General features: G+C 39.8%; 52 protein-coding genes and 1 other annotated feature (1 of these 53 running past the window's edge). Of the genes, 5 read left to right on the top strand and 47 right to left on the bottom strand.

Annotated features, from left to right (window positions below):
• The 8 genes from NE558_RS12740 to NE558_RS12705 form a co-directional block, all read right to left on the bottom strand.
• On the bottom strand, nt 1-238 hold the start of the coding sequence (locus NE558_RS12740; protein WP_256150498.1) for an ABC transporter permease. The gene continues 653 nt to the left of window position 1, outside the view; only the first 238 of its 891 coding nucleotides appear in the window; its start codon is at nt 236-238; its stop codon lies beyond the left edge, outside the window.
• Nucleotides 239-282: 44 nt separating this feature from the next.
• A complete protein-coding gene (locus NE558_RS12735) occupies nt 283-1278 on the bottom strand; it encodes an ABC transporter substrate-binding protein (protein ID WP_256150497.1) in 996 nt (331 codons plus the stop codon).
• 110 nt (nt 1279-1388) lie between these two features.
• Nucleotides 1389-1632: a binding site (T-box leader), on the bottom strand.
• Between the two features lie 424 nt (nt 1633-2056).
• A complete protein-coding gene (locus tag NE558_RS12730) occupies nt 2057-4210 on the bottom strand; it encodes a methyl-accepting chemotaxis protein (protein WP_256150496.1) in 2154 nt (717 codons plus the stop codon).
• A gap of 1062 nt (nt 4211-5272) precedes the next feature.
• On the bottom strand, nt 5273-6718 hold the full coding sequence (gene lpdA / locus NE558_RS12725; protein WP_330643485.1) for a dihydrolipoyl dehydrogenase: 1446 nt from the start codon (nt 6716-6718) through the stop codon (nt 5273-5275).
• An 18-nt stretch (nt 6719-6736) separates the two neighbouring features.
• Entirely contained in the window at nt 6737-8299 is a 1563-nt protein-coding gene (locus tag NE558_RS12720; RefSeq protein ID WP_256150495.1) for a 2-oxo acid dehydrogenase subunit E2, read from the bottom strand.
• Between the two features lie 89 nt (nt 8300-8388).
• The gene (locus NE558_RS12715; RefSeq protein WP_256150494.1) at nt 8389-9357 is read right to left on the bottom strand and encodes an alpha-ketoacid dehydrogenase subunit beta; all 969 of its coding nucleotides are present in this window, start codon (nt 9355-9357) and stop codon (nt 8389-8391) included.
• A gap of 33 nt (nt 9358-9390) precedes the next feature.
• Nucleotides 9391-10356 (bottom strand): thiamine pyrophosphate-dependent dehydrogenase E1 component subunit alpha, encoded by a 966-nt coding sequence (locus NE558_RS12710; protein WP_256150492.1) that lies wholly within the window; start codon nt 10354-10356, stop codon nt 9391-9393.
• 503 nt (nt 10357-10859) lie between these two features.
• The gene (locus tag NE558_RS12705; protein ID WP_256150491.1) at nt 10860-12224 is read right to left on the bottom strand and encodes a sigma-54 interaction domain-containing protein; all 1365 of its coding nucleotides are present in this window, start codon (nt 12222-12224) and stop codon (nt 10860-10862) included.
• Nucleotides 12225-12542: 318 nt separating this feature from the next.
• Here NE558_RS12705 and NE558_RS12700 point away from each other — a divergent pair, with 318 nt between their 5' ends.
• Entirely contained in the window at nt 12543-12710 is a 168-nt protein-coding gene (locus NE558_RS12700; protein WP_256150490.1) for a hypothetical protein, read from the top strand.
• Nucleotides 12711-12913: 203 nt separating this feature from the next.
• On the opposite strand, the gene NE558_RS12695 is transcribed toward NE558_RS12700, so the two are convergent.
• From NE558_RS12695 to cysK (NE558_RS12645), 11 genes are all read right to left on the bottom strand, one after another.
• On the bottom strand, nt 12914-14230 hold the full coding sequence (locus NE558_RS12695) for a collagen-like protein (RefSeq protein ID WP_256150489.1): 1317 nt from the start codon (nt 14228-14230) through the stop codon (nt 12914-12916).
• 93 nt (nt 14231-14323) lie between these two features.
• Entirely contained in the window at nt 14324-15805 is a 1482-nt protein-coding gene (locus NE558_RS12690) for an exosporium glycoprotein BclB-related protein (protein WP_256150488.1), read from the bottom strand.
• An 867-nt stretch (nt 15806-16672) separates the two neighbouring features.
• Complete coding sequence (gene sigE, locus NE558_RS12685) at nt 16673-17407, bottom strand: RNA polymerase sporulation sigma factor SigE (RefSeq protein WP_256150487.1); 735 nt, start codon at nt 17405-17407, stop codon at nt 16673-16675.
• Nucleotides 17404-18258: a sigma-E processing peptidase SpoIIGA gene (locus tag NE558_RS12680; RefSeq protein ID WP_256150486.1), complete on the bottom strand. Its 855-nt coding sequence runs from the start codon at nt 18256-18258 to the stop codon at nt 17404-17406. The genes sigE and NE558_RS12680 overlap by 4 nt, the downstream gene beginning before the upstream one ends.
• Nucleotides 18259-18481: 223 nt before the next feature.
• Nucleotides 18482-19768, bottom strand: a complete 1287-nt coding sequence (locus NE558_RS12675; protein WP_256150485.1) for a homoserine dehydrogenase — start codon at nt 19766-19768, stop codon at nt 18482-18484.
• Nucleotides 19769-20227: 459 nt separating this feature from the next.
• Nucleotides 20228-21079, bottom strand: a complete 852-nt coding sequence (locus tag NE558_RS12670) for a tRNA lysidine(34) synthetase (RefSeq protein ID WP_256150484.1) — start codon at nt 21077-21079, stop codon at nt 20228-20230.
• Between the two features lie 302 nt (nt 21080-21381).
• The gene (locus tag NE558_RS12665) at nt 21382-22503 is read right to left on the bottom strand and encodes a cysteine desulfurase family protein (protein ID WP_256150483.1); all 1122 of its coding nucleotides are present in this window, start codon (nt 22501-22503) and stop codon (nt 21382-21384) included.
• On the bottom strand, nt 22500-23267 hold the full coding sequence (locus tag NE558_RS12660; protein ID WP_256150482.1) for a tRNA threonylcarbamoyladenosine dehydratase: 768 nt from the start codon (nt 23265-23267) through the stop codon (nt 22500-22502). Before NE558_RS12660 ends, NE558_RS12665 begins: the two co-directional genes overlap by 4 nt.
• Before the next feature lie 36 nt (nt 23268-23303).
• Entirely contained in the window at nt 23304-24395 is a 1092-nt protein-coding gene (gene mnmA, locus NE558_RS12655) for a tRNA 2-thiouridine(34) synthase MnmA (RefSeq protein ID WP_256150481.1), read from the bottom strand.
• Nucleotides 24396-24614: 219 nt separating this feature from the next.
• The gene (locus NE558_RS12650; RefSeq protein ID WP_256150480.1) at nt 24615-25481 is read right to left on the bottom strand and encodes an alpha/beta hydrolase family protein; all 867 of its coding nucleotides are present in this window, start codon (nt 25479-25481) and stop codon (nt 24615-24617) included.
• A gap of 220 nt (nt 25482-25701) precedes the next feature.
• Complete coding sequence (gene cysK, locus NE558_RS12645) at nt 25702-26634, bottom strand: cysteine synthase A (RefSeq protein ID WP_256150479.1); 933 nt, start codon at nt 26632-26634, stop codon at nt 25702-25704.
• A 232-nt stretch (nt 26635-26866) separates the two neighbouring features.
• Here cysK (NE558_RS12645) and NE558_RS12640 point away from each other — a divergent pair, with 232 nt between their 5' ends.
• Nucleotides 26867-27295 carry an RrF2 family transcriptional regulator gene (locus NE558_RS12640; RefSeq protein ID WP_256150478.1) on the top strand — a complete coding sequence of 143 codons (429 nt, stop codon included), beginning with the start codon at nt 26867-26869 and terminating at the stop codon, nt 27293-27295.
• 143 nt (nt 27296-27438) lie between these two features.
• On the opposite strand, the gene NE558_RS12635 is transcribed toward NE558_RS12640, so the two are convergent.
• The 27 genes from NE558_RS12635 to NE558_RS12505 form a co-directional block, all read right to left on the bottom strand.
• Complete coding sequence (locus NE558_RS12635; protein WP_256150477.1) at nt 27439-28623, bottom strand: pyridoxal phosphate-dependent aminotransferase; 1185 nt, start codon at nt 28621-28623, stop codon at nt 27439-27441.
• 27 nt (nt 28624-28650) lie between these two features.
• A complete protein-coding gene (locus tag NE558_RS12630) occupies nt 28651-29967 on the bottom strand; it encodes a phenylacetate--CoA ligase family protein (protein ID WP_256150476.1) in 1317 nt (438 codons plus the stop codon).
• Between the two features lie 13 nt (nt 29968-29980).
• Nucleotides 29981-30874: a thiamine pyrophosphate-dependent enzyme gene (locus tag NE558_RS12625; RefSeq protein WP_256150475.1), complete on the bottom strand. Its 894-nt coding sequence runs from the start codon at nt 30872-30874 to the stop codon at nt 29981-29983.
• Nucleotides 30871-32037: a pyruvate ferredoxin oxidoreductase gene (gene porA / locus NE558_RS12620; protein WP_305145068.1), complete on the bottom strand. Its 1167-nt coding sequence runs from the start codon at nt 32035-32037 to the stop codon at nt 30871-30873. The genes NE558_RS12625 and porA overlap by 4 nt, the downstream gene beginning before the upstream one ends.
• Nucleotides 32037-32327, bottom strand: a complete 291-nt coding sequence (locus tag NE558_RS12615) for a 4Fe-4S binding protein (protein ID WP_256150474.1) — start codon at nt 32325-32327, stop codon at nt 32037-32039. The genes porA and NE558_RS12615 overlap by 1 nt, the downstream gene beginning before the upstream one ends.
• Entirely contained in the window at nt 32324-32860 is a 537-nt protein-coding gene (locus NE558_RS12610; RefSeq protein WP_256150473.1) for a 2-oxoacid:acceptor oxidoreductase family protein, read from the bottom strand. Before NE558_RS12610 ends, NE558_RS12615 begins: the two co-directional genes overlap by 4 nt.
• 21 nt (nt 32861-32881) lie before the next feature.
• A complete protein-coding gene (locus tag NE558_RS12605) occupies nt 32882-33544 on the bottom strand; it encodes a methionine ABC transporter permease (protein WP_256150472.1) in 663 nt (220 codons plus the stop codon).
• Nucleotides 33534-34550 (bottom strand): methionine ABC transporter ATP-binding protein, encoded by a 1017-nt coding sequence (locus NE558_RS12600; protein WP_256150470.1) that lies wholly within the window; start codon nt 34548-34550, stop codon nt 33534-33536. The genes NE558_RS12605 and NE558_RS12600 overlap by 11 nt, the downstream gene beginning before the upstream one ends.
• A gap of 350 nt (nt 34551-34900) precedes the next feature.
• Nucleotides 34901-35743 (bottom strand): MetQ/NlpA family ABC transporter substrate-binding protein, encoded by an 843-nt coding sequence (locus NE558_RS12595; protein ID WP_256150469.1) that lies wholly within the window; start codon nt 35741-35743, stop codon nt 34901-34903.
• Nucleotides 35744-36116: 373 nt separating this feature from the next.
• Entirely contained in the window at nt 36117-37043 is a 927-nt protein-coding gene (locus NE558_RS12590) for a LysR family transcriptional regulator (RefSeq protein WP_256150467.1), read from the bottom strand.
• Nucleotides 37044-37206: 163 nt separating this feature from the next.
• Complete coding sequence (locus tag NE558_RS12585; RefSeq protein ID WP_256150466.1) at nt 37207-38118, bottom strand: PLP-dependent cysteine synthase family protein; 912 nt, start codon at nt 38116-38118, stop codon at nt 37207-37209.
• A 2-nt stretch (nt 38119-38120) separates the two neighbouring features.
• Complete coding sequence (locus NE558_RS12580) at nt 38121-39278, bottom strand: trans-sulfuration enzyme family protein (RefSeq protein ID WP_256150465.1); 1158 nt, start codon at nt 39276-39278, stop codon at nt 38121-38123.
• 73 nt (nt 39279-39351) lie between these two features.
• Nucleotides 39352-39816 (bottom strand): S-ribosylhomocysteine lyase, encoded by a 465-nt coding sequence (locus tag NE558_RS12575; RefSeq protein WP_256150464.1) that lies wholly within the window; start codon nt 39814-39816, stop codon nt 39352-39354.
• Nucleotides 39817-39818: 2 nt separating this feature from the next.
• The gene (locus NE558_RS12570) at nt 39819-40724 is read right to left on the bottom strand and encodes a class I SAM-dependent methyltransferase (protein WP_256150463.1); all 906 of its coding nucleotides are present in this window, start codon (nt 40722-40724) and stop codon (nt 39819-39821) included.
• Nucleotides 40725-40859: 135 nt separating this feature from the next.
• Nucleotides 40860-41003 carry a hypothetical protein gene (locus NE558_RS12565; protein WP_256150462.1) on the bottom strand — a complete coding sequence of 48 codons (144 nt, stop codon included), beginning with the start codon at nt 41001-41003 and terminating at the stop codon, nt 40860-40862.
• Nucleotides 41004-41032: 29 nt separating this feature from the next.
• Complete coding sequence (gene cysK, locus NE558_RS12560; protein ID WP_256150461.1) at nt 41033-41962, bottom strand: cysteine synthase A; 930 nt, start codon at nt 41960-41962, stop codon at nt 41033-41035.
• 382 nt (nt 41963-42344) lie between these two features.
• Nucleotides 42345-43229, bottom strand: a complete 885-nt coding sequence (locus tag NE558_RS12555; RefSeq protein WP_256150460.1) for a transporter substrate-binding domain-containing protein — start codon at nt 43227-43229, stop codon at nt 42345-42347.
• A 49-nt stretch (nt 43230-43278) separates the two neighbouring features.
• Nucleotides 43279-44064 (bottom strand): amino acid ABC transporter ATP-binding protein, encoded by a 786-nt coding sequence (locus NE558_RS12550; protein WP_305145067.1) that lies wholly within the window; start codon nt 44062-44064, stop codon nt 43279-43281.
• 4 nt (nt 44065-44068) lie between these two features.
• Nucleotides 44069-44743 (bottom strand): amino acid ABC transporter permease, encoded by a 675-nt coding sequence (locus NE558_RS12545; RefSeq protein ID WP_256150459.1) that lies wholly within the window; start codon nt 44741-44743, stop codon nt 44069-44071.
• Nucleotides 44724-45383 (bottom strand): amino acid ABC transporter permease, encoded by a 660-nt coding sequence (locus tag NE558_RS12540; RefSeq protein WP_256150522.1) that lies wholly within the window; start codon nt 45381-45383, stop codon nt 44724-44726. The genes NE558_RS12545 and NE558_RS12540 overlap by 20 nt, the downstream gene beginning before the upstream one ends.
• Nucleotides 45384-45902: 519 nt before the next feature.
• Nucleotides 45903-47183: a class II D-tagatose-bisphosphate aldolase, non-catalytic subunit gene (locus tag NE558_RS12535; RefSeq protein ID WP_256150458.1), complete on the bottom strand. Its 1281-nt coding sequence runs from the start codon at nt 47181-47183 to the stop codon at nt 45903-45905.
• Nucleotides 47184-47200: 17 nt separating this feature from the next.
• Nucleotides 47201-48160 carry a 6-phosphofructokinase gene (locus NE558_RS12530; RefSeq protein WP_256150457.1) on the bottom strand — a complete coding sequence of 320 codons (960 nt, stop codon included), beginning with the start codon at nt 48158-48160 and terminating at the stop codon, nt 47201-47203.
• 16 nt (nt 48161-48176) lie between these two features.
• Nucleotides 48177-49052 carry a class II fructose-bisphosphate aldolase gene (locus tag NE558_RS12525; RefSeq protein WP_256150456.1) on the bottom strand — a complete coding sequence of 292 codons (876 nt, stop codon included), beginning with the start codon at nt 49050-49052 and terminating at the stop codon, nt 48177-48179.
• Between the two features lie 16 nt (nt 49053-49068).
• Nucleotides 49069-50043 carry an ROK family protein gene (locus NE558_RS12520; protein WP_256150455.1) on the bottom strand — a complete coding sequence of 325 codons (975 nt, stop codon included), beginning with the start codon at nt 50041-50043 and terminating at the stop codon, nt 49069-49071.
• A 17-nt stretch (nt 50044-50060) separates the two neighbouring features.
• Complete coding sequence (locus NE558_RS12515) at nt 50061-51038, bottom strand: ABC transporter permease (protein ID WP_256150454.1); 978 nt, start codon at nt 51036-51038, stop codon at nt 50061-50063.
• 26 nt (nt 51039-51064) lie between these two features.
• Nucleotides 51065-52570 (bottom strand): sugar ABC transporter ATP-binding protein, encoded by a 1506-nt coding sequence (locus NE558_RS12510; RefSeq protein ID WP_256150453.1) that lies wholly within the window; start codon nt 52568-52570, stop codon nt 51065-51067.
• Between the two features lie 94 nt (nt 52571-52664).
• Entirely contained in the window at nt 52665-53624 is a 960-nt protein-coding gene (locus NE558_RS12505; protein WP_256150452.1) for a substrate-binding domain-containing protein, read from the bottom strand.
• Between the two features lie 489 nt (nt 53625-54113).
• Between NE558_RS12505 and NE558_RS12500 the strand changes: the two genes are divergently transcribed.
• Genes NE558_RS12500 through NE558_RS12490 form a run of 3 tightly spaced genes read left to right on the top strand, consistent with a single transcriptional unit; the run spans nt 54114 to nt 56213 of the window.
• Nucleotides 54114-55094, top strand: a complete 981-nt coding sequence (locus NE558_RS12500; RefSeq protein ID WP_256150451.1) for a sugar kinase — start codon at nt 54114-54116, stop codon at nt 55092-55094.
• A 23-nt stretch (nt 55095-55117) separates the two neighbouring features.
• The gene (locus NE558_RS12495) at nt 55118-55939 is read left to right on the top strand and encodes a MurR/RpiR family transcriptional regulator (protein ID WP_256150449.1); all 822 of its coding nucleotides are present in this window, start codon (nt 55118-55120) and stop codon (nt 55937-55939) included.
• Between the two features lie 22 nt (nt 55940-55961).
• Nucleotides 55962-56213, top strand: a complete 252-nt coding sequence (locus NE558_RS12490; RefSeq protein ID WP_256150448.1) for a hypothetical protein — start codon at nt 55962-55964, stop codon at nt 56211-56213.
• Between the two features lie 134 nt (nt 56214-56347).
• Here NE558_RS12490 and NE558_RS12485 read toward each other — a convergent pair whose 3' ends face one another.
• Nucleotides 56348-57286: a hypothetical protein gene (locus NE558_RS12485; protein WP_256150447.1), complete on the bottom strand. Its 939-nt coding sequence runs from the start codon at nt 57284-57286 to the stop codon at nt 56348-56350.
• Nucleotides 57287-57671: the final 385 nt, after the last annotated feature.

The raw sequence follows: 57671 nt of genomic DNA, 5'->3' as shown, positions 1-57671 counted from the left end.
TATATCCAGTAATAAAACCTGCCATCGCTCCAATACCCGCAGAGATTAAAAGTACTAAAAAAGGATTTACACCATGAATCAAAAGCACCCCTGTGATAGCCGCTCCCAAAGGGAAGCTGCCATCCACAGTTAAGTCAGGAAAATCCAATATTTTATAGGTAATAAAAACACCATAAGATAACAATGCATAAATAAAACCCTGTGTCAGTGTACTAATCAACAAATCAACAAAAACCATTTTATAAACCTCTTTCTATCACCTTGACCCATTAGAAATAAGGGTTAGTTTGCAGCTTCAATTGCCTTCTCTGCAATGTCAGCGGGGATTTTGATACCCATATTTGCCAAAGCCTTAGAGTTAATATAAGTGTCAAAGCTTGTGATTGTTTCGTAAGGCATTTCTTCAGCTTTGGCTTCACCTTTTAAAATTTTCGCCGCCATTGCCCCTGTCTGTTTTCCTAACAAAACATAATCAATTCCGGCGGAAGCCACACAGCCTATTTTTACCTGCTCAATTTCGCTACCATAAACAGGAATACCTGCTTCGTTTGTTTTTTCTAAAATAGAAGGTAACACGCCTACCACATTATTATCTGTCAAATTCGAAATACAATCCACACCCTTGGCAATCATATTGTCAGCGGCCTGTAAAACCTCTGCCTGCTGCGTAACACCAATGGTTTCAATGGTAAATCCATAAGAAGAACCTTTTTCCTGATACTCTGCAATTGCTGATACAGAATTTGGCTCGCTTGTTGTATAAAGAATGCCAATTGTTTTTGCATCAGGCTGGAGTGTTCGAATCAGTTCAAGCTGAGCCTCAATCGGAAGCTTATCGCTTGTTCCGGTAATATTTCCTTTATCTAATTTCGCTTTTACAGGATCTGTAATTGCTGTAAAGATAACAGGAATATTTTTATCTTCTGCTGCTGCAAAACAAGCAGTTGCTGACGGTGTTGCAATTGCACACATTAAAGCTACATTATTTGCTGAAAAATTCTGAGCAATTTGTGTTGTAATATTATCGTCAAAGCCTGCATTTTGATAATCAACAGTAAAATCTTTCCCCTCTACCAAACCACTTTCCTCAAGACCTTGTAGAAAACCTTCTCTACAGTTATCTAACGAAGCATGCTGTCCATACTGTGAAATACCGATAACGGGGACATTGCCACTTGCACTATCTTTACCGGGTTGAGAACTACTGTTGCTTCCGCAACCAGAAAGTGCCACCAAACTCATTACTGTTGCCATTGTGAATGCTAAAAATTTTTTCATACTCATACACTCCCTCTTCATGTCTAATTTCAATCTAATCTCGTCTAATCTAAACTATGTAACCTTCAAGGCAGGCATTTTTTAATAAAAAAAAAGTCCTATCCCATAATACATGGGACAAGACTTACAAAATCCTGCGATACCACCCAAATTGACGAAAAATCGTCCACTCGCTCACTGTACAAAAATACAGCCCATCTGGATAACGGGTACGGATCCCGTCGGGTACTACTTGCCGAAGCTTTCGCCCGCCCTCATAAGTCCATTCACCTAGCATCCCACTGCTGCAATTTCACCATCTGCAACTCTCTTAAAGCGGATAAAAAGGCTACTTCTCTTAATCATCGGTTTCATTTTAGATACTGTAATTATAGCATGCAGTCGGTAAAAGTCAATAGTTTTTTCATTGTTTTTATAAGATAGCATGAATCCTAAAAATTATTTGAAGGTATTCAAAATTTTCAGGTTAACCTAAATACGATTTAAACTTCTGTTGAATAAAACCATCATAATTTCTATTTTATCATTTTTTTTCATCTTATATACACAAGCAAAACACAATTATTTTATTATAGAATAAACTATGCTCAATCACTCAACATCAACAATGTAAAAGCACCACCTTCACACTTCTTTGCGAAGCATCTTTACTTTTTACATACACATATCCCTCTATTAAAAAACCTCCAAGGGCTTTAGGATTCAAGGCTCGGAGGTTTTTTAATAAATATATTAACTTCTCAGTTTGTTAATGTTAAAAAGATGAACAAAATACTTCTTAGTATTTGTTTTCGTTTTCGTCATCCTCATTGTCTTGGGAGTCATCGTTCTTTTCTTCAACCCAATTTTCGTCTATATATTCCAGATCATCAAAGTTCTCTGTACCCATTGCATCAGAAAAATGATTAGACCTAGACTCTGTTGATTCCAGCAAGAATCTTGATAAAAGCTCATTTAACAATTGTGCCTGTGCTGATAATTCCTCACTTGCAGCCGCCTCTTCTTCAGCTGTTGCACTATTGGTCTGCACAACTGCTGAAATTTGCTCAACCCCAAGATTAACTTGATTTATTGAATTCGCCTGCTCATTGCTTGCGTCAGAAATATACTGAATAATCTCCGCAGATTGCTCAGCGCCTTGCACAATCTCCTGTAGTGAATTTGCAGTTATTTCAACTATTTTAATTCCCTTCTCTATTGCGCGTAATGCATTTTCAATCAGCGAAGACGTATTTTTTGCGCTTTCCGCAGATTTGCTTGCAAGATTTCTTACTTCATCGGCAACAACTGCAAATCCTCTTCCTGCATTGCCTGCTCTTGCCGCCTCCACCGCAGCATTGAGTGCTAATATGTTTGTTTGGAATGCAATGTCATCGATATTTTTTATTATCTTTCCAATTTCATTAGAAGCACGACTGATTTCATCCATAGCCTCCACCATTTGCTTCATTTGCTCTTGTCCACGCAACGTTGCATTGGAAGATTTTAAAGCAATATCTCTTGCTTTTGTGGCATTATCAGCTGTCTTCATAATCTGTGTAGAGATATCGTTAATGGTTGCAGATAGTTCTTCAATTGAGCTGGCCTGCTCTGTGGCTCCTTGAGAAAGTGCCTGAGCGCCGCTGGAAACTTGATCTGAACCGGAAGCTACCTGCTGTGCCGCCAAATTTATTTGAGATAGGGTCTCACTCATCATTTCTGTGGTTGAGATCAAAGCCTCTTTAATTGCTGCAAACTCGCCATCATAGTCTTGTTTAAACTCAAGCTTGAAGTTTCCGGTTCCTATTTGATTCAGTAATTCGGCAATTTCATCTATGTAAGCAATATAGCCTTTTAAACGCACCACTGTTTTGTCAAAAGACTCTGTAAGTATTGCCGTTTCATCATTACTCTTTATATCCAACTCGATGTCAAGATCGCCAGCTGCAATTTTATTTGAGGCTGCTGCCAATTTACGTAAGGGCAGCACAATTCGTTTTGAGGAGATATAAATTACCGCACAAAGTACCAATAAAACTATACTTAAAATGGAATACATTAACGCCTTCATCTGAACATAAGGTCTATCTACCTCTTCTTTTGAAATAGCAGAAACCACCTTCCAACCAGTATTGCCAACGGAAGAATTAAAACCGATTAGTTCTTCACCATTATACTGATATTCCACAACATCAGTAGAAACAGTTTTCATGAAATTTTTCTGAATATCATCAGCGTCAAGCTCATCCACAGATTTCATTACAAGCTCCGGATTCGGATGGTATAAAATCACATTGTTTTCTGTTATAAAACAATAGTAACCATGATCCCCCAATCGCAAGCTGCTTAAAATTGATTTCAACTGAGAAAGCAAAATATCTATGCCAACGGCACCAACCATTTCACCATTATCATAAACTGGAATTGTAACGGATACCACCAATTCACCTGTACTTGAATCTACATAAGGATCGGACAAGGATAACCCTTTCTTTTGCATCATTTTTATGAACCATGGACGTTGTGTAATCACCCAAGTTTCATCAGACACATAGTTATCCGAGCCAATGCACTGGCTGGTGTCAAGGTCCCCCAACCACACTGAAAGAATATTCATTGAATCAACACCTGCGATTTTTTTCAATTCATTTAACACCGCTGGGTAATCGGGCAAATCAGACATCTTTGTTCCATCCTTTGCCTCTAGCATAAAATTTTTAAACATTGTGCTATTGGAAGCTGTTTTTGCAATGGACTGATAGGATGAAAGATACTGACTAACCTGCCATGATGCGCTGATGGAACTTTCCTTTACAACCTGATTTGTTTGTTCGCTAATACTACTTTTTAACCGAGTAGAAACAGTAAAAATAAGAATCAAAAATAAAATCAGTGAAGGAATAAGCGTTGTAATAATCATTTTTCTTGCAATACTTTTTGTAAAAAATTTCATATCATTACCTCTTTCTCTGTTTTTCTGTCTTTTTCTGATTTCCTGCCTTACCAACGGTACCAAATAATATGTCATATTTTTGGTTCGTCTTTTGGAATACCATAAAATTATTTTATCGGAAGTATCTTTATTCTTGTAGGTCTTTAGAGGTCCCCAGCCCTACACAAATACAAACTGTTTAAACGAAAAATAGGAGAAATACTGCTGTAAAATGAAACCTTAAATAACTTATTCTAAAAAATGCTTATTTCCCCTCCTTCATCTAAAAATACTCCTATTAGATGTGATTTTCGCATAAACAGCAACAGCAACGCTGTAAAATTCTGAGCTCTTGCTCAAAATAATGATTTGCTATTGTTCTTGTTATAATAAAAAGAAAGTTTTTTGCAAGTCCTGCCATTTTAAATCTATAGCTCAGCAAGTTATAAACTTATCAAAGTATGCCAAGCATTATACATAGCTCTATAGATATTGTATGTGAACCAAAACAAATATAAAAAGGTATACTCATAAACTATCACAATTGAATTCATTATTCAATTCAATTGAGGGCAAAATAGACTTTTTTTGTCAATTTGTGGGTATTTCCCAATATTAAGACATTATTTATTTTATATAATCATATATTTTATAAAAATTATTCTGACACAAAAAACACAATATGCAAATATTATAAAATTTATTCTAAATTATTAATATAATTATACATTTTTTAGTTATTTATATTTTTTCTGTTGTTTTTATCTATTATTTTTCACATATTATTTTTCAAAAACAACATTTTAATATGCAAAACTATTAGAAATACAGCAGGTGAGTTACATTTGTATAACACTCCTTGTAATTAACAGATCAAAGTGGTTAAAATTCAATATTCAGTTATTTGAAAGCAGAAAAAAGAGACTGCAAAAGGCAGTCCCTTTTTGATTCTCACATTTCTATTTTGAAAGAAGTGCTCCAAATTTCAAAAAAATCTCATTGATTCCTTTTATCTTTTGTTTAAATAATAACAGAAGAATTCATAATTTTAATGTTAGCATTACTATCTTCTTCGTAACTATTTTATTTATTAGGAATATGAATTGCTCTTTTTTCTGCCGCCAACGCTGCCTCACGCACTGCCTCTGTTACCGTAGGATGGGCATGAATGGTCTGTATAACCTCTTCTAATGTCGCCTCTAAGCCTAGGGCTAAGGCCCCTTCACCTATCATCTCCGTAGCTCTTGGCCCCAGAATATGAATTCCTAATATCTCGTTAAATTTCTTACCATATAAAATCTTTATTGCGCCAACGCCACCGTTTGCGATCAATGCCTTACCATTAGCAAACAAAGGGAAATTTCCAACACCATAATCAATGCCCTTTTCCTTTGCGCCTTCTTCTGTTAGTCCAACACCGGCAAATTCTGGCATCGTATAAACACAGGAAGGATTTGTTTTACTGTCAAAGCCCATCTTATGACCCAAAGCATTTTCCGCCGCCAGCTCTCCTTGGACAGATGCAATATGGGCAAGCATAATCTGACCCAAACAGTCACCAATGGCATAAACATCCTTCACACTGGTCTCCATAAATTCATTCACCTGAATTTTGCCCCTATCGTGACGTATTCCTGCTTTATCCAATTGTAAAGCCGCGGTATCCGTTTTTCTGCCAACAGCAACCAAAACCTTTTCTGCCACAAAGGACTTTTTGACGCCTTTTAAATCAACTTGAACCTCTGCTTTATCACCGGATTTTCCAACGGAAAGAACCTTTGCTTCCGTCAAAATTTCAATGCCTTTTTTCTCCATCAAACCACGGAGTGTAGCGGTTAATTCACCATCCATCATTGGCAAAAGCTTGGGCAATGCCTCAACAATTGTTACCTTTGTGCCAAAGGCATTGTAAGCCGTTGCCAATTCCATGCCGATTACCCCGCCGCCGATTACCAATAGGCTTTCCGGAGGATTCTCTAAGGAAAGTGCCGATGTGGAATCAATGCAGGCAGGGTTCCCCTGCACACCGGGAATTGGAGGAATAGCAGGCACCGAACCTGTTGCAATGATAATTTTATCTCCGGTTAAAGTCTCAGTTTTTCCATCTTTCTTATTAATAGAAAGGGTTTTTGTTCCTGTAAAAGCAGCCTCCCCTTCAATAACCTTCACTTTATTCGCCTTTAATAAGCCTGTTACGCCGCCAACCAACTGATTGACAACAGCCCTTTTTTTTGCTAAGACCTGCTTCCAATCATAGCCTTCTGCCTTTACCTTAATGCCATATTCAGCGGCATGATTCATTTCCTCCATGATTTCTGCCGCGTGCAACAGCGCCTTTGTAGGGATGCACCCAACATTTAAGCAAGTTCCACCCAATCTGTTTTTCTCAATCAACGTAACATCAGCACCCAATTGTGCACCACGAATTGCGGCAACATAGCCACCGGGGCCTCCGCCAATTACGATTAAACTTATTTTTTTATCCATATCGATAAATCGGGTGACTCCATTTTGTTCAAACAGAGTCACACCGTTTCCTCCTTTATTTTATACGAAAATTAATTCAGGATTTTCCAAAAGCTCTTTCATATCCCCCAAAACTTCCCCTGCTTCTCTGCCATCAAAAACTCTATGGTCAAAGGTCAGCATCATATGCATCATGGTTCTAGGGCAGAATTCACCTTTATACTCAACAAATTTTTTCTTCGCTGTGCCAAAGCCCAAAATTCCCACCTGCGGAGGAGAAATAACAGGAGTGCCAAAGTCAATATGGAACATACCAACGTTAGTAACCGTAAAGGTTGCTCCCGATTGTTCTCCCCCTACCAGTGTGTCATCTTTTGCTCTTAATGCAAGATCACGCAGAGCCTTACTCATTTCCAGCAAGGAATACTGATCTGCATTCTTTAGTACAGGAACTACCAAGCCCTCGGCAAGGCCTACTGCCATACCCAAATTTACATAAGGATAGGAACTTATTATCTCACCATCAAAGGTGGAGTTCAGCATAGGGTGTTTTTTCAGCATTTTTACTGTTGCTAACATCAACATATCATTTACAGATATTTTGCAGCCCAAAATCTCAGCCTTTTCAACATATTTTTGGCGCATCGCCAATAAATCAGTCACATCAATTTCTGCAAATACAGTCAAGGGCGCCATGGTTTCAAAGCACTTTCTCATATTTTTTGCAATAGATTTTCTGCGTCCGCTTAAGGTTGTTTTTATAACCTCTCCTGTGGGCTGTACTGTCTTAACTTCGGGTGCTGATATAGGTGCAGTCTTAGCCGCATCTAAATATGCGTATACGTCTTTTGCAATTATTCTTCCATTAGGGCCTGTGCCCCCAACCAAAGCTAAATTCAAACCTGTACTCTTGGCGATGTTTCTTGCCAAGCCTGTTGCTCTAATATGTCCGTCTTTTGCCACAGCGTTTCCACCTTGAGGTATAGTTGTAGCCATAGATAGTGCAACGGATTTATGGCAAACCTCGCACTCATTGGCGCACATTGCCTGGCTTGCAGGTGCAGTTCCATTTAGCAAAGCATCATATGCCTCTTTTGTTAAAGCAATAAAGGCTACAGTATGACCAACCTTGACGGTTTCTCCTGTTTTTGCAACTCTATGCAAAATACCATCTGCTGTTGCCTCGCAATCCATCGTCGTTTTCTCATTTTCAAAATCAAAGATTGCCTGTCCTTTTTTAACTCTTTCTCCTTCAGCAATTTTCCATTCTCCAACAACACCTTCAATCATTGTTAAACCAGCCTTCGGCATGACTACCTCGGCCGCATCAACATTTGCAACCTCAGGAGCCTGAGAAATAACTGTCTCAGATGAATTTCCACCATTTTTCATGCTTGCGTATTCTTCTTTGCTCACCGCAATCAATGCAACCGCTACGCCAACCTTTACCACGTCCCCTGCATTTGCAATAATATGTATAATTCCATCTTCGTTTGCTTCGCATTCCATTGTGGTTTTTTCGTTTTCAAACTCCATAACCACATCACCTTTTTTTATCATTGCACCCTCTTCCACTTTCCAAGCGGAAATTGTGCCTTCAATCATTGTTAACCCAGCCTTGGGCATTACTAACTCAACACTCATATATTTTTACCCGTAACCCCCTTGGGGTTACAGTTCCCTCCTATTCTTTGGATTTTTTCTGCATCCCAATAAAACAGTGCCCCTTAAAATCAAAATAGTCTTTTCACTGTTTCCACAATCTTATCTGCATTGGGAATACAAACCAGCTCCAAGGCTACATCGTAAGGTAAAGGAACATCTAACGCTGCAACTCTCAAAACAGGACCATCTAATTCATCATACATTTCCTCTTGCATCATTGCTGCAATTTCCGCTCCAATACCACCCGTTTTATTGCCCTCTTCCACAACAATTGCACGGTGGGTCTTTTCTATGGATTTGCGGATTGTTTCCTTATCCAATGGCGCAATGGTTCTTGGATCAAGTACCTCGGCGCTAATGCCCTCCGCAGCTAATTTTTCTGCAGCCTCCAGTGCTTTTTTCACCATTAAACCAATGGCAACAATGGTAACGTCACTACCTTCTCTCTTAATATCTGCAACACCAATGGGGATTGTGTATTCTTCATCAGGAATATCTTCCTTCACCTGATATAACTGCTTATGCTCAAAGAATAGAACTGGATTGTCTGAGCGGATTGCACTTTTCAAAAGACCTTTCGCATCTGCCGCTGTGGAAGGGCTGATGATGATTAAACCGGGGGTATGCATAAATAAGCTCTCCACACAGTTGGAGTGTTCTGCACCTGCACCAAAGGCAGAACCAGCCGCCGCACGAATAACCATGGGGATTTTGTATTGATCGCCATGCATGAATCTCCATTTTGCAACGCAATGATAAATTTCACTGAATGCTACCAACAAAAAATCAGAGTACATCAATTCAATGCAAGGTCTTAAACCAACCAAAGCCGCACCTGCACCAACTCCAATAATTGATGTTTCTGAAATTGGCGTGTTTTTCACTCTATCTTCACCGAAAATTTCGTATAAACCTCTTGTAATACCGAAAATGCCGCCGTGCTGGGCAACATCCTCGCCAAACACAACAACGTTCTTGTCCTTTTCCATTTCTTCTCTTAAGGCATCCGAGATTGCCTGTCCATAAGTTACATGCATATGTGAAACCTCCTTAGATTTTTATCTATCAAATTACGCTAAAATATTTTTGAAAAGATCCTCTGCTGTTGCTTTAGGAGATGCCTCCGCAAAATGCACCGCAGCGTCCAACTCTGTATCAATATCGCTGTACATGGTTTTGATTTCAGCTTCTGTAAGAACATTGTTTTCCATCATATAGTTTTCCATCTTTTTCACGCAGTTTCTCTTTTTCTGCCACTTTTCTGTGATAGCAGGATCACGGTATTTACATTGATCCCCTTCAAAATGCCCTCTCCAACGGTAGTTTTTCGCTTCCAAAAGGGCAGGGCCATTACCAGCACGCACATACTCAGACAATTCTTTTGCCGCCTCATATACTGCCAAAACATCAGAACCATCCACTACCTTTGCAGGGATTCCATACGCAGATGCGCGGTCAGCACCGGGATTTTCTACAGCAGTGGATTCATAAATGCAAGTAGAAATTGCCCATTGATTGTTGTCCAGAACAAACAAAACCGGTAATTTCCAAGCCGCCGCCCAGTTCATTGCTTCGTGAACAGGTCCTCGGTTTGAAGTACCATCGCCATAATAGCAGTAAACAATATTATCTTTGCCTTCCATCTTTAGTTTGTAAGCAGCACCAACAGCAAAAGCCATATCGCAACCCAAAGTACCACTCATACCCAAAACACCTTTGCTGAAATCAGCAATGTGATTAACACCACCGCCACCACGGGAGTTTCCATCTTGTCTGCCTAAAATTTCTGCATATATATTGTTAAAAGGTACACCCAAAACATGGGAAATACTAACCACACGATGAGCAAGCTTAAAATAATCTCCGTCTTTTCTTGTAAAAAGTGAACCAACGTGGGTTGCTTCCTGCCCAACACCACTATGGATATGACCGGGCACTCTACCTTCTTTATAGATTGCCACTAATTTTTCTTCAGATAATCTAGTGTACAGTAAGTTTTTGTACAAATCTGTTAAGAATTCCTTTGTATAAGCCATATTTAGACCTCCTGTTAGTTTGTAAATAAATTTCTTCTTTTGTATGATTATAAGAGCAAATACCATGCCAAACTTATAATATTTGATTTTTTCACTACATTCCATGGGACGCAATCCATTCAATTCGAGGAAATATGTTGATAAAATAAAATGAATTGATTATTTATTATAAAATAAATTTGTTGGTTTCTAGAAAAAAAGTGTAGTAGAAAACCAACATGTGTTGAGTATCTACTACACTTTCTATTCAGCTTGTTCTACTTGTATTATATATTTGTACGAATTACATTGTTTTAACATTGAAACAAGGGATGATTTTTATGTACTTTTTTTTACCCCTTAAAAACATGTAGTAAAAACACTACATAATAATTAAAATTTCTCCAAATAAACATAAACTGCTTACATAAAACAGTAAGGCTGATTCTCTCATCATCCTGTCTTATGATTGCTAACAATGATATGAAAATGGAAATATCTTTACATTGCTTAAAAAACCGGCTTTATTTAATTGCATATCTTCGAATTTTATCATAAAGAATACTTCTGTCTATATCCAGTAATTCTGCCGCCTTTTTCTTATTTCCTTTTGTTTGCTTCAATGCACGTACAATTGCCAATTTTTCTGCCTCTTCCCTAGCATCACGAAGGGTAAGCGTGTTTTCTTGCTTCATTTCAGATAGATTCATTTTTAATCGTAAACGCTCAAAATCTCCTACTGATAACTCCCCTGAATTTGCATAATTGAATGCTCTTTCAATCATATTTACCAATTCACGGATGTTTCCGGGCCATTGATAACGCTCCAAAAGATCCAATGCTTTTTGATCCACCCCCAAAATATGGGAGCCAAGTTCTTCATTCAGTTTCTCAATAAAATGATTTACCAAAAGAGGGATGTCTCCTTTTCTTTGTCGCAATGGAGGTATCCTAAGCTCTACCACATTAATGCGATAATAGAGGTCATCACGAAATTTTCCTTCCTTCACCATTTCCCCTAAATCCTGATTTGTGGTAAACACGAACCGTACGTCAATTTCTTTATTTTTACCTCCAATCACCTGGATTTCTTTTTCTTGAACTACACGCAAAAGCTTTGCCTGTAGTTGAAGAGGCATGGAATTAATCTCATCTAAAAGCAACGTTCCTCCATCTGCTTGTTCAATTTTCCCTTTCTTCCCGCCCTTCAATGCACCGGTAAATGCCCCTTCCGCATAGCCAAAAAGCTCTGACTCCAATAGCGTTTCGGGAATTGCCGCACAATTTAAAATCACAAAGGGCATTTTAGCTCGTCCGCTTAAATTATGAATGGAGTGGGCAAAAAGCTCTTTCCCCGTCCCACTTTCTCCATAAATTAATATGGCGGAGCGTGTTCTTGCTGCTCTTTTTGTAAAATCAATTAATTTTCTTAACTCTTCATCTTGGGTAATAATCTGATCTATATTATATTTCGTACCGGTATTCTCAAAATAATTGTCTTTATAAAATTGTACTTGTTTATTAAGAAAACTCATTTTATTCTCTAGCTGCTTGACTGTTAAGCGGCTGCCTGTCGAAGTAAAAGCTACGCCGCCTAAAATCTCATCATCCTTACGGATTAACAGGCGATTAATTACCATTGTTTTTCCTTCATGTTCAAAAAATTCCTCCACACTTTCTTTTCCTGAACGAATCACAGCACTTAAGCTCTCATCTGGTACAAATTCATATAATTTCTTTCCGATAGGAAAAGGCTTGGGGATTTTAAATAACTCACCATATTTTTCTGTCATGTAGATAATGCGACTTTCTGTATCAACAATTACAACAACACCCAATGACTCTAAAAATTCTTTTACAATACTTTCAAAATTAATCTTTTGCCTCATCCTACAATCACCTTTCTCAAAAAGCCTGAATGAAAACCAAATAAAAAGCAAATTATATTTCTATTCTTAAACAACCACTCGTCGCAATTTTAACTTAATTTGTACCAGCGACTCATTGATTCAAGTTACTTCTTTAACGTTTGAAACTTTATTACAAATTTTAATCTTTATTATTGTTATTATATCATAAAATTTATAAACAAGTAATTTTCCATAAAAATTCATTCAACAGTCAAACTTCAGCTACAAATATCATTGATTTTTTTGCTTAATCTTTATTTGGTTGGGTATATTAATAAAAGTGAAAGGAGGGGGAAAATGCGCGCATTAGAATTTACAGAAGGAACCTCCCAATTACAGGAAATACGCTATAGTACCCATGCCATTAAGCGTCAACAGAATGGCAGAGAACAACAATTTTTCGATAGCGGACACGGTAAAACTCAAAATTCCGACTATGAACCATTGCATTATCAAGATGTATAAATAGGAATCACCCTTCGAATGAAGGGTGATTTTTAATTTAGTATTTTATATTTTAAAGCTTTAATTTATCAAACACATACTGCCCTCCAATGAAATTACAAAGCAATGATTTTTTTATCTCTTAAACAGAATAAACCACCAGCAAAGCTGGTGGTTTAAAATGTTATTGCGAAGAGAGATTATTGTTAATATTTATTCTAAAATCAACCTACCTCAATAATTGTCAGGTTTGCTTGAATTGAACCAGTACCATAGGTTACTGTTGTTCCGGTATTGTTAAATAAGTTAAATACAAGAGGTGTAGTTGTTACTGTAATTAATGCAGTGCCATTTAATTGAAGTGTTGTAACCGGTGATGGAGAAGTAGACAAAATAATATCCGATCCACCACTAATAACTCTTATACCAAAAGTAATATTTGAGGCAGTTTCAGCGCCGTCAGCATTTACCCACCAAGAGATAAAATAGTTACCTGGTGTATTAATGAAGAATGCTCCTACACCAGCATTATACGTTATATCTGTAGATGGGGCATTAATGGTTGTATCAAACAAAACATTTGTATTTGTTGCAACTGTTCCACCACTGCTGCCCTGTAACTGTACTTGTAAGCCTGATAAAGTTCCGGCCGGTCCTGGAGGGCCTTGAGGACCTTCTGGACCTTGAGGGCCTTCTGGACCTGCGGGGCCTTGTTCACCCTGGGGACCTGCGGGACCTGCTTCACCTGCGGGACCCTGTGGACCTGACGGACCTGGTTCGCCTTGAGCACCTGCGGGGCCCGGTTCACCCTGTGGGCCTGCGGGACCTGCTTCACCTGCAGGGCCTTGCGCTCCGGTTGCACCTGCGGGGCCTGTTGCACCTGCGGGACCTGGATCGCCCTGTGGACCTGCGGGGCCTGCTTCGCCCGGATCACCCTGGGGACCTGCGGGACCTGCTGGACCCTGAACACCTGCGGGGCCTGCGGGGCCAATTTCACCTGCAGGACCTTGAGCGCCTGCGGGACCTGCGGGGCCTTGAGCGCCTGCAGGACCTGCTTCACCTTGTGGACCTGCGGGACCAATTTCTCCTGCGGGACCTTGGGCACCAGTTGCTCCTGTTGCTCCTGTTGCTCCTGGAGGGCCTGCTTCACCCTGAGGACCTGCGGGGCCTGTTGCACCTGCGGGACCTGTTGCGCCAGTGGCACCTGTTGCGCCTGCGGGACCTTGTTCACCTTGTGGACCTGCGGGGCCAGTTGCTCCCGGAGGGCCCTGTGGACCTGTTGCTCCGGTGGCACCTGTTGCACCTGCAGGGCCTGCTTCGCCTTGTGGACCCTGTGGACCTGTTGCTCCCGGAGGGCCCTGGGGGCCTGCGGGGCCTTGAGGGCCTGTTGCTCCGGTGGAGCCTTGAGGGCCTTGCGGACCTACTGGACCACGGGGGCCTACGGGACCCTGGGGTCCTCGACAGCAGCAATTAGAGCCTCTACCACAATTACAACTTCCCATTCCATCAAAATCGCAATTATCATTGTAGTTATAACTCATTTATTTTCCTCCTTTTCATAATTTTAAATTTCAGCCGATACTTTTTTAAAACCTTTTTCTCAATAAGAATAAGCAAAGTTACTGAAGTTTGTATTAAGAGATACCAAGACCAGCACTAGCATAACCAGCAATAGCAGTTGCAATATCAATACCTGCCGTTACATCAGCAGAGAATACCAGAAGTAATCTAGTTCCTGCTGTTACAGGAATGCTTAAACCAGTTGTAACACCACTGAGAACAGTACCAATAGCAACGATTCCTGTTAATGCAGGAGCAAGTGTAACTGTTGCACCAGGAACCTCAACAAAGGTATCATCCGGTGTAGCCGATGCGTAAAGCTGAGCAGTAACTGTTACAGTAGAGCCAACCAGTGTAAGTGCTGTACTGATACTGAAGTATGCTGCCAAAGATGTGATGGTGCCCTCTCTTGGTACAGAGAATGCTAAGTTTGTTAAGCCAGTTAAGTCAATTGTTCCGGCGCCAGCTGTAATACCAGGCGCATTAATGCCAAAACCAATTGCGCTGGAAGTATTAAGCACTCCGCCGAGTACTGTGGTCAAAGCAGCCGGTGTTCCTGATGCAAATGGAATAATTGCGCCTGCGCCTGCCGGACCTGCGGGACCCTGTGGACCTGCGGGGCCTGCTTCACCCTGGGGACCTGCGGGGCCTGCTACACCTGCGGGACCCTGTGCGCCTGCGGGACCTGGTTCGCCCTGTGGGCCTGCGGGGCCTGCTTCACCCTGGGGACCTGCGGGACCTGCTGCACCTGCTGCACCTGCAGGACCTGTTGCGCCTGTTGCGCCTGTTGCTCCTGTTGCGCCTGCGGGGCCTTGTTCACCCTGTGGGCCTGCGGGACCTGTTGCGCCTGCGGGGCCTGTTGCACCTGTTGCGCCTGTTGCTCCTGTTGCTCCTGTTGCTCCTGCGGGGCCTTGTTCGCCCTGAGGACCTGCGGGACCTGTTGCGCCTGCGGGACCCTGTGCACCTGTTGCGCCTGTTGCTCCTGTATCGCCTGCAGGACCAGCTTCACCCTGAGGGCCTGCGGGGCCTGTTGCGCCTGCGGGACCTTGTGCACCTGTTGCTCCGGTTGCTCCGGTTGCACCTGCGGGACCTTGCTCACCCTGAGGGCCTGCGGGACCTGTTGCACCTGTCGCTCCTGTTGCTCCTGTTGCACCTGTTGCTCCGGTTGCTCCTGTTGCTCCTACTTCACCCTGAGGACCTGCGGGGCCTGTTGCTCCTGCGGGGCCTTGTGCACCTGCGGGACCTGCGGGACCCTGTGCGCCTGCGGGGCCTGCTGCGCCCTGAGGGCCTACGGGACCAATATCACCGGCAGGACCCTGGGGACCTGTTGCACCAGTTGCGCCAGTTGCACCAGTTGGACCTTGTGGGCCTTGAGGACCTTGAGGACCCTGAGGACCACGAGGGCCACGAGGACCTTCAGGGCCACGAGGGCCTCGTGGTCCACGACAGCAACAATTGCTATTGGAATTCCCTCTGCAATCGTTGTCGCAATCGTTGTCGAAGTTAATACCGCGTAAATCATTCATATCATAATTATTGTTGTAATCATAACTCATTTCTTTTCCTCCTTTAATAAATTAATAAGTGACTTAATATCAAAAACCTCTTGCTTTCAAGCCCTTGCAAATTATTTTGTTGCAAATGAAAAAGTATGCCTAACTATTAAACGACCTCATTTAAAAAATCCCATTTTGATTATTTGAATTTATCGCCCTTGTTTTAATAAAGACCCCTGAACACGTTTATGAATGATTTTATGTTATTGTTTTTTGAATAAGAGAATTGGTAGCTTGGACTTTTTCATCTCATTATTAAATTGTATTCTTCGAATTGCATTGACATAGAAAAGCTTCATGTTATAAAAACTCAGCTACTTCTATACTGTTTTTCTCAAACTTTTCATTTGTTAGATTTCCAGCACAAAGCTTTTTTAAATACCTATTTTTTACTCCTAAATGCACTGGATAGCTTGCCATTTTCGAAACAGTTACCGTAATAGATTTCTTTGTGAAAGAAAATTCTATAGAAAAATCATAACTCCGAAAATATAATCCATGGGCATTGGTGACCTTCCCAAAGATTTCCTTCCGCAAGCTAAAAATACAGTACCCGTTTCACCTCTCTTTATCTTTTCATTGTTTGTTTAAAGGTACTGCAAGCTCTACAACATAATATGTAGGTCTGACATGCTAGGTGACAAATTGAGTAAAAATCATGGTTGTATCTGCAATTCCTTTTATAATTTCTTAAAGTGGGAAGAGAAAACGTGTAAGTAAGCCGAAATACTCTATTGAGCTTATACGTAATTTCATTTTCCTTTTTTATGGACGCAAAAAAAATAAGACACCCTTTTTTCATGAAGAGTGTCTTATTTTTTCCGTAAGGATATTTGCAGCTTAATTTTTTTACACAATAAAATAACCTCACATCATTTTATTAATCTCTTTTTTTAATCTGCCGATGATTTTCTTTTCCAATCTTGAAATATACGATTGAGAAATCCCAAGAATGTCCGCCACCTCCTTTTGGGTTTTTTCTGTTGTTTCAGGTAGAATGCCAAACCGCATTTCCACAATTTTTCTCTCTCTGCAAGAAAGTTTATCCATTGCATTATTTAATAGCTCCCTGTCTACTTCTTCCTCAATGTTTTTGTAAATGACGTCTCCTTCTGTCCCAAGAATGTCAGAAAGGAGCAATTCGTTTCCTTCCCAGTCAACATTCAAAGGTTCGTCTATGGAAACCTCAGATTTGGTTTTACTGTTTCGCCTCAAATACATTAATATTTCATTTTCAATGCATCTGGATGCATAGGTAGCTAATTTTATTTTCTTCTCAGGATTAAATGTATTGATAGCTTTTATCAACCCAATGGTACCAATAGATATTAAGTCCTCTACATTTACGCCTGTATTTTCAAACTTTCTTGCGATATAAACAACCAAGCGTAAATTTCGCTCAATCAATACCGATTTTACCCTTACCTCATCCTCACCGCCAAGCTGATCCAATAAAATTGCTTCCTCATCCGGCTTAAGGGGAGGCGGAAAAACGTCACTTCCCCCTATGTAAAATACCTCTTGCCCTTTTCTGCGTAATTTGCGCAGCATCAACCCTGCGTGATACTTCACTAAAAACAGGAAATACTTCCATTGCCTCATAAATCGTCCTCCTCCAGCAAGCAAGGGGGAATCAAGCCTTCATACCCCCCTTTAAAAAAATCAAAGGAAATTCCTATATACAGCTCGTGATAACTTATTGTTTTTTCACCAAAACAAATTTTGCATTCATCTGCAAGAAAGCCCCACAATGCTCCTTCAGGATTTCCTAAACTGGTGTAATGCATTGGTTCAAGATTCTCTCGCTCACCACAAATTAGCTTTTCGCCCTCTTCTGCAGAAAATAATGGAAGAACGGTACTTAATTCCATTACAATGACTCCTTTGCCATTTTTTTTCAGCCCGTTTCCCGTATCAATGAGTACACGACCTTCTACCCATTTGCTATTTTTACGTATATACACTGTGCAAAAATCTCTTCGCCTTCGGATATGATTTTCTATCCAATTGCCGCCGATTTTTAATAATATGTAACTCACTGCAATTCCCCATATTAAATATTGCCAGGGAAAAAACCTTTGCCGTAGAATCAATCCGCTTCCCAATGCCCTTTGCGCTTGGGTAACTGTAAAAAGCACATTCAAACCGCCCCCCAGCAAAAAGGATGCAAATAGAGCCGTTAAAAAAAGCCTGATAAAATTTTTTGGGCTTTTCGGAAAATATGCCACCCCAAGTCCAAGGATTAGTAATGCAAAAGATAAAAAAATGCCGCCATTATTCGGAAACAAGAATACCAACAGCAAACAATGACATAAAGCAGACAACAATGCACCTACAAAGAGCCGCCATTTCTTGGCTCGAAAACCGCTAATCCGCCCTGCCGCATAAAGCAGAAATAAGTCCATAATCCATTCCCAAAAAAACACCACATCAATATAAACTGAAGCCTCCATTCCTTCCCTCCTGAAACAAATTATAGGCATGTTTTAATGCGAAGTCTGTCATATTTACTGAAAATGCCAAAAAAAAGAATGGCAGAGTTCGACTGACTTCGACTCTCCATTCTTTCTATATGATTATAAAATAATAAGAAATGCCAGTCCCAAAACTGACCAAATCCTATATTTAAAAACGATTCATAATTCTTGTTTTCCTTGGATTCACAATAAACAAATCTTAATGATAAACACGAATAATAGAAGATATTTCTTTTACCATTGACATGTTGGAGATGACAATGATGGAATCCATAAATTGTTTTTCTAAAACATCATAGGTAACAATTACCACATCTGCTGTTTTTTCATCCTTTGTTTTTTGTAATAGCATGGATATGCTCACATTATTACTGCCAAACACTCCTGCCAAGGCAGCTAATGTACCGGCTCTGTCTTCAAGCTTCATGCGCACATAATAACTGCTTTTTGTTTCTTTAATATCTTTAATGGGGATATTTTTATAACAACTGCTGCCAATTCGTCCAGTACAATGAAACTGAATGTTTCTTGCAACATCCAAAATATCACCAACAACGGCACTTCCTGTAGGCAGTTCTCCCGCCCCACGGCCGTAAAACATAGCATCTCCCACAGCATCACCATGAATAAATACCGCATTATAAGAATCATTGACGGACGCCAAAGGATGATTTTGAGGAATCATGGTAGGATGAACCTTTACCTCAATGCCATCTTCTGTATTCTTCGCAATCCCTAACAGCTTAATTTCGCAACCAAGCTCATGGGCATAACGGATATCCTTGGCGGAAATTTTAGAAATACCCTCTGTATATACATTCTGAAATGTTACAGGGGAATTAAACGCAAGGGATGCCAAAATGGCAAGCTTTCTGCCTGCATCATGTCCCTCAATATCTGCAGTTGGGTCAGCCTCTGCGTAGCCTAAATCTGTCGCCAATTGGAGGGCTTCTGCAAAGTCCATCCCTTCTTCGCTCATTTTGGTCAGAATAAAATTCGTTGTGCCATTGATGATTCCCATTACCTCTGTTATTTCATTACCGGCTAAACACTGATTCAGTGGTCTTATTATTGGTATCCCCCCTGCAACAGCCGCCTCAAACAATAAGTCACAATGGTTTGTTTTGGCAAGCTCCAACATCTCATGTCCCTGCACAGCAATCAGGTCCTTATTGGCCGTTACAACATGCTTGCCTTTTTGCAAAGCTTCCTTAATATATGTGGCAGCAGGTTCTATACCGCCCATCACCTCAACAACAATTTCAATACTGTCATCCTCAATGATATCCCTCCACTGGTCTGTCAGCTTTTCCGGTGCAACCAGATTTGCATATTTCCCTTTGTTCCGAACCAATACTTTTGAAATCTCTAATTCAGCTCCGATTTTATAGACCAGTTCGTTCTTCTGTTTTTCAATAATCTTATATACACCGCCGCCAACGGTTCCCATTCCTAAAAGGGCAACCTTACGAATATTTTGTATCATGCTATTCTTCCTCCAAATTAAGTATTTCGCTTTTGATATGCACTGTCAAATTATGACTGATATTAAGATTGTACGCAGGAAGAGAGCATATGTCAATAAAAAGATGTCTTTTTTTCAAAAACATTTTTCCTTGTCAGGAAAACATTTTTGTATATAATGTCTTTTTTCTATAGATATTTAAATAAAAATGAATCCTCCGGTGTTCATTTGTTCTAAAATATACAAAAGTCTAGGGTTCTTCTATATATCCCTTAGCTTTTCATACAAATGAGACATGATAATACTCTGATTTCTCTTAATTAGAAAAACATTACAAATGAAACCACTTTTCTAAACAACTAATATTTAGATGCCTATCATGAAAAAAACGAAGTACCCATATTTATTGAGCACTTCGTTCTAGAAGTTATTGCATTATTAACATCACTTTTTTATTGCAAAATCTATTATGCGAGTCTTTTATATTTCCTCAGACTCATAGTTGTCTAAAAATGAATGATAAACACCTTTTGCCTTATAGCCCACCATAGTATCTAAGGAGACGGAGTGAATGCTGTTAAAAATACTTTTTTCAATGTTTGGATTATCCCGTTTCAGTCTGCGGAGAAGAATTTTCACCTCTTCTCGCTTGGAGCCTCCGCCGCCATTATCACACATAGTACAATTTTCAGTAAAACGGCAGGCACATTGAATAAATTCCAAATCATTATATCGTTTCCAGCTTAAAATACTCTCTTCACCAATGCAGTACATTGGACGAATCAGCTCCATACCCTCAAAGTTTTTACTGTGAAGTTTGGGTAGCATCGCTTGTAGCTGAGACCCATAAAACATCCCCATTACCGTAGTTTCAATCACATCATTAAAATGATGTCCCAAAGCAATCTTGTTACACCCCAAAATCTTTGCTTTATTATATAGGTGCCCTCTGCGCATACGTGCACACAAATAACAGGGAGATTCCTCTGTATTATTGGCAATCTCAAAAATATTTGTTTCAAAAACTGTAATAGGGATATGAAGGAGCGCGGCATTGCTTTCAATTTTTTGTCTATTTATTTCATTATATCCCGGATCCATTACCAAAAAAATTAATTCAAAAGGTACCTCACTATGGCGCTGGAGCTCTTGCAAAAGCTTAGCCATCAGCATAGAATCCTTCCCACCGGAAATACAAACAGCAATTTTGTCTCCCGATTGAATCAATTCATACTGCTTTACTGCCTTAATAAAAGGATTCCATATTTCTTTTCGATATTTTTTTACGATGCTGCGTTCTATCATTTGATGCGGTTTTAATTCCCTTCCCATCCTATATTCCCCTATTCCAATTATATTAAATCTAAATAAAGCTTCAGGTTGTAGACAAAGTAAAAATCACGAGAGTTTTGTCCTCATACACCTACAAAGGTTTCACCCATTGACCCATCTAAAACCTCATGAATATGCGATTTTAACAAAAGTTCTTAGTCTTGCTTTTTTCAACAAGCAAGTGGGTTTGGGCAACGCCCAAGGTTTGTCTTCAGTCTGAAAGCTTATACCCAATTTATCTATTTCTTACGTTTTCCCAAATTTTCAGAACTTAAAAATATTTCCTTTCAAACTCATTGAATTTATTTCACAAGCTCTTTGTAGCATTCATCAAATATTTTTAAAAATTCTTGTATCTCTCCTTGAGTGGTTAAATGACTCAAGCTAATTCTCCAAGAGGATAAAGCATTTTTTCTGTCCTGACTCACCGCAAATACTGGTCGGGAAGGCTGTCCATCAGCAGAACAAGCAGATTTCACCGATACACAAATGCCCTTTTCATCCAACACTCTCTGAAAAACAGTTCCCTTTACACCGTACACGCTCAAATTTAAAATATGCGGAACTGCATTTCCAGGGCTATTTATTCGAACAACAGGATAAGCCATTAAAGCCTTGCGCAACTTCTCATTCAGTCCTTCCACCACTTTATATTGATTATTTTGTTCCTCTAAAGATAGTCTAAGGGCTGTCTCCGTTGCGGCAGCAAGGGCCAAAGTAGGAGTACCACTTCGATAAATAGTAGTGCTTGCTCCGCCATGAATCAAAGGCTCAATCACAAGATTCTTCCGTTTCAGCAACACTCCACAGCCATTTAAGCCGTAAAATTTATGCCCTGTAAAGCTCATAGTATCAATACCTTGAAAGGAAACCTCCGTCTTTCCTATGGATTGTGTTGCATCCACATGAAGGCGGCAATTGGGATACGCTTTTAGTAATTCTATAATTTGGGGTATGGGTTGAACACAGCCCAACTCGCTGTCTACACCGCAGATTGCCACCAAAATAGTATCTTTTCTTAATAATTCTTCCAGTTCCTTTAAATTGACAGTACCATCCTTTTCAAGCCCAAGCAAATCTATTTCATATCCCTGCTCCTGCAAGGCAGTGAGACAACCACTTACCGAAGAATGTTCCAGGGGCGTGGAAATTATATGCTTACCAATATGACGAGATGAACGTGCAATGCCTTTGATTGCCAAATTATTTGCTTCGCTGGCACCAGAGGTATAAATGATTTCCGCAGGATTCACCTTTAATAACTGGGCTATGCTCTCCGTAACCTTTGCCATTTCCTCTTGGGCGGCTCTACCTATTTGATGGGTGGAATTGGGGTTCCCCATAAATTCTTGTTCAACCTGTACAAAACGTTCCAATACCTTAGGTGCAACAGGAGTATTTGCCGAATAATCTAAATATATCATAAGTCTCCTCCATATTTTGATAAGTCCTTCACCACTTCACCGGCAAGTATTAACCCTGCAGCAGCAGGAACAAAGGCATTACTTCCCGGCACTTGCCTGCGTTGGGTACACTTTCTTGCTGTACCCGCCGGACAAATGCAATGGGTGCGACAGCTGATTGCCATATCCTCTATAGGGGTAATGGGCAATTCCTTTGAGTACACTACTTTCAGCTTTTTAACCCTGCGCTTTTTCAGCTCATGGCGCATCACTCGTGCCAAGGGACATACTGATGTTTTATAAATATCAGTCACCTGAAAAGCAGAAGCATCCATTTTATTCCCCGCCCCCATACAACTAATGATAGGCACCCGTGCCTGATTTGCCTGCATCACCAGCTCAATCTTTCCACTAACTGTATCAATGGCATCCACAACATAATCAAAGCTTGAAAAATCAAATTCTCCTGCAGTCTGAGGGCCATAAAAGGTTTTATAAATATTGACAACCGCGTCGGGGTTAATATCCAATATCCTCTGTTTCGCTACATCAACCTTATATTGCCCAACGGTGCTGCGTGTTGCAATAATTTGACGATTCAGATTTGTCAGGCATACCTTATCATCATCTACCAAATCAAAGGTGCCTACGCCGCTTCTGGCAAGAGCCTCTACTGTATATCCACCAACACCACCAATGCCGAAAACGGCTACTCGGGCTTGACTTAAACGATTGATCCCTTCTTCTCCAATGAGCAGTTGGGTTCTTGAAAATTGGTTCAGCATTTTCTGTATTTCTCCTTTATCAGTATCCAGTCTATATTATTCAGGTAAAACTCCTGAGATTGTTCCCCCACCTACTACCACATCTCCATCATATAGAACCAAGGCTTGCCCCGGGGTAATCGCCCGCTGAGAGGTATCAAATTCCACCCGCACCTGTCCATTTTGCAACGGAGAGACCGTAGCCCATTGTTCCTGTTGGCGATAACGGGTTTTTCCCTGAAACCGCATAGGCTTATCCAAGTTCTCAAAGGCAATCCAGTTCATATCATCAGCAAGCAGGACCTTGGTATACAGCGCAGCTTCAGGCCCCACCGTAACAGTATTCTTTTCCATAGACTTCCCACAAACATAAACAGGCTCGCCCATAGCCAAGCCCAAACCTTTCCTTTGGCCTAAGGTATAGCGCACTGCTCCGCTATGTTTTCCAACGACATTTCCCTTATGATCCAGAAAGTCTCCGGGCGGGTACTGTCTGCCTGTATATTCCTCCATAAATTTTGTGTAGTCCCCATCGGGAACGAAGCAAATGTCCTGACTATCATGCTTTCTGGCATTGACAAAATGCAGTTCATCCGCCAACACCCGCACCTCTTTTTTTCGTAAGCTTCCTAAGGGAAACAGAGTGTGAGCCAGCTGACTTTGGGTCATTGTATAAAGAGCATAGCTTTGATCTTTGGTATCATCCAATGCTTTTTTCAATAAATATCGTCCCGTTGTCTCATCTTGTTCAATTCTTGCATAATGCCCCGTTACAACATAGTTTAAGTTCTTCTCTTGGGCAAAATTCAAAAGCTTATCAAACTTCATATAACGATTGCAGTCAATACAGGGATTGGGTGTTCCGCCATGTTCATAAATACGAATAAACTTCTCTATGATTTTTTCTCGAAAATCCATGGTAAAGTCCAGAACCTCATAGGGCATGTCCAGCTGAAATGCCACTTCGCTGGCATCATCAATATCCTTCTGCGAGCAGCAGGTGCGAAAATCACAACGACCAATATCCTCATTACGGTATAGGCGCATTGTCGTTCCCTCGCAGTAGTATCCATTTTTCTTCATAAAGTAGGCGGCAATGGAGCTGTCCACACCACCGCTCATGGCAATCAAAGCACGTTTATTATCCATTTTTTTATCCCCGCAATCTTTTCATTCTCTATGGCATACAATAAAATTCCAATTGAGATATTCTTAATGTACCCGAAAACAAAACAACTATTTTTCTTTTTATAAACGCAAACATGGTCAATTGCCATCAAAAATTGAAAAGCAATTGACCTTATTAATCGGAGAAATACTATTATTTATGAAACCACAAATGAATGGTATTTGATTCCTCTTTCACTGTTATATAATTTCTTTTTGGCTAAGGGTAAGCTCTTTTTCAGAAGTAACTTCCCAAAAGTAGTCCGTCACAATACGAATCAGCTCCAAACGATAGTCCGCCGCACAGTGATCCGTTTGTAATGCATGCACCCGTAACTGTGTGCCTCCTGCTGCAAGAATTCCGTTTTCTAAAGGATGGCAATGGTGCTTAGGTGGCGTATGAATATCCAGTAAGGCTTCTACGCATAAAACAGGCTTCTTTGCCAACTGCAACGCCACAGCTTCTAGGGGGAAAATAGAATGATTTTGTTTTATTTCTTCTAAGAAAAGTTCTACTTTTGCACCATGCAGCCACAAAGCACTTTCTTCTAAAATTTGATATAAAATTCTACCTGCCACAGTATCCTCCTCTTTGATTCGGAAAAACCTTCCGATATCACAAGGCATTAGCAAAGCACAAGCGGCAATTTCCTTTCGTTTTGCGCTTAACTGTCCGCAGACAAAACCCCCTAAGCTATGACCAATGGCGTAAATACGACTTCTATCTATACCATAGTATTTATCCTTCAATGCAAAATCCAATACCGTTTCTGCATCCTCCAAATTATTTATCAGAGAGTATTCTCCATCACTGCCCCAACTTCCGCTGTAATGAAAGGTCAGCACATGAAATCCTTCTCGGCGAAGAGCCTGAGCAATATCTAAATTTTGCTCATTTCCTGGTATTCCATGGAATAAAAGAATCAGTGGGTGAGGTCCCTTGCCTCCGGAGGTATATAATGTAGCCAAAAGCTTACCACGAGGGCCGGGAATGATAATACCTATTTGGTTAGGACGGTTTGGCACATCACCATAATGAATTTCACCATAATTGATTAATGATTTCATAGAGACCCCCCCACTTGTATTTTCTACTTGCTAATACACTCTTTTCCTTTGTTTTAAAGTGGAAATTAAGATTCTAATGCAAATCTAAATTCCGTGTTTTCACTCAGTCTTTTTATGCCAGGCTACCATTTTCATACTATGTTTATTGGTAATCTTAGCACGTCAATTCTACCTTGTCAATGGACGAAAAACATTTATATGACTTACATTTTGTGTTAAATTAATCCGCAAACATAGGTGTGGAAAGGTAACGCTCTCCTGTATCAGGCAACAATGCAACAATGGTTTTGCCCTTGTTTTCAGGACGCTTTGCCAGCTGAATCGCTGCCCACAAAGCAGCCCCTGAGGAAATGCCAACCAAGACACCCTCCGCACGACCAATTTGCTTTCCTGTTGCAAAAGCATCTTCGTTTTCAACAGGAATAATTTCATCATAAATTTCTGTATTCAAAACATCAGGTACAAAACCTGCGCCAATTCCTTGAATTTTGTGAACACCGGGGGTACCCTTACTTAAAACAGGAGAAGCGGCGGGCTCTACAGCAACCACTTTAATCTCTGCATTCTTTCCTTTCAAATAGGAGCCTACTCCCGTAACTGTACCACCTGTGCCGACACCTGCTACAAAAATGTCCACATTTCCATCGGTATCATCCCAAATCTCAGGGCCTGTTGTTGCCTCATGAACAGCGGGGTTTGCAGGGTTTACAAACTGTCCCGGAACAAAACTGTTAGGGATCTCCTGAGACAGCTCCTCCGCCTTGGCAATGGCACCCTTCATGCCTTTTGCACCATCAGTCAAAACCAGCTCCGCGCCATAGGCTTTCATCAGTTGGCGACGTTCTACGCTCATCGTTTCAGGCATTACGATAATAATTCTATATCCCTTTGCCGCAGCAATTGCCGCCAAGCCAATGCCTGTGTTACCTGAAGTTGGTTCAATAATCACAGAATCAGGCTTTAAAATCCCTCTTTGTTCTGCATCGTCTAACATGCTTTTTGCAATTCTATCCTTTACTGAACCGGCGGGATTGAAGTATTCTAATTTCGCAAGAATTTTAGCTTCCAGTGCGTATTCCTTTTCAATATGGGTCAGTTCCAATAACGGTGTCTTTCCTACCAATTGATCTGCAGAAGTGTAAATTTTACTCATAATAAATTCCTCCATTCATAATCACTCTTATTATTATCATGTCACCTTATATCATTTTCATTACACAGATAAGGCAACGCTTTTTCTTTTACCCTATAAACTAAGTAGGTTTATAGGTATAATATGCTTTCTTTTCTAATTTGTCAATAGGAAATAGAGTTTTTTCATAAATATTTTGTTTGCTTTCCTATTTACCCTATTATATAATAGGTTTAAGCTTGGAGGGATTTTTATGATGATTTCAACAAAAGGAAGATATGCATTACGCGTTATGATAGACTTAGCAGAACACCCGGGAGATTACATTCCTTTAAAGGAAATTGCCGAAAGGCAGGAAATCTCTGAAAAATATTTAGAGATTATTCTAAAATCCTTGGTGCGTGAAAAATTTTTAATCGGTCAAAGAGGAAAAGGTGGGGGTTATCGCCTAAGCAAAACCCCAGATGCCTATACAGTGGGGAGTATTTTGCGATTGACGGAGGGGAGCCTTGCTCCAGTTGCCTGCTTGAATGAAAAATCTGAGCAGTGCACCCGTGTTCATGATTGCCGCACTCTTTCCATGTGGCAAGGGTTAGATAAGCTGATTTCCGAATATCTAGACGGAATTACCATTGCTGATTTAATGGCTTCTTATCAACCGGGAGATAACTATATTATCTAAATCCATTTGAAAAAAGAAAAATGCTTTCTCATTCTACAGAAGCTCTACAAATGTTAAATTAGAAAAGACATGGTTCCTCCCTGTAAGAACCATGTCTTTTCTTTATGCCTATGTGAAACACAAAACAGTGCCACATTCAGAACTTACAATTTTAACAATTGCTTTTTGGGTGTGATTTTTTTCCGCAAGTATGCCAATCTATTTAAAGCTTCATTCAATGTATCTTCTTTTTTAGCAAAATGTAGACGCACCAAATGATTTACATTTTCTCTAAAAAAGCTGGAGCCGGGAACAGCCCCAATGCCCACCTTTTCTGCCAAAACCTCACAAAACTCTAAGTCGCTCTCAAACCCAAATTCGGAAATATCAAGCAAAACATAGTATGCCCCTTGGGGATTGGTATGGATAATACCCAAATCATCCAAGCCCTTCATAAACAGGTTTTTCTTTGCCGTATAAATCCCTCGAAGCTTTTCATAATACCCATCTCCAAATTTTAATCCTGTGACTGCCGCTTCCTGTAAGGGGGCCGCCGCACCTACCGTTAAAAAGTCGTGGACTTTTTTTGCCACATCAATAATCTCAGGGGGTGCAATGATATAACCTAAGCGCCAGCCCGTGATAGAATAGGTTTTTGATAATGAGCTGCAGGAAATGGTTCGTTCCCACATTCTTGGCAATGAAGCAAAATAAACATGCTTGAATGGTTCGTAAACAATGTGTTCATAAACTTCATCGGTAATAACAAAGGCATCATACTTTTCCGCAAAATCAGCAATGATTTTCAGTTCATTATAGGTAAACACCTTGCCACAAGGGTTGGAAGGATTGCAAAGAATCAGTGCCTTTGGCTTTTGCTTGAATGCCGCTTCCAATTCATCGGGGTTAAAGTTAAATTCAGGGGGATATAGAGGTACATAAATAGGTTCTGCTCCACAAAGAATGGTATCAGCACCATAATTTTCGTAAAAGGGCGAAAATACAATTACTTTATCCCCTGGGTTTGCCACGGTCATCATGGCAACCATCATGGCCTCCGTACTACCGCAGGTAACTACAATTTCTCCATTGGGATCAATGTTTCGTCCCATCAATCTTGACTGTTTCACTGCCAAAGCTTCTCTAAAATTTTGCGCCCCCCATGTAATGGAATATTGATGAAAATCCTCATTTGACACTTCAGCCAAACGGGCTAAAATTTCCTTGGGTGGATCAAAATCAGGAAAGCCCTGAGATAAATTTACTGCATTATATTTCATTGAAACTCTAGTCATTCTGCGAATGACAGAATCGGTAAAGGTTTCTGTTCTTTTTGAAAGTTGCGGCATAGTTCCATCTCCTTAAATAAGATACTCCTAGTTACGTTCATCAATAATACGCTTTGATTTATGCTCCGAGCGGGTGTTTAATCCTCCATCGGGATGGACTTTTACGCTGGAAGGTTTAACACCAATCCTTGCCTTTAAAGCATCGGAAACCAAGGCTTCGATCCTTTCATCAGGCTCAGTATTATCTGCGTTGCGCTCAATCTCCACAGAATACTTGCAAGTATAGTCTTTCTCAAAAATGCGCACAAGATACTCTCCTGTGATACCTTTTATATCTCGAATCACAGCCTCAATGTCACTGGGGAAAACGTTTACCGCAGAAACAATAAACATATCATCCTTTCTTCCGTTAATATGGATTCTGCCGTGGGTACGACCGCATGAACAAGGTGTATTGTCAATCCAACCAATATCACCAGTGCGGAAACGCAAAAGTGGTCTTGCGTGCTTGCGCAAAGTGGTATAAACCAGCTCACCCACTTCTCCTGAAGGTAATATTTCACCTGTTTTAAGGTCAATCGTTTCCACCAAAATATGATCCTCAGCGATATGTAAGCCATCCTTTGCCTCGCACATTGCGGCACATGCACCGAAAATATCCGAAAGCCCATAGAAATCAAAAACCTCTGCCCCCCATAAATCTTCAATGGCTTTCCTTGTGGAATCAATGGAACCGCCAAGCTCTCCTGCTACGATGATTTTTTCAATTGCCAAATCCTTTTTGGGATCAATGCCGTTTTTGATTGCTGTTTCCCCCAAATGCCATGCATAGGAAGGACTAGTCCATATAATGGTAGGCTGATAGGTTTTCAAAACATATAACAAACGTTCACTGGGCAGTGTTCCTCCCCAAATACATAACGCACCAAGGTTCTGGGCACCAATGACATCAGGCCCCCCAACATAGAGGGAAAAATTTAAAGCATGAACATAGCGATCCTTTGGCCTCATGCCGATTTGCCAAAACCAACGGCTTTCCGCATCCTGAAATTCATCAAAATCTTTTTTTGTAAAGGGGCTCATGGTTGGAACACCTGTAGAACCCGAGGACGTGGAAATAAAAATAACCTCCTCCTCTGGTACAGCGCAAAGCTCACCCAAAAAGGAACCTACCCCTTGGGTATCACGCTGTGTCGTTTTATCTATAAACGGAAGCTTTTGAATATCGGCTAACGTCTGAATATCCGAAGGCTTCACCCCTGCTTCGTCAAAACTTTTTTTATAATAGGGTGCATTTTCATATGCAAATTGAACAATTTCCTTTAAGTCTTTTAGCTGGCGCTTTTCCAGCTCTGCCCTCGGCAATGTTTCCAACGCTTCATCCCAATATTTTTTCTCACTCATGGCCTTTTACCTCCTAATTCACTTTATAATTTTTCAAAATAGAATCCCATTTTTTATCTCGAGATGCCGTTACCCTTTGTATATCTTCATCCGTAAGCTGCGCAAAACGGCTTTGTTTTCTAAGATAAGCCTCCACATCTGTAAATTCTGTGGGTTTGTAATTCAAAATAAATTCCTCGTTTTCATATTCAGCCAAATACCACAACCCACATTCAACAATTTCCTTAGCGAAATCAATGGTTTCATCTGTAGCAGTACCCCAACCCGTGGGACAAGGTGCAATGACATGTATGTATTTTGTGCCTTTGATTTTTGATGCCTTTTCCACTTTATTCATAAAATCATTCAAAAAACCAATGCTTGCTGTAGCGGCATATGCAATGCCATGAGCCGCGGTAATTTCAAACATATTTTTCTTTGGTCGAAGATTGCCCCGAATATTTTTCCCTGCAGGGGTGGTAGTTGTTTTTGCACCAAAGGGCGTTAAGGAGCTTTTTTGTATTCCTGTGTTCATATAAGCTTCGTTATCATAGCAGATATATAAAATGTTATCGTTGCGGTCAATGGCCCCTGAAAGCGCTTGAATCCCAATATCCGCAGTGCCACCGTCTCCGGCGAAACCCACCGCATGAAAATCGGTAATTCCTTGGGCTCGCAAGCCTGCCTCAACCCCCGTCAGCATAGAAGCTGTTCCTGCGAAGGTTGAAATCATTGCGTTGTTCCCAAAGCATAGTTGGGGAAAATTAAACCCCACAGCAGACATACATCCCGCAGGAAGCACTGCAATTGCATGCTCTCCCAAAACCTTTAACGCAATACGAACCGCTAAGCTTCCTCCACAACCGGCACATGCTTTATGTCCGTAAAAAAACTCTTCCTCATTTAACGTTTTTGCAGTTAAGCTCATGGTTGCTCACCTTCCATTCCTAAAAAGCTCACAGTTCTTTTTTCTGTTTTCAATGCTTCAAAAACACCTTCAATCTCTTGGGCTGAGATATTTCTTCCTCCTAGCCCTCCAATATAATTGGAAGAAGGAACAGATAATCCGACTTTTTGTAATGCAGAATTTACGTTAGTAAATACCGTGCCTTCATTTCCAAAGGAAATATCCTTTTCTAAAACGCCAATTGCTTTCGCATTTTTTACGGTAGAAGCAATTTCTTCATTGGGAAATGGACGCATATAGCGTATCCGCAAAAGCCCTACCTTTTCCCCCTTTTCACGAAGCTTATCTACAGTTTCTCTCACTAAGCCTGCGATACTGCCCAGTGTGATTATGATATACTCTGCATCCTCTGTCTGATAGGTCTCTATTAAACCCGTGTATCCTCTACCGAAAATCTTTGCAAATTTATATTCCGCTTCTGAAATTGCCTCTTTTGCTCGTAAAATTCCCAAATGTTCTTTATATTTAAAGGCAGTGTTATGGTCTGGACCTACAGAAAAAGCCAGATTTTTGGGATTGGATAAATCTAATTTATTTTCTGTTGCATATGGTTGCAGAAATAAATCTGCTTCTGCAGCCTCAGGAACCTCCACCACCTCATAAGTGTGGGTCAATACAAAGCCATCCAAATTTGCCATGAAGGGCGTAGAAACCGCCTTATGTTCCGCAATGTAATAGCCCATCAATGCTAAGTCCAAGCTTTCCTGAGCATTCTCTGCATAAGCCTGAATCCAGCCGCAATCCAGAAGGGAAAGGGAATCCCTTTGATCTCCATAGATATTCCAAGGCAATGCTGTGGAGCGGTTGGCATTCATCATAACAATAGGAAACCGTCCGCCGGCGGCATAGGTTAGGCACTCCGCCATGTATAATAGTCCTTGGGAAGAAGTCGCCGTAAAGGCACGTGCCCCCACCGCCGAAGCCCCAATGGCACAAGAAAGTGCAGAATGTTCCGATTCCACATGAATAAACTCCGCCTGTAAGCTATTGTCCTCCACCATTTCTGATAATTTTTCCACCACAATGGTCTGAGGTGTAATGGGATATGCGGAAATAACCTGTGGCCGAGCCAGACGAATGCCATAGGCAAATGCCTCATTACCCGATAAAAAATGCTTCGCCATTATTTTTCCACCTCCATATCGATTGCCTCAAAACGGCACATCTTTTTGCAAATGCCACAACCTTTGCAAAAATCATAATCTAACGTAACTTTATTTCCTTCTCTAGAAATCACACCGTCGGGACAGTACAAATAGCATTGTAAGCACCCAACACATTTCTCCAAATCAACCACAGGTCGGATGTTTCGCCAGCCCGCATTTTTTGTAACCAGAAATCCCGCTTCGTATGCAGTGTTATCGGGGATGTCTGAAAGTGTGGTGGGCACTTTATCTCTCAAATAGGGTTTCATAGAACTACCTCCCTATGTATTTCCGCCGCCGCCTGTTGCACTGCCAAAATATTTCTGTCATGAAGCTTTGCAGGCATATGCAGCTGAATTGCCTCTTGAATGTCCTGAATACCTATGCCCTGAAACACTTCAGCAAAGGCACCCAGCATAATGGTATTGGTGATAGGCTGTTTCAATGTTTCAGCGGCAATACTGTCTGCATCTATTGTCAGAATTCTTGAATTATCAAAACTTTGCTTTGTATTCAGCAATACTTTTCCATCCGCCTTAAGCTCCCTTAGAATGCCCTCTGTAAAAAGGGTGTCATCCAGAAAAATAATATAGTCTGCCTGATTCACTTCACTTCTGTTCACCACAGGCTTTGTATCTAATTTTGTAAAAGCCTGAATGGGTGCACCTCTTCTTTCAGGTCCAAAAGAAGGAAATGCAAGGGCGTATTGATTTTCATGGGAGGAGTATGCCGCACCCAAAAGCCTTGCAGCAGTAAACGCACCCTGACCTCCCCTTCCATGCCATCGAATATTCACCATCATTAATACCTCCATTTTCTTTTTTTAGCCACCACTTCTTTTATTTGCTTTCTTTGCAATGCTATCTCCAAAAAGCTGAATGCCCTGCACAATGATGACCAAAATCAGCACACAAAGGAGCATGACATCCGTTTCATATCTTTGATAACCATACCGAACTGCCAAGTCGCCTATGCCACCACCTCCAACGGTTCCTGCCATTGCAGAATACCCAATAAGAGATATTGTTGTTACCGTAATGCCATTAATCAAACCCACTCGAGCTTCCGGAAGAAGAATACCAAAAATGATTTTTATAGGATGAGCACCGCAGGCACTGGCGGCCTCCAAAACACCATTATCCACCTCCGCAAAAGCGGCTTGTGACAGCCTTGCATAAAAGGCAATTGCGGTAACCGTTAACGGTACTACCACTGCTTTAGGGCCGATGTTTGTACCTACAATCATCTTTGTGATGGGCATTAATGTAACCAACAAAATAATAAAAGGAATAGATCGAAGAATATTAACAATGATTCCGCAAATTTCGTTAATTACTTTATTTCGAAAGAATAATTTCGAGGTAGTTACATATAGAAGCAGTCCAATCACTCCACCGAGAAGTATGGATACAATCAAAGAATTTCCCACCATAAACAAGCTTTCCTTTAGTGCCGTAGAAAGGGCACCTTGTAGATTAAAATTCATTTGCACCCACCTCCACTCTTAGGGTTTTGCTCCTGATATATTCGATGGCATTTTCCACATCCTTTTCAGCACCCTGAACGCTTACAATTAAAGTGCCCACAGGAACATGACTGATATAATCGATTTTTCCATGCAAAATGCTGATATCCACATTGTTGGTTTTAATTGCATTTGAAAGGATTGGCTCTGTTGCCTCATTGCCCAAATATGTAATCTTGATAATATTTTTCTCACCAAACTGAGTAATGATTTCAGAAGGCAGTTCATAATTTTCCGAGTTAGAAATTAGTTTTTTAGTAAACTCATTTTGCGGTTTTGAAATAATGTCAATGACCTTTCCACTTTCTACCACACTGCCATCCTTCATCACTGCCATTTCATTGCAAATCATTTTGACCACATCAATTTCATGGGTAATCATGATAATGGTAATGCCATATTTCTGATTGATACTTTCTAAAAGCTTTAAAATGGAAACTGTGGTTTCAGGATCAAGAGCGCTGGTGGCCTCATCGCAAAGCAATATATTTGCATTGTTTGCTAATGCACGGGCAATCCCCACACGCTGTTTTTGACCGCCGCTAAGCTTTGCTGGGTATTCTTCACTTTTATCCCTAAGCCCTACCATCTCCAACAGTTCATCAACGCGCTCTTTTATTTCCTCCTTTGGTACATTTGCCGCCCTTAGGGGGAACTCTATATTTTTACGAACAGTTTTGTTGGATGCCAAATTAAAATGCTGAAAAATAATACCAATATTCTGACGATAACGCCTGAGGGATTCCCCTCGGAGATGATTAATCACTTCTCCATTTACAATCACCTCTCCCGAGGTAGGTTGTTCTAGCAAATTGATTGTGCGAAGCAATGTGCTTTTTCCCGCACCGCTTGCTCCCACCAAACCATATATTTTCCCTTTCCGAATATGAAGGGTAACATCCTTTACTGCATGCAATTCTCCGTTTTTTTGCGGAAAGCTTACACTCACATTTTTAAATTGAATCATAGCCATCCCCCAATCTTTTTCAATTTTGGTTCTCATTAATAAACATTTTTCATTCCAAAATACTCAGCTATACTTAAGAAACTTGGCGACGTGTCCGTTAATCTTCCTTGAACAATCCTCAAGCAAAAGTCATAAATCCTATGCAGCTATTAAAACAAACTAAAATCATTTGCATTCGCCAAATCATTTTTGAAAAAACAAAGATGTGATATATGGAATACCCTTAACAAATGGGCATTGATAAATAATTTCTAAGATTGTTTTTGAAATCACTCATAATTTTTATTTTTTCCTCAATCGTGGGTGTCGACTAAATCGACACCCAACATATCTCAGTTTCCAATCCATTTTTACCAACCTACAGGTTTTTGGAAGGTATAGAAAATTCCATTGGGATCCTCAATGATAGATTTAAAAGTGTCATTGGTAGCCGCATCTTTGATATCGGCAACAAATTGAGAGCTAATATCCTCTGTTCTCACAGCAATCACATTGACATAGCCTTCTGCTAACGTTTCGTTGAATAGTGCAGCAGAAAAATCAAGGCCTGCGCTGATGGCAAAGTTTCCGTTGATAACAGCAAGGTCTGCGCTATCAAGGGTACGGGGGAGCTGAGCCGCTTCCGTAGGCACAATTTTTAAGTTATAAGGATTTTTGTCAATATCCTCAGGGATTGCCTTTGCTTTGTCAGTATCTGCCTTTAATGTTATCAAGCCTGCCGCCTCCAAAACACGAAGGCCACGAGCCTGATTTGTTTCATCATTGGGTATGGTTACCGTTGCACCGTCAGCCACCTCTTTTAAGCTCTTGGTGGTATTTGACCAAATACCCATGCCCGCTGTAGGAACTTCCGTTACAGGGCTTAAATCCAGCTTATGCTCTGTGGAAAAGTTTTTCAGATAGATGGAATGCTGAAACAAATTCACATCAATTTCTTTGTTTGCTAAGGCATTGTTTGGCTGAACATAATCACTGAACTCTATGTACTGGAATTTATAACCCTTTTCCTCCAATTGAGGGGCAATTGCTGTTTTCCACATATCTCCGTAAGGGCCAGGGCAAAAACCCACTTTAAGTGTTGTAGGAGCGCCATTGTCAGCTCTAGCGGGTGCATCCTCTTTTTGCTTTGCACAACCGCTGATAGATAAAACCAACAAAATGGATAAGAATACTGAAATAATTTTTTTTGTCATAAATGAACATCCTTTCTAAGTATAAATTCCTAATTTTTGAAATAAAAAAGAAGCCTCTATTTTTCGGCTTCCAAGAATTCATTGCGAGGGATATTTTCACAAACTGCGTACAAATCTACGCTTTTTGCATACAACATCGGCTGACACAACAATCCTTGGTCCGCAACATTCGCATACACATATGCATTTTTTCCAATCTTGTAAAATTTGTTTTCATGATTACCTCTCCCCTCAATGTTTTTTAATACAATACCATGGGCATACCCATTTGTCTAATATCCTATAGGTATAATAGGTTATAGGCTGAACCTATATGGAGCCAATTATAAAATACTTGATCTAAATTTAGTGTACTCTTCTCTTTGTGTTTCGTTCAGACTTCATACTGCTTTAATTCATTCTGGATAATCTGTAAATAAAGCTTACCCATTTCACTGAGAAGCATATTTTTTTTCACAATATAACCGATTTCCATAACACTATTGGGATTGTCAGAATCTGCCTCAAAAGGAACTGCAACAAAATCCGCTCCGTTCAATTCATCGCTAATAATACCGGAACACAAGGTGTATCCATTGAGTCCAATCATCAAATTTAACATGGTGGCACGGTCATTTGCCTTAATGGTTCGGGCATATTCATTGGTACTAAGCAGCTCCTCCGCAAAGAAAAAGGAGCTATTATCCCCCTGTTCAAAAGAAAGACATGGGTAATTATCAAGCTGAGAAAGCTGTATAGATTTGCTGTTTGCCAAGGGGTGTCCCCTCCATAAATAAACAAAGGCACTACATTCAATTAGCTTATGAAATTCTAAATTATGAGCCTTCAACAGCTTTAACATAATTTTACGGTTAAAATCGCACAGATAAAGAATACCAATTTCACTTTTTAAGGTATCCACATCCTCAATGACTTCCATGGTTCTTGTTTCACGAATGGCAAATTCGTATTCTGCCGTATTAAAGCATTTCACCATCTCAATAAAGGCTTGCACGACAAAGGAATAATGCTGGGTTGAGATTCCGAATTTCTTTTTTAAATTTCCTGTTTTCCCGTACTTCTCCAATAGGGTTTCATACTGATTATAGACCTGCCGTGCATACAAAAGAAACTCCACGCCATCATTGGTCAGCGATACACCTCTCCCGCTACGATGAAATATTACGATTCCCAATTCCTTTTCCAATTCTTTTAGGGCATTTGTCAATGAGGGCTGGGCTATATATAATAGCTCCGCCGCTTTGTTCAGCGAACCAGTTTCCGATATGGTTATGGCATAATGCAGTTGTTGCAGTGTCATAAAATTCCTCCTTTTCATATGAAGATTAGATTTTTTATATTCTAATGCCTATCTTTTCTTTTTTCAATAAATATTTGAACCTTGATTACCTATTTTCTTTCCGAAGAATAAAAAATGCAGAGGAAAAACCTATTCAAATGTTACCCCTCTGCATGTATTATAATTACAAATAAAGATTTTTGCTGAAATAACGGTCTCCTCTGTCAGGCAAAATAACGACAATATTGCCCTGTACTCCCGTTGCAATCAATTTTAACGCGGCGCTAAGGGCGGCACCTGAGGAGGAACCTGCAAAAATCCCTTCCTTCACCGCTAAAAGCCTTGCTCCCGTGAAAGCCTCTTCATCGTCTATCTTAATTACCTGATTCACTAATGTCATATCCATGGTTTCCGCAATAAAGTCATTTCCAATGCCTTCTATATCATAATCCCCATGTTCACCACCACCCATGGTTGAACCCACAGGGTCAGCAAGAACGCCGATTACCTCCTCATCCATTTCTTTCAAATACCGAAGGGCACCTGTATACGTTCCACCGCTTCCTGCACCTGCAACAAGATAATTCACCTCTCCATTTAAATCTCGATAGATTTCAGGTCCTGTGGTTTTATAGTGAGCCAGGGGGTTGCTTTGGTTTTTAAATTGTTCTAAGGAAATGGCATTGGGAATGGAGGCACGAATTTCCTCAGCCTTTTTCGCCGCACCCAGCATTCCTTCTTCCCTTGGTGTACTGACGATTTCTGCCCCAAGGGCACGCATAAGGGTCTGCTTCTCAGCAGAAAACTTGGTGGGCACAACAAATATCACTTTATAGCCACTGTTTAATGCCGCAAAAGCAATTCCCAAACCTGTATTCCCCGCCGTTGCCTCAACAATAGTACCCCCTTCTTTTAAAATACCTCGTTCCTGGGCATCTGCCAACATATATTTCCCGGTTCTATCCTTCACACTGCCTGAGGGGTTATACAGCTCCAGTTTGGCAAAAAGCTGTACCCCTTGGGGTAACTCCAAATGATTCAGCTTCACAAGGGGGGTGTTCCCAATTAAATCTTGCATAGATTCATAATAAGCCATAATTATTCCTCACTTTCTGCAATTGCCTGTTCTAAATCAAAGAGAAGGTCTTCAATCCCTTCTATACCGATAGATAATCGGATTAAGGCATCACTGATACCGATTTCTCTTCTTTTTTCCTCAGGAATGGAGGCATGGGTCATGGTAGCAGGGTGGCACACAAGGCTTTCCACACCTCCAAGGCTTTCTGCAAGGGCAATCAGTCTTAAAGAAGAGAAAAATTTATTGATATTATATTTTTCCTTTAGTTCAAAGGAAATCATTGCTCCGCCGTTTTTCGCTTGCTTTTGATTGATTTCATACCCTTGGGCATCTCCAAGGCCAGGGTAAAATACCTTCTTTACCGCCTCATGCTCTTGCAAATATTTTGCTACGTTTGATGCGTTTTCCACATGACGATCCATACGAACACCCAGTGTCTTTATTCCTCGAACCAGCAAAAAGGAATCAAATGGTGCCAGAACACCCCCTGTGGCATTTTGTATAAACCCAAGGCGTTCCGCCAGCTCTTCTGTTTTTACAACAACCAGCCCTGCAATAAGGTCACTATGTCCACCCAGATATTTTGTAGCGCTATGTACAACAATGTCCGCTCCAAGCTCTAGGGGTCTTTGAAGATAAGGTGTCATAAACGTATTATCCACAATGGTTAATATCCCTTTTTCTTTGGCAATCGTCGCAATTCCTGCAATGTCCGTCACCGTTAAAAGGGGATTTGCAGGGCTTTCCACAAGTATCGCCTTTACATTTTCAGTCAGTCTTTCTTTCAAGCTATTTAAATCGATGGTATCTTCAAAGGCATACGATATGCCAAAATTACGAAATATTTTATCTAAAACACGAAAAGTTCCTCCATACACATTTTTTGAAATAATGATACGGTCACCTGTCTGAAACAAACTTAAAACCGCTGTAATTGCCGCCATACCCGAAGAAAAGGCAAAACCCCCTTTTCCCCCTTCAAGCTCAGCAATCAACGTTTCCACTGCGTGTCGAGTGGGATTGCCTGTGCGGGCATATTCCCAACCTTTATGCTGGCCTAATCCCTCCTGCTCAAAGGTGGATGTTTGATAGATGGGGACGTTCACTGCCCCTGTAAATTTATCACCGTAAACGCCACCATGGATAAGGGCTGATTCAAATTTTTCATAATACGCCATATTTGTAGCCTCCTTAATTTTCAAAATGATTTATAACTCCTTTGTTTACCTTATTGTGAAGTAACCAATAAGATCATTCTGTTCTATACACCATTTTCTCCTTTGACCAGCTCTCTAAGACAGAAAGTATTTCTCTCGCATCGTCTTTCGCAGATTGCAAATCATGTTCTTTATAATTTCCACATTCATAAGGCTGACTTCCCGGTATCTCTCCCTGGAAATTTACAATAAACCGAAATGCATCTTTCACCAAAGCAAGAGCATCTTCATGGCCAACCTTATCTCGAAGAAGAAGATAGAATCCTGTTCGGCATCCCATGGGGCCTACATAAATCACATTTTCCGAAAATTCACCATTTCTGGCAAAGGTGGCAAATAAATGCTCAAAGGTGTGAATGGCTCCATTAGCCAAATAATCACCGCCATTTGGTTTTTTCATACGGATGTCGTAGGTAACAATATCACCATCAATTCTAGAAATGTACATTCCTTCTTGCAAAATATCATGATTCACCTCAAAGCTTGCGATTCTTTTCATCCTTATTCCTCCTTATTGGCTAATATCAGATGGATATTTTCAAATGCTTTCTGTCCATCCGTTCTGTTGGCAAAATAAACAGCTTGAATCCGCTCAGGGTTTAAGTGGGTTTCCACAGAAAACTGATGTCGACCTAAAGCCTCTTTCACATCCTCAAAATAAAGCCCTTGCTTCATTTGCTCCCCCAAGCTTTCCGTCGCTTGTGTCAAACGATAAACCCGCTCCACAGGATTTTCTCCAAAAGTGGTTTCATCAGGATAATCAAACACAATTTTATTTCCCGGGATTGATAAAGTGGAAATTTTTTGAATGGTCTCCTCAAACACAGGCAAGGTCAAATAATAGGTCACACCTAAAATTGCAAAATAAGTAGGTATTAATGGGTCAAACCCTGCATTTTTTAATATATCTACTAAATCATGCTTTGAAAAATCAATAGGTACATACTGCACATTCTGGGGGATAATCCATTCAAGCTTCTGAATTTTTTCCATTTTATAACGCTGGGTATCGGGATGATCCAATTCAAAAATGCGAATATCCGTATTTGGATTACGAAAAGCAAAGGTATCCATACCCGCCCCGCAAATAACATATTGGCATTTACCATGTTTTTTCGCAAAATTCATCAGTTCAGTTTCTGCATAGGCAATACGTGAAAGCAAAATCGGCGTCAAGTAATGGTCAATCAGGGGATAGGTCAGTTTTCCTGAAAAATCTTTCTGTTGCAAGGGTTGGGAAATGCCAAATGTATTTTGCAAAATCATACCCACCTCTTCGTATTCTTCCTTCCCCATCATGTCATAAGCAAGATAGTCATCATATATTTTTTGTCTGGCATGGTTTGAATGATATGCACGTGCAAAGGAGCACATTTTGGCAGTCATACTTTCTCTCATATCTATCATAAGAATCACCTCAATATTTAATAAAAACTCCTCTTGCCTTTTACCACATAAAATGCTGATTAAAAAGACAAGAGGAGTTTACCAATGTTTTTATAGAAACTAGAAATATTATTGTTGAATCATAATATCACTGTTTTAAACTAAAGGTAAATTTCCCTTCTGCTTACAACAGCATGCATTACAATAAGACGCTTCCAGCACAGAAAGAGTAGCTATATCGTAAGACTTTTTTACTGTTGTTTCATTCAAATTTCCATCTACATTTCTATTCCATTTCATCTTACTCGCTCCTCTCTTTTGGCTTCATATTATTCGGAAAACATAGGCGTTGTAAGATAACGCTCTCCAGTATCCGGTAAAATCACTACAATCGTTTTATCTTTGTTTTCAGGTCTTTTTGCTATTTCTGCTGCAGCGAATGCAGCTGCTCCAGAGGAAATACCAACAAGCAATCCTTCTTTTTGTGCCAAGAGTCTTCCCGTCTCAAAGGCATCCTCATTTTCCACGGCAAACACTTCATCATAAATCTCCGTGTTTAAAATTTCAGGAACAAAGCCTGCTCCAATCCCTTGGATCTTATGAGGTCCTGCAATTCCTTTTGACAGAACAGGCGAACCAACAGGCTCAACGGCAATCACCTTTATATTGGGGTTTTGAGCTTTTAAATATGCCCCAGCCCCTGAAATTGTTCCGCCGGTGCCTACACCTGCAACAATAATATCAACCTTACCATCGGTATCCGTCCAAATTTCTGGGCCAGTGGTTTTAAAGTGTACCACAGGATTTGCCTCATTGGTGAACTGGCTGGGAATAAAACTATTTGGATTCTCCTCTGCCAGCTCATCTGCCCGCTCAATCGCACCTTTCATGCCTTTGGCACCCTCGGTTAATACAAGCTGAGCACCATAAGCCTTCAATAAATTGCGTCGTTCTATGCTCATGGTTTCCGGCATGGTCAAAATAATCTTGTATCCTTTCGCCGCAGCTACAGCCGCGAGGCCAATGCCCGTATTACCACTGGTTGGTTCAATAATAATGGTATCAGGCTGAAGCAGTCCTTTTTCCTCAGCATCCTCCAACATCGCCTTTGCAATTCTATCCTTTACGCTACCGGCAGGATTAAAATATTCCAGCTTTGCAAAGATTGTAGCACTCAGCTCCTTTTGGGCTTGATAGCTATTTAGTTTTAAGAGGGGGGTTCCTCCGATTAGATCCGTAATTTTGTCAAATGTTCTCATATCAGCTTCTTCTCCTTCAATTCAATACCAATGCCTACACAAATTTGAATCTCATCAGCGACAACATCGTTTCAATACTCTAATACTCATAAATCTCCCTCTTCCTTAGGTAATTTTATTATTCCTATTTACCTATCATATTTATAGGTTTTATTTTAACATAGCCATTTTTTGCTGTCAACAGAATTTTAGAAAATAATTACTAATTTCGTTCCTAAAAAAATACAAAGTTCACGATACAATATAATAAAATCATACAAATGCTAACACTCAAAACCATTTTTTCTCACGGGATTCATATTTCAATTTCATCCTTCTACAACAAAAGAAGTATAAAAAAGCGGAGGCCAAAAACGACCTCCGCATCTGTTGTTTATGAAATTTATTGAACCTGACCGCCTTCAACTACCAGACTATCTTCAAATTCCAGCCCATAGGTATCTACCAAAGTGGCTTCATAATTTGCATGGAAGAACTTCTCATTGCCCAAGCTCTTAATTTCTTCGTTAATCCAATTCAAAAGTGTCTCATTTCCTTTGGACACAGCAGGTGCAATGGTATCCTGACTGCCCAAAGAGGGAATCCCAACAGTATAGCCCTTGTTTTGCAAAGCGAAAGCAATAACTTCTGTATTATCATTTGCCCATGCAACGCCATTCCCATTTTCCATAGCGTTTTTCGCTGTGGCATAAGAATCATACTTCTGCAAAGGAATATTGGGGTAATTCTCAATCAAAAATGGCTCAGCCGTTGTGCCTGAAATAACAATCATTTCATCCTTAGGATTCCAATTATCCAAGCTTTCGATTACCTTGCTTTCAGGAGAAACAACGCCAAGGGCAACATTCATGTAAGGCAGTGCAAAGTCAACCTTCTCTGCACGTTCTTTTGTAACAGTAAAGTTGGCAAGGATAACGTCAACCTTTCCTGTCTCTAAATATTCAATGCGGTTTGCTGCCTCTGTAGACACAAAATTAATTTTCACACCCAAATCTTCACCAATACGGTTGGCAAAATAAACATCATATCCCTGATAATCACCATTTTCATCTATATATCCAAAAGGATTTTTGTCTGAAAAAACACCAATGTTGATTGTACCACTTTCTTTGATTTCATCTAGTGTACGGTAAACAACAGCCTTTTCCCCGCCTGCATTCGTTCCTTCCCCAGCTTCCTTAGAATCCGCCTTTTTTCCGCATGCGGTAACTGCAAAAGCCAATGTCATCGCCAGTGCCAATGGTACCATTTTTTTAAAATTCTTCATAAATCTTCCCCTTTTCTACTTTAATTTAATTGTATATGTCCAACTCTCCTTATGCATTCTGTTTCACAGGTTCTTCTGCTTGTGGAGATTTGACTGCATGAAATTCAAACATATTTAAAAATTGTTTTGCTCTCTCTGTTTTTGGCTTTTCAAAAAACAATTCCGGCTGAGTATCCTCCAGAACCTTTCCGCTATCCAGAAAGATAATTCGGTCTGCCACTGCCCGCGCAAATTGCATCTCATGGGTCACAATCATCATGGTTCTTCCTTGTGACGCCAAATTCAACATAACATCCAAAACTTCCCTCACCATTTCCGGATCAAGGGCGGCAGTCACTTCATCAAAAAGAAGAATTTCGGGATGCATACAGAGTGCTCTCACAATGGCAACCCGCTGTTTTTGTCCCCCTGAAAGCTGTCTTGGATAGCTGTTTTCCTTACCTATAAGGCCAACACGCCCCAAAAGAGCCAGCGCTTCTTCTCGAACCTCTTCTTTTTTGCGATTTTGCACCTTAGTAGGTGCCAACAAAATATTCTCCAATACCGTTAAATGGGGAAACAGTTCATAGCTTTGAAAAACCATCCCTATTTTCTGACGAAGTGCCACTAGGCTTTTACTCTTCTGATCAATCTTTTCACCATCTAAGCTGATTTGCCCTCCTTGAATCGGTTCCAATGCATTAATGCATCGAAGAAGGGTGCTTTTCCCGCATCCGCTAGGACCAACAATGACGATAACCTCACCCTGATGCACTGTCAGATTAATGTCATCCAAAACGGTGTTTTCACCAAATTTTTTTGTTACCTGTTCCAGTGTTAATATTGGTTCTGCCAAAAAATCACCTCCACTTCATTTCCAAATGTTTTGCCAGCATACTAATGGGCCAGCAAGCAATAAAATACAGAATAAAAACTGCTAAATAAATGCCGAATGCCCCGTTGGGACTGGACATACGGTTTGCCTCGATCATCTGCTGGGCAACTTTAAGCACCTCTACCACACCAATCATCAAAATTAAGCTGGTGGTTTTAATCATTCTTGTAATGAGATTAATGGATAATGGAATCAATCGCCTAACGGCCTGTGGAATAATAATATACAAATATGTTTGCACCTTGCTAAGCCCCAAAGCTTCACTGCTTTCATACTGATGCTTGGGAATGGAAATCAATGCTCCTCGAACCAAGTCACTCATCTCCGCCGTCCCCCAAAGGGTGAAAACAAGTATTGCCGCTGTCTCACCTGATAAATCCCAACCAAAAGCTTTTGTTGTGCCAAAATAAACTAGAAATAAAAGCACCAGCTGGGGCATAATTCGAATAAATTCCAAATAAAGCCTCAAAACTATTTTTGTGATTGGATTCTTCCATGTCATCAGTGCACCCAACAAAATTCCGATAGGAATGCTGATTGCAACTGAAATTAAGCTGATCTTTAACGCTACCCATAATCCCCCCAGAAGGCGAATCATATTACTTCCTTTTAGTAAAATTTCAAGACCCAAATCCGGCATAGCGCAGCCTCCTTTCCAGCAAGCTGCCCAAAATCGAAATCGGCAATAATATAATGAGATAAAAAATCACCAGTAAAAACAAGCTTTCCGTTGTTTTGTAATAAAGTCCAATGAGGTCTTTTGCTGTAAACATTAAATCCATCAAGCTGATTGCACTAAAAACACTGGTTTCTTTCATCAAAAAAATGATGTTTGCCATAAAAGCGGGAACGCTTACAGAGATTGCCTGAGGTAGTACCACATATCTCATTATCTGATATTGATTCATTCCAAGACTCAGCGCACTTTCTGTCTGAATGATTTCCACCGCTTCCAAACCACTTCGAAACGCTTCTGCCATATAACTACCGCCCAAAAACGCCAACCCAATAATACCGCAGGTTGTGGCATTTGTTTGAATACCAATTTTGGGTAATCCATAATAAAGAAAAAATAGCTGCACCAGCAGGGGTGTGTTTCGACTCAACTCTATGTAAACTCCAACTACTCTTTTGAAAAATGGTATTTTGTAATATTGAATTACGGCACATATAAATCCCAACAGAATGGCAAAGAAAATTCCAATCAGTCCAATTTTTAGCGTGAGCCACGCCGCCTTCTGATACAGCGGTAGATATTCCCATATAAATTCCCAGTTCAGGATGACCGCCCCTTTCTTCTTATTCAATCTTAAGATTATTTCTATCTAAGAAAAACCTAAGTACCAATGCTAATTTAAAAATTCTTTTACTATGACAGGCGTAAAAAAACCGGGGCATCCATAGCTCCCGGGCAAATGGCGTTTCAATCCTAACTGTCATAGGATGCTCATAGGTGCAAACAATTTTGTCTAGGCACCTAGCCATAATATCATGCCCGCTGGAAAATCCTGTAACAGCAACAAAAGATATTCATGTTAGAATTATTTTTGTAAGTAATCATTGTTTCCACCTCTTAAAATATTTTATAAAATCCATAGTGGTATCTTACTCGCATTAACCTATTTTGTCAATAGGTTAATTGGTATTTATTTTAGACCTACCTTAAATTCATGATAAAGAATTGTCAAGTTAACTTCTTAGTTCATAAAAAATCGTTGGTAATGCCTAATTACAATACGAAAATAAAAAATTCCCCAACAAATAATATACTCATTGAGGAATCTTGATCTTTATATTTATTATCTATTTATAGCATATTCGTAAGTGTCCACTACCTCCAATACAGCATCATAAACCAGCAATCGAGCTTCATTTTTCAATTCACCACGTACAACCTTTTCATATTGATTGGGCATATATTGATGCATTAAGTTTAGTGGTATAGCAATCTCATCAAAGTTATGGAACAGCTCATCTATTGCCTTTTGCACTTTATCATTGGATAAATAATATCTACAACGGTCAGAATAGCTGTATTTTCTTGCCAAAGCTATCTCTTCATCCGTTCCGTGATAATGATGAATCCAATTTTCCGGCTCGGCCAGCATAATCTCTTCCAGCACTTCTATAAAACAAGCATGTTTTTCTATCGGAATTAATTCTTTTTCCATAAAACTGAGAGAAAACAATGCTTCTCTTAATCTGAATGTCAAAGCAGGGCCTACTTTTAATATTGCAATCCCATCTTCAACCATTTCTCTTAATTTTTCTTTCGTCTGATAGTCTGTAGAGTGTCCCTCAAAAACCAAAGAAGGATAAGCCTTTAAACTGTTACACAAATCCTTTGCTTCTTCCCGTTGATATGGAAAAACCTGAGAATCGCCAAACTCCACACCAGGCTGAACTACCACAGCCACAATGTTAGCCCATGTATCTAATAGACCATACCCATCAAATACCCTTCGATACGTCTCTACCGTATCAATAAAATCCGTAACCCTTGTTACAGATATTCCTTCTTCTGCCTCCGTTGCCCCCCCTGGTATGGGAACCTCACTGCCTATGATAAAAACAGGCTCTACATCGCTATCAATTTGTCCAAGAGTCTCCATACAAACCTGATACAACGCAGCACCACGTTTGGCAACAATTTCTGTGCTAAGGGGTTGATCCTTTGCATCACTTCCCAGCTTCATACTGGTATCCAAATGGATTTTTGTAAAACCAGCCTCCACATACTCTCTAACCAATACCCTTGCCTTTTCCATGGCTTCTTCCTCGGGAAGATTACGAAAAGTAAGGGGACCCAAATGGTCCCCTCCTAGATAGATTAGATTTCTGCTACAACCCATTTGGTCTGCAATATGAAACACAAAGTCAGCAAAATTTTGAGGGGTCATTCCTGTATATCCACCGTACTGATTTACTTGATTGGCTGTTGCTTCTATCAAAACAGGCTGTTGTGTTTCCTTGGCATGAAACAGCAACGCTTCAATTACCAGTGCATTGGCAGTGCAGTAAGATGCAATTCCTTGGGTACTGCCCTCTCCTTTTATCTTTTGCTTCAGTATATTTTCCATGGCACACCAAACCTTTATTATTTAATCTCGAATTCATCAAACACCTTTCTTTGAAAGGCTTGTTCAACATCCATATATTGATATTTTCCGTCTGCGTAAACCACATACACATTTTGAATACCTTTTATCACCGCATCGACTGCATATTTTGCAAAGCCAGCGGCTCTCAATCGGTCTGTAGCAGTGGGTACGCCTCCACGTTGCTGAAATCCAACAAGATTACATTTTACGTTTAACCCCAATGTGCTTTTCACATAATTTGCGGCATCCACCATTCTGGTGATTGTATTCTGGCTATCTCCCTCGGCAAACATAACCACGATATAATCCTTATCCCCGCTCTCTCGTATTTTTACGATTTCCCGGGCAATTTCTTCATTGGTCATGGGTTTTTCCACCAGAACACTAAAGTCTGCCATTCCCATCAATACAGAGCTGTGAGTCAAGTAGCCGTCCCACGCACCCAAGGTCTCTACAAAAAAGACTCTTCCCGGCAAAGCCATTCCGGTGTCGCTGATGCCATCCAGATAATCCACCTGTTTATTCAATGCCGTGTCATATCCTAACGTATATTCACTGCCATAAATGTTATTATCAATGGTACAAGGTACCCCAACTATATTCATTTTTGGGTTTAAGCTGCTTAAGGCTCTGGCTCCCTTAAAGCTTCCGTCCCCGCCTAAAACAATCAGTGCATCAATATTGTTTTTGGTTAGCTGAGAAATTAAAAGCTCTTGATTTTCCTGTTCTTTCAGCTCAGGAAATCTTCCGGTGCGAAGCTCTGTACCACCTTTTTTATGCCAATCCTGTACATCGCAGGGGCGAAGCACCGTATAATCATTATCACGGATACCTAAAAATCCACGTTTGTATCCGTAAACCACATGCCCCTGTTGTGTTGCATATTTTACTATTTGAGCAAGACACGGATTCATTCCCGATGAATCCCCGCCGCTGGTAATCACAGCAATATTCATTGGTATTCCCTCTTTATCAGGCTTTATTTGCACTGCCGAACACGTCAATTTTTCCCTTTACAACCTCTGCGCAAGCATCCTTCACAGGTCCCATATACTTTCTAGGGTCAACCTCTTTTTCAGGAAGGTCATTACACATTTTTCTGATTGTATCCGTGAAAGTCTTTTTGAATTCTGTTCCAACGTTGATTTTGCTAATGCCTGATACAACACATTTTTTGAAATCTTCTACAGGGATGCCGGTACCACCGTGGAGAACCAAGGGGCAATCTGTAATTTTTGCAATCTCAGCCAATCGCTCAAAATCCAGCTTAGGCTCGCTTTTGTAGAAACCATGAACAGAACCAAATGCAATTGCCAAAGCGTCAATGCCTGTTTCTTCAACGAAACGAGGAACATCGGAGGGCTGGGTAAAGGTTGCTTTTTCATCGGAAACTACGATGTTTTCTTCTTTACCGCCAACTTTGCCCAATTCAGCTTCAACGGAGCAATGATAATCCTTAGCAAACTCTACAATTTCTTTTGATTTTTGAATGTTAATTTCATAATCCTCTGCGGAAGCATCAATCATAACAGAGGAAAAACCTGCCTTGATTGCTTCTTTGATATAATCCATATCTGTTGCATGGTCTAAATGCAGGCAAACGGGAATATCTACAGAAGCCGCCATACCTTTAACCATCCCAACTGTTTGATGCAGACCAATATATTTGCAAGCACCCATTGATGCCATTAAAATCACCGGTGAATTTTTTTCTGCCGCGCCATTAATAATTCCCTGTGCATCTTCATAACCATTGAAATTGAAACTGCCAACTGCATAGCCTTCTTTTCTTGTATTCTCTAAAATTTCTTTTAAAGTCACTAAACCTCTCATTTTCACATCTCCCATAATAAACACTCCTATCTCATTGTTTTTTATCTGTGTATTCTTTAATCAAGCAATATGCTCCGTAAAGCACAACTCTGTCGTTCATCACAGAATATCTGACTGAGCTATCACTGATTGGTTGAATACAGCGTTCTTCTAAGGTTTCCATCAAAGCTTTATGGAAAAATCTCTTTGCCTTTGTAACACCACCACCTAAAACGATGGTATCGGGGTTAAAGAAGTTAAATTGATTTGCAATTCCTATTCCTAAATAATAACCCTCTTTGCGATAAACTTCAAGGGCATATGCATCTCCAAGCTCTGCCGCTTCATTTAACACCTTTCCATTTAAGTTTTCCACCTTAAATTCTGCCAATTCAAAAGCCTTACTTTGGATACCCTTTTCCATATCCTCCTTCAAGCGATGATTAATAGCAGTACCCGAGGCGTATAACTCAAAACAACCCACGCTGCCACAAGGACATTTTAAACCTTCCGGCATAATAGACATATGCCCGACTTCTCCTGCACCACTGGAACTGCCGCGATACACTTCACCATTCACAACGATACCACCGCCACATCCAGTGCTTACAGTCATATAGATTACGTTTTTCAATCCCATTGCGACACCCATTCGCACCTCGGCAAGTGCACCCAGATTGCCGTCATTGTCTAACATAACCTTCGTTCCAAAATCTGTTTCCAAACGTTCTACAATAGGGAAATTGTGCCATCCCATCAATGGAGCATGAATAATAACGCCCTTTTCCGCATCCAAAGGTCCCGGACTTCCCACGCCTATCCCTATAATTTCTTCTTTCTTTAGAGAAAAATGATTTATAATATGCAACAATACATCTTTGGTATTTTGATAAACCGCCTCTTCCCCTAAGAAAGTTTTTGAGGGCGCCACATGTACATAATCATCTACGATTTTACCATCTTCCGTAAACAATGCTCCTGATGTTTTTGTTCCACCTATGTCTAAAATCAAATAATATCTCATCATACACCTTTTTCCAAGCCTTATGCCTTTTTCTTTTGTGACATATCAAAAATAACAGCCAATAAGATAATACTACCAATTACTACCTTCTGCCAATAGGACGAGATAGATAATAAATTCATACCATTGTTGATAACCGCGATGATAGCAACACCAAACATTGCACGGGCAACAGAACCGCTACCGCCGGCAAGACTTGTACCTCCCAGAACCGTTGAAGCGATGGCATACATTTCGTAGCCTTCACATGCACCGGGTTGTCCATTTTGCAGCTTAGAAGCAACCAATACACCACCCAAAGCCGCCATAATGGAACACAATATATGAGATTTTAAAATAACTCTGTTTGTATTAATACCGCTTAGGTGTGCCACCTGCAAATTAGAACCGGTTGCATATACATGTCTGCCAAACACTGTTTTGGAAAGCAAAATATGCATCAGTGCCACAACGATAATAGTAAATAATGTAATAATTGGAATGATACCATTGGGATGAGAATCCGTCACCAGCAATCGACCTGCACCCAACCAAGAAAATTGGGTAGGCAAACCAAAGACAGCCGTTCCGCCTGTAACAATATAGGTTACGCCTCTGGCAATCGTCATCGTAGCCAATGTGGTAATCATAGGCACTACTTTAAATTTTGTAATCATGATGCCATTGAAGAAGCCGCAGATGCCACCGATAATCAAAGAAGATACAATCAAAATTATGATGGACATGAATACAGACATATTCGGGAACATCAAACCAACCATTGCGGAAAATACCCCCGCAAGCGCCGCTACGGAACCAACAGAAATATCGATTCCCCCAAGGATAATTACATAAGTAAGACCGGTTGCCAAAAGGGCATTAATAGCCATCTGTGAGGTTAGGTTCATAACATTTTTTGTTGTGAAAAAAGTGTCTGTCGTTACGCCAAACCCAATGCACAAACCGATCAAAAACACAATAACCATGTTTTTCTTTAGCCATGCTTTTAATTTTTCCATATCATTATACCTCTCAATAACTATTCTTAAGTATTTTTACTATTTAAACTTGCAAGTTCAATTACATTTTGCTCGGTAGCATCTTTATAATGCAATTCACCTGCGATTTCGCCTTCTCTCATAACAATAATTCTATCACTGTTGCCTAAAACTTCCGGCAATTCCGAAGACACCATAATGATGCATCCACCATTGGCTACAAAGGCATTCATCAGTGCATAAAACTCTGACTTTGCATTCACATCAATGCCTCTCGTTGGCTCGTCCAATATTAAAATTTTTGAATTGGCCAACAACCACTTTGCCAAAATAACCTTTTGTTGATTTCCTCCTGAAAGATTGGCAATCACCGTATTAATTCCAGGTGTTCTAACCTTCAGTTTATCCACGTAATCTTCGCTTACTTCTTTTTCCCACTTTAAATCTAAAAAGCCAAACTTTTTACTATTTTTCGTAAGACTTGGCAAAACAATATTGTTTTTTATCATTGCATTTAGCATTAAACCTGTGCGCCGTCTATCCTCGGTAACAAGTCCAATATGTGCATTAATTGCTTCAATGGGATTTTTAAAAACCACTTCCTTACCGGAAACGAAAATTTTTCCGGAGGAATATTCTCTTGCCCCAAAGATTGCCTCCATTACTTCTGTTCTGCCTGCTCCCACTAGTCCAGCAAAACCAATAATTTCTCCAGCACATGCCCTAAAACTAACATTTTTGAATTCACCTTTTTTTCCTGTAAGTCCCTCTACTCTAAGTAATTCTTCTTTTGCAGTATGCTCTTGTCTGTTGTAATAATCTTGAATTTCTCGCCCAACCATGCTGGCAACCAATTCTTTTTCCGTTACATCAGCAATGTTAAACGTGTCTACCTTGCACCCATCTCTTAAAACAGTAACCCTCTCTCCCATCTCAAACATTTCTTTCAACCGATGGGTGATATAAATTATGGCTACATTCTGTTCCTTTAGTATTTTTATCTGCTCAAACAACGCATTAATTTCATGCCCGGATAAGGAAGAAGTAGGTTCATCCATAATCACAACTTTTGCCTTCTTTGTCATTACCTTGGCGATTTCCACCATTTGCTGTTGAGCCGCTGTTAGTTCTCTGGCAATTTGAGTCGCTTGAATATCTACCTTCATAAAGTCCAAAATTTCTTGGGCTTCCTTATTCATTCGTTTTCTATCTAAAAGCATTTTAAAGCCTTGTCTTTGTTCTGCACCTAAGAAGATATTTTCCGCTACTGTTAAATCGTTTGCAATACTTAACTCCTGATGGATTACAGAAATGCCTGCATCCAATGCTTGACGAGGGTTATGAAAGTTTACCTTTTGTCCATTAAAAATAACTTCTCCTTCTGTAGCATCATAAACACCGGAAATGATTTTAATCAATGTGGATTTTCCCGCACCATTCTCTCCCAAAAGACAATGCATTTCTCCTGAATAAAAATCAATAGACACGTCTGTAAGGGCCTTGACACCTAGAAATCTTTTTGAAATATTTTTCACTTGCAAACACGGATTCATCGTATCAACCTTCCTTACTAAGAATTTGCTTATAATAAAACTTTAAGATGAGTTGAAACAACTCATCTTAAAGCCATCCATTCAATTAAATCTATTATTTTGCTGCGTTTTCTGCTGTAATGATATAAGGAGCGATCATAATTTTAGCTTCTGTAACGGAGCCATTGTTCAAATAATCAACCATATTCTTGGAAATCTGCTTTCCAATTTCGATAGGATTCTGAGAAATTTCAGATACCCAATATTTTCCATTTTCAGCATCCAAAATAGCTGCTTTAGCTTCAGGGTTACCATCGAAACCGATAATCTTTGTATCTGCACCAGCAGCTTTGATTGCTGCCAAAGCGCCTGTTGCAGCAGGATCACCAACTGCGAAAACAACTGCGATGTCATTCTTGTTTGCAGACAAAGCATCAGACATTAACTGTTCAGCCTTTGCAGCGTCGCCTTCGTAGTTACCGATGTCAATAATGTTTAATTTTTTATCAGAAGCCTTTACAACTTCTTCCCAGCCTGTACGACGATCGATACAAGATTGAGGTTCATCAAAGTTAATGATACCAACTGTTTTGCCAGCTTCTGCAAGTCTTACTGTTTCTTGACCGCCAAGTCTACCACCTTCAACGTTGTCAGTACCAACAAAGCATTTTACAACATCAGTAACATCACTGGTGCAGTCAAATGTAAATACAGGAATGCCTTCTTTGTCAGCAGCCTCCATTGCAGGTGTTGTGCCGCCGGGATCGTTGCAAGAAAGGGCAATTGCATCTACACCCTGTGCCACTAAATTGTTAATATGGTCAGATGTTACGTTACTGTCCAATTCACCATCAAGTACAATTGCTTTAAAGCCCAAATCTTTAGATGCAGTCATAATGCCTTCTTCAATCAAATTGTAGAAAACGTGTTCTCTAGAACCAACAATGAAGCCCAATGTTAATTCCTTTTTCGCAGTATCTCCTTCTGCAGGTTTTTCTGCGGCAGGCTTGGAACCGCAAGCAGTCAATCCAAGTACCAATGTTGCACTAAGTAATACACTTAAAAATTTCTTCATAAACCTCTCTCCTTTTTGTATTGAATATTTGCCCTGATTTTATGCAAAATTTCCCTTTGTAATTATGCACCTTGGACATACGAAAATAATAGCAATTTATGAAAAGGAAGTCAATGATTTTACAGCACATTGACCAATTTTGTATACTCCTACAATTTCCTGTTTTGGTTTTAAGTAATTTAGCACAATAACTTGATTTTGTGAAATTTTTTTCATCTTGTGCTAGATTTTTTTTGTTTTTAAAAAACTATAGGGATTTTAGATTAATTTTGATGAAAAAACCGAAAATTTTTTCAGATATAAGATTGCTTTTATTTTTCAAGTCTCAGAAGCTATTCTTCCCCGATCCAAAAAAAATATTAAAAATTATCTTATTGACCTGCAAATTTTTATATATTATACTAAATCTAAACAATGCACAGAGGTTGAATTTTTTATTTATATCTATTCATTTTTATGCATATTTATTTTGTTTTTGGAGGTATGTATATGTACGATATTATTACAATTGGTGAAATTCTGGCGGAAATACTTGCAGAAAAAAAGAATCAGAATTTTTTTGAACTGGGTGGCACTCTTTTAGGCCCCTTCCCCAGTGGAGCACCAGCCATTGCAATTGACCAGGCAGCAAAAATGGGTGCGAAAACGACGATTGTGGCAAAAGTGGGAAAAGATGACTTTGGTTTACTCAATAAAAATAGACTGGAATCCTCCGGAGTTGACATCTCCAACATCATTGAAACATCAGATAATACTACGGGCAATGCTTTTGTAACATATGCATCGGATGGCAGCAGAAGATTTATCTTCCATTTTAAACACGCTGCTTGTGGCGAACTTGGTCCAGATGATATTGATGATTCATTGATTAAGAATTCTAAAATACTGCATATTATGGGCTGTTCAGTAACAGGAAGTCCATCTATGAGTGCAGCTATCATGAAAGCCATTCGCACTGCAAAAAAAAATAATGTAAAAATTAGCTTTGATCCTAATATTCGTCCTGAACTTTTAACTGGAGAAACCTCAAATTTTTTCAACGAAATTCTAGAATCTTGTGATTTCCTATTAACGGGAAAAAGCGAGCTTGTAAAATTATTTGGAGCATATGAAAAAAACCTATTGGAATTATTAAAGAAAAAGGATAGAATTATAGTAATAAAAGATGGTTCCAGAGGTACAGATGTGTACACTAGAAGTGAAGCTTTCCAAGTAGGCACATTCCCCACAATTGAAGTGGATCCTACTGGTGCAGGCGACTGCTTTGACGGAACTTTTTTAGCCTTGTATTGTAACGGTATTGATATTAAAACGGCAACAAAATATGGAAATGCCGCAGGCGCTTTGGCCGTTTCTAAAAAAGGCCCTATGGAAGGTAATTGCAGAAAAGAAGAAATAGACCATTTGATTTCCGAAAATCCCGCGATAGAGGCAATAGATATAGAAAACCCTTTCACAAAATTATTATAAGCAGATATATAGGAGATTAGAAAATGCATTTAGTGGACTCAGCATATGAAAATATTAAACTCAATATGGACAGTCTTTCTTCCACAGAAAAAAAAGTTGCTGCTTTTTTATTGGATAATATTGATAGAATACAGTCCCTAAATGTGGTAGGAATTGCAAAGGAAAGCTGTACCAGCGAAGCCACAGTGGTTCGTATGAGTAAAAAATTAGGCTATAAAGGTTTTTATCAGCTTAAAGTTATGCTCATTCATAGCTTAGATCAAGAGCAACAGCATTCCAGCAATGGACCCCTCAGTAATTTAAATGAATTTTTTCAGGCTACAGCCCAAAATATGCTGCATATTGGAAATGTGCTAGATCAGAAAACCTTTTGGAGCTGTGTGGACCTAATTGCTTCTGCAAATACAGTTCATGTCATTGCCTCAGGCAATACCATTCCCTCCATTCTGGAATTTTCATTTCGTTTGGGACGTATAGGGATTGCCACCACCACCTCTATTTCTGATGAGCTGGAGCTTGCAAATATTAATTTAGCGCGATATGGCGATATTGTCATTGGCGTTTCCCATAGCGGCGGATCAAAAAATGTGGTACGTGCCTTTGAATTGGCTCGAAAAAAAGGGGTTGCCACCGTTGCTGTTACTGATATCACAACAAGTCCTCTAAAAAAACATGCAGATTATGCTTTGGCTAGTACCATTGAATCCTCCTCAACATCAGTATTTGGTGCGGAATCACATATCTACACCAGTGTTATATTAGATGCCCTTGTGTTTTTTGCGGCAAATAAAAAGCGTACTCCTCAAGGGGTTAAAATGTTTTTAGCTGAAACACAGGTACCCTAACCCATAATAAAAAGGAGCCAAAATGGATTATACAAACGATATAATGGAAGAGCTAACCTCACAGTATAATAAATTCAAATTTCATCGTACTATCCTCATTCTTTGTGGGCTTTATTTTGGATATACTTATGTTGTAGACTTTACCACAGGTTCTAATATCTATCGAATCTTAATGGGCGGCATCCTTATTGCAATTGCCTCTCTCGCTCTCTATTCGCATAAAAAAATGAGAGAACTACAAAGGCGAATACAAAAGGAAAATAAAGATATTTAATAGAATAAAACAGGCTGAGTGGATATATTCAGCCTGTTTTTTATCGTCTTAATTCCCACCAGCTTATTATGCCAGAACGCAAGCTGTTGTACTATGTGAGTGAGGTTACTTCCTTAAGTATGTCTTTTCTTTTATCATGCCTGAAATACTAATCGTGCAATCTCATCTTCCAATGAAGCCTTTTCCACTTCATCTTTTTTATGAATTTTTTCCAATTGTGCTAAAACCAATGAAACCTGATTCGCTACTTGAGAAACACTTTTTTGACTATCATGAATGCGAGAAAGTACACTCCAATCTGCAATCAATCCGTCAAAAAAATAATCAGCAAAACGCAAGAAACCATCAATATTTACTTGACCCATATCTGGATATATTTTAACGTCCGCTAGTTCCGTACGAAAAGAGCTAAGCAATACTTGTAAATGTTCTGCGGTGTTTTGGGCCTTGTCTAGGTCAGAATGTTTAGCCATGGCAGAAATCATTCCACCACCCATTAAATCCCAGGTCCCCCAACCTTCCGCACTACTAAGGCTATCTTCAATACTTTTAATTTCTAATATACAGGCATTACCTACTGCAATAGCTTCGTCTACCTCTCCAATTTGATTTGTTACTTCACCAAGCTGACGTTCCAATTTACATAGCTTCTCTGCATATTCTGGATTGTTATGCAATAAAATTTGGATCTCACTAAATACCTGTTGGAATCTATCTTCACAGTCATTCAACTCTTGTTGTTCTTTTATGAGTATCTCCTTGCGACTGGAGCAATGTTCTTTCTGACGAAGAGCTGCATCATATTTTAGTTTTGCTGCAAAAGCTTCCTGCAACTCTTTTTCTAACTGCTGTTCTTTCTTTCCTAACATAGAATAAAAAATCGATGTAACTGATGTATTTTTCAGCCGTTCTACATCATTGTTCTCCTTGGCAAGAATGGAACGTAGTTCATATTCCTTTTCTATAAGTTCAATCTCTTCATTTTTTAAGCTGAGCAACGTGGACTCAATTTTATTTTTCCGCTCTATTTTACCCGAAAGTTCTTTTAATTCTTTTCTCATATTCTCAAGCACTGCGCACCTCCAAATGTATATCATGAAATATCTATTTAATGATATATTTTTAGATTATTCTATACTTTTTATTTATATCATAATCAATTCATTATACTTTAATTTGATTGTAAGTACAACTTTCAAAATATAAAATTAATAACGTATGCTAATTGAAAAAACCGATAATTGCCTTATGGCAATACTAATTTTCCAAATCTATTGCTCGAAATACAATTTGTTTTTTTGGCATTTATAAATAGAGATTTGCTCTTCATGTTAAATTATTTACAACCTTTTTATTAGATTTTGAACTGTTTTTGTCTCCATAATAATTCGTATTTTCAACATAAAAAAAGAACTGCCACAGCAGTTCTTTCAAAATTGAAATCTGGCAACCATCTAC

The organism is Anaerotignum propionicum (assembly GCF_024461735.1).
Classification (GTDB): domain Bacteria; phylum Bacillota; class Clostridia; order Lachnospirales; family Anaerotignaceae; genus Chakrabartyella.
This window is presented reverse-complemented; position numbering and strand designations above follow the sequence as displayed.

What these genes read in the sequence shown, in the direction of transcription:
- NE558_RS12680 (WP_256150486.1), bottom strand. Translation starts at nt 18,258, where the DNA reads ATGGAGGCTTCAGTTTATATTGATGTGGTGTTTTTTTGGGAATGGATT.
- sigE (WP_256150487.1), bottom strand. Translation starts at nt 17,407, where the DNA reads ATGAGGCAATGGAAGTATTTCCTGTTTTTAGTGAAGTATCACGCAGGG.
- NE558_RS12650 (WP_256150480.1), bottom strand. Translation starts at nt 25,481, where the DNA reads ATGAAATCATTAATCAATTATGGTGAAATTCATTATGGTGATGTGCCA.
- NE558_RS12565 (WP_256150462.1), bottom strand. Translation starts at nt 41,003, where the DNA reads ATGAAATGGAATAGAAATGTAGATGGAAATTTGAATGAAACAACAGTA.
- NE558_RS12530 (WP_256150457.1), bottom strand. Translation starts at nt 48,160, where the DNA reads ATGAATATTGCTGTGATTACCAGCGGCGGGGATTCATCGGGAATGAAT.
- cysK (WP_256150479.1), bottom strand. Translation starts at nt 26,634, where the DNA reads ATGAGTAAAATTTACACTTCTGCAGATCAATTGGTAGGAAAGACACCG.
- NE558_RS12545 (WP_256150459.1), bottom strand. Translation starts at nt 44,743, where the DNA reads ATGCCGGATTTGGGTCTTGAAATTTTACTAAAAGGAAGTAATATGATT.
- NE558_RS12720 (WP_256150495.1), bottom strand. Translation starts at nt 8,299, where the DNA reads ATGAGTGTTGAGTTAGTAATGCCCAAGGCTGGGTTAACAATGATTGAA.
- NE558_RS12535 (WP_256150458.1), bottom strand. Translation starts at nt 47,183, where the DNA reads ATGGAAAATATACTGAAGCAAAAGATAAAAGGAGAGGGCAGTACCCAA.
- NE558_RS12640 (WP_256150478.1), top strand. Translation starts at nt 26,867, where the DNA reads ATGATGATTTCAACAAAAGGAAGATATGCATTACGCGTTATGATAGAC.
- NE558_RS12555 (WP_256150460.1), bottom strand. Translation starts at nt 43,229, where the DNA reads ATGAAGAATTTTAAAAAAATGGTACCATTGGCACTGGCGATGACATTG.
- NE558_RS12615 (WP_256150474.1), bottom strand. Translation starts at nt 32,327, where the DNA reads ATGAAACCCTATTTGAGAGATAAAGTGCCCACCACACTTTCAGACATC.
- NE558_RS12520 (WP_256150455.1), bottom strand. Translation starts at nt 50,043, where the DNA reads ATGATGAGATATTATTTGATTTTAGACATAGGTGGAACAAAAACATCA.
- NE558_RS12700 (WP_256150490.1), top strand. Translation starts at nt 12,543, where the DNA reads ATGCGCGCATTAGAATTTACAGAAGGAACCTCCCAATTACAGGAAATA.
- NE558_RS12590 (WP_256150467.1), bottom strand. Translation starts at nt 37,043, where the DNA reads ATGACACTGCAACAACTGCATTATGCCATAACCATATCGGAAACTGGT.
- NE558_RS12635 (WP_256150477.1), bottom strand. Translation starts at nt 28,623, where the DNA reads ATGCCGCAACTTTCAAAAAGAACAGAAACCTTTACCGATTCTGTCATT.
- NE558_RS12525 (WP_256150456.1), bottom strand. Translation starts at nt 49,052, where the DNA reads ATGGGAGATGTGAAAATGAGAGGTTTAGTGACTTTAAAAGAAATTTTA.
- NE558_RS12710 (WP_256150492.1), bottom strand. Translation starts at nt 10,356, where the DNA reads ATGGCTTATACAAAGGAATTCTTAACAGATTTGTACAAAAACTTACTG.
- NE558_RS12735 (WP_256150497.1), bottom strand. Translation starts at nt 1,278, where the DNA reads ATGAAAAAATTTTTAGCATTCACAATGGCAACAGTAATGAGTTTGGTG.
- NE558_RS12715 (WP_256150494.1), bottom strand. Translation starts at nt 9,357, where the DNA reads ATGCATGTAACTTATGGACAGGCAATCTCGGATGCCTTAAGAGAAGAA.
- NE558_RS12670 (WP_256150484.1), bottom strand. Translation starts at nt 21,079, where the DNA reads ATGGGAAGGGAATTAAAACCGCATCAAATGATAGAACGCAGCATCGTA.
- NE558_RS12510 (WP_256150453.1), bottom strand. Translation starts at nt 52,570, where the DNA reads ATGAATCCGTGTTTGCAAGTGAAAAATATTTCAAAAAGATTTCTAGGT.
- NE558_RS12505 (WP_256150452.1), bottom strand. Translation starts at nt 53,624, where the DNA reads ATGAAGAAATTTTTAAGTGTATTACTTAGTGCAACATTGGTACTTGGA.
- NE558_RS12575 (WP_256150464.1), bottom strand. Translation starts at nt 39,816, where the DNA reads ATGAAAAGAATCGCAAGCTTTGAGGTGAATCATGATATTTTGCAAGAA.
- NE558_RS12495 (WP_256150449.1), top strand. Translation starts at nt 55,118, where the DNA reads ATGCATTTAGTGGACTCAGCATATGAAAATATTAAACTCAATATGGAC.
- NE558_RS12610 (WP_256150473.1), bottom strand. Translation starts at nt 32,860, where the DNA reads ATGATGGTGAATATTCGATGGCATGGAAGGGGAGGTCAGGGTGCGTTT.
- NE558_RS12585 (WP_256150466.1), bottom strand. Translation starts at nt 38,118, where the DNA reads ATGGCTTATTATGAATCTATGCAAGATTTAATTGGGAACACCCCCCTT.
- mnmA (WP_256150481.1), bottom strand. Translation starts at nt 24,395, where the DNA reads ATGGATAATAAACGTGCTTTGATTGCCATGAGCGGTGGTGTGGACAGC.
- NE558_RS12630 (WP_256150476.1), bottom strand. Translation starts at nt 29,967, where the DNA reads ATGAGTGAGAAAAAATATTGGGATGAAGCGTTGGAAACATTGCCGAGG.
- NE558_RS12705 (WP_256150491.1), bottom strand. Translation starts at nt 12,224, where the DNA reads ATGAGGCAAAAGATTAATTTTGAAAGTATTGTAAAAGAATTTTTAGAG.
- NE558_RS12730 (WP_256150496.1), bottom strand. Translation starts at nt 4,210, where the DNA reads ATGAAATTTTTTACAAAAAGTATTGCAAGAAAAATGATTATTACAACG.
- NE558_RS12595 (WP_256150469.1), bottom strand. Translation starts at nt 35,743, where the DNA reads ATGACAAAAAAAATTATTTCAGTATTCTTATCCATTTTGTTGGTTTTA.
- NE558_RS12660 (WP_256150482.1), bottom strand. Translation starts at nt 23,267, where the DNA reads ATGCTGAACCAATTTTCAAGAACCCAACTGCTCATTGGAGAAGAAGGG.
- NE558_RS12500 (WP_256150451.1), top strand. Translation starts at nt 54,114, where the DNA reads ATGTACGATATTATTACAATTGGTGAAATTCTGGCGGAAATACTTGCA.
- NE558_RS12625 (WP_256150475.1), bottom strand. Translation starts at nt 30,874, where the DNA reads ATGAGCTTAACTGCAAAAACGTTAAATGAGGAAGAGTTTTTTTACGGA.
- NE558_RS12600 (WP_256150470.1), bottom strand. Translation starts at nt 34,550, where the DNA reads ATGATTCAATTTAAAAATGTGAGTGTAAGCTTTCCGCAAAAAAACGGA.
- NE558_RS12490 (WP_256150448.1), top strand. Translation starts at nt 55,962, where the DNA reads ATGGATTATACAAACGATATAATGGAAGAGCTAACCTCACAGTATAAT.
- NE558_RS12580 (WP_256150465.1), bottom strand. Translation starts at nt 39,278, where the DNA reads ATGGCGTATTATGAAAAATTTGAATCAGCCCTTATCCATGGTGGCGTT.
- cysK (WP_256150461.1), bottom strand. Translation starts at nt 41,962, where the DNA reads ATGAGAACATTTGACAAAATTACGGATCTAATCGGAGGAACCCCCCTC.
- NE558_RS12675 (WP_256150485.1), bottom strand. Translation starts at nt 19,768, where the DNA reads ATGATACAAAATATTCGTAAGGTTGCCCTTTTAGGAATGGGAACCGTT.
- NE558_RS12665 (WP_256150483.1), bottom strand. Translation starts at nt 22,503, where the DNA reads ATGATATATTTAGATTATTCGGCAAATACTCCTGTTGCACCTAAGGTA.
- porA (WP_305145068.1), bottom strand. Translation starts at nt 32,037, where the DNA reads ATGGCGAAGCATTTTTTATCGGGTAATGAGGCATTTGCCTATGGCATT.
- NE558_RS12515 (WP_256150454.1), bottom strand. Translation starts at nt 51,038, where the DNA reads ATGGAAAAATTAAAAGCATGGCTAAAGAAAAACATGGTTATTGTGTTT.
- NE558_RS12695 (WP_256150489.1), bottom strand. Translation starts at nt 14,230, where the DNA reads ATGAGTTATAACTACAATGATAATTGCGATTTTGATGGAATGGGAAGT.
- NE558_RS12690 (WP_256150488.1), bottom strand. Translation starts at nt 15,805, where the DNA reads ATGAGTTATGATTACAACAATAATTATGATATGAATGATTTACGCGGT.
- NE558_RS12605 (WP_256150472.1), bottom strand. Translation starts at nt 33,544, where the DNA reads ATGAATTTTAATCTACAAGGTGCCCTTTCTACGGCACTAAAGGAAAGC.
- NE558_RS12570 (WP_256150463.1), bottom strand. Translation starts at nt 40,724, where the DNA reads ATGATAGATATGAGAGAAAGTATGACTGCCAAAATGTGCTCCTTTGCA.